Here is a 44,120-nt window from a genome sequence, read left to right on the forward strand (position 1 = left end):
GGGAAAACGCGGCGCGCCGCCGGCGCCGATGATGGCCTGGCTCAACAGCCCGGAAATGGCGCGGCACGCTACCCGGCTCGGCGCGGTCCTGCGCTTCGACACGATATTCCCGGCGAAACTGTCGGAGATCGCCATTCTCGTCACCGCGCGGCACTTCAGTTCGCACTACGAGTGGTACGCGCACAAACGGCTCGCGCTCAAGGGCGGCATGGACGCGGAGATCATCGAGGCGATCAGGGATCGCCGCACGCCGCCCTTCGACGACCCCAAGGCTAAGACGATCTACGACGTCGCCAAATCGCTGCACGAGGCCCGCGGCGTGAGCCCGGCCCTGTATGAAGAGGCCATCAAGGTTCTCAGCCTGCGGGGGCTCGTCGAAATCATCGGCCTGTGCGGCTATTACACGATGGTGTCGATGACGCTGAATACGTTCGAGTTCGGACTCCCCGAAGGAGAGACCTCCGAGCTTGCGTGAGCGGCGTTACCGACATAGATCGTGATGAACCCATTTGTACGGGAGGCGACCGTGGCACAAAATGCACCCATCATCGGCGGAGCGCGGATCGGGCATGTCCATCTCAAGGTCGCCGATCTCGATCGCGCGCTTGGATTTTATTGCGGCGTGCTCGGCTTCGAGCTGATGCAGCGGCTGGAATCCGGTGCGGCTTTCATTTCCGCGGGCGGCTATCATCATCACCTCGGATTGAACACCTGGGAGAGCAAAGGCGGCCATCCGCCGCCGCCGGGAACGACCGGGTTGTTTCACACCGCGATCCTCTACCCGACCCGCGCCGCTCTGGCGGACGCGCTGCATCGGGTGATTGCTGCGGGGATTCCACTTGACGGCGCCAGCGATCACGGCGTCAGCGAGGCGCTCTATTTGCGCGATCCCGATGACAACGGCGTCGAATTGTATTGGGACCGGCCGCAAGCCCAATGGCCGCGCAAGGCGGACGGCTCACTGGCCATGTTCACGCGCAGGCTCGATGTCGACGATCTCCTGGCGCAACGCGTGGTCTAAGTATGATGAGATTAGATTAAACCATCGCGGCGACGAAAGTGTGCTCCCTCTCCCACCCCACTCGGGTTTACCCGAGTTGGGCATTGTCAACTGTCGAAGTCGGATAAATGGGGTGGTCTCTCATCAAAGCAATGGGGCCCTCACCCGATTTGCTGCGCAAATCGACCTCTCCTCGACGGGGAGAGGTCGAGCCTTGCCTGCTACAGCAGCGATTAAACCAAAAGTCATGCCGCTCTAGTTTTTTCGCTTCAGGTTTCCGGCATGGGCGTGACGGCCGGCACCTCCTGCAAAGCCGACCGGCGCCTCGTCAGTGAAGCCGCGGCGAGCACGACCAATCCCAGCAGCACCGGCGGAAACACCACCCAGTTGACGGTCGACCATCCGTAATTGGCCAAAAGCTGGCCGGAGGAAAACGAGCCTACCGCCATCATGCCGAACACCAGGAAATCGTTGAAGGCCTGAACCTTGTTGCGCTCCTCACTCCGATGCGTCTCGAGCACCAGAGCGGAAGCACCGACGAATCCAAAATTCCAGCCGATCCCCAGCACGATCAGGGTGACCCAGAAGTGCATGGCCGTGATGCCGGAGAGCCCAACGGCGGCGCCGGCGGCTTCGAGCAAAAGACCCGCCGCGACAACGGCTGGCGCCCCAAACCGCGCGATCAGCGAGCCGGTGAAAAAGCTTGGCCCATACATCGCAACGATGTGCCACTGGATGCCGAAATTCGAATCGCTGACGCTTAACCCGCACATCTGCATCGCCAGCGGCGCCGACGTCATGACGAGATTCATCGTGGGATAGGCGATCACACCGCATAGTGCCGCGGCAATGAAGCGCGGCTGCCGCGCGATCTCGAGCAGCGGACGGCCAAGATGCAAATCGGACGGCGCGGGCCTTGGCGCATCGACGCCCGCCAGGGTCGCCATGGCGATCAGCGCCACGAGAGCTTGCATCACAAAACTGAAGGCGAACAGATAAGGCGGCCAGACATCCATGGTCCATTGCACGAGCTGCGGACCAAGGACGCCTGCGAACACACCGCCGGCCATTACCCACGACACCGCCTTGGGGCGGAATTCGGCGCTCGCCCCGTCGGCCGCCGCGAAGCGGTAGGATTGCGACACCGCCCCATACAAGCCGCCGAGGAACGTCGCGCAGCAGAACAACGCAAACGAACCGTGCAGGATGGCGAAGGCGCCGAGCAGACCGGTGAGCACGCCGCAACCGGTGCCGATGATGAAGGCGACGCGGCGCCCATAGGCCCGCGAAATCGCGCCATTCGGCAAGGTGCCGCCGGCAAGCCCGAGCACATACATCGAGATCGGGACGGTCGCGAGCGAGACATCAGGGGCGAGCGACGCTCCCACGATGGCGCCGGTGGCAAAGATCACTGCCGCATTGGCGCCGGTGAGCGCCTGCGCCGCCGCCAGGCGCGCCACATTGGCACGGGCGCGGGCGTCGCCCGACGCGCCCTCAGCTGCGGTCATATCGATCATCTTCTATTTCTACCCAATGCCCCAGGGATGCCTCGATCGGTACTGTCGAGGTCTTGTTGATTCTCGCATCATGAAGGCACGAATCCACCTGATCAACCGGTGCAAATGGAGGCGCGCCATGCATCACGGCTCGGGCTATCCGGTGCGGCTGAACACCAATGTGAGATTGTTGGCCGGCATCTCCGCGATCTCGAGCAGTGAGAGGCCGGCCTTGGTGGCGAGTTCTTGCACGGCTTCGACGTCGCGCACGCCCCATTCGGGATTGCCTTCACGAAGGCTTGAATCGAACGCCGCATTGCTCGGGGCCGTGTGTTTGCCGCCGCGCTTGAACGGGCCGTAAAGGAAAACAAGTCCTCCGCCGTGAAGGTAGCGCCCGGCGCCCGCAAACAGCCCCTCGGCAACGCGCCACGGCGCGATATGGATGACGTTGGCGCAGAACACCGCCACCAATTCGCCGGGGCCATGGCCGCCGTCCATCTCGGGACACCAGCAGGGGTCGGACAGATCGATCCGCAGCGGCGCACGGATATTCGCAAGTTTTGAATATGCCCGCCACGCCTCGATGCTTTGGAGATGCGTCTCGTTCAGATCGCTCGGCCACCACGTGATATCAGGAAGATGATGGGCCAGGTCGACGACGTGCTGGCCGGTGCCGCTGCCGACCTCGATGGCATCTCCGGATTTTCCGGCCAGGAATTGCACCAGCACGGCGCGGATTGCCTGATGGTTGCGGTGAAAGGCCGGCGCGTCGAGCCGCCCGTCGGCTTCGCCCGCACGGCCGTCCCGGCCGAATTCAACGACATATTCCGCCACGGCCGCCCTCCCGCGATTTGATTGCCGACCGACGGCCCGATTTAGCCCACCGCAGGCGCGTTGTCAGCCGATAGCGTTTGTGCTTTGACCGGTTATAGTTGGCACCGGATCACGTTCCGATTAGACAGAATCGGGACGTGATCCCATCTAGTTGTTTGAGCATGATCTTTTCGGAAAACCGGTTTCCCCTTTGCGCTAACGCGGCCCTTCGGGTCCGGATCATGCTCTAATGATCGCGGGAACTGCGCCTTGACCGACCATCGCCCGACCCGATTTCGGCCGCCGCTTGTGCTTGCGTGGGCGCTGATAGTTACCGCTGCCGTTCCGGCAACGACGGCCCGGGCGCAATCGACTGTGGCCGAGGGCCAAAGGCTTGCTTTCGATCGCACCAAGGGAAATTGCCTGAGCTGTCATGAGATCAAGGGCGGCGATCTTCCGGGCTCGATCGGACCCGCGCTGAAAGACATCAAAAGCAAATATCCCGATCGCCAGGATCTGATCGCGATCCTGACCGACGAGACCAGACGCAATCCGCAAACCGCGATGCCCCCATTCGGACGGAATCGCATTTTGACCGAACAGGAAATCGACGCGATCGTGGATTTCCTGCAGACGCTTTGACCGTGCACGGCTTTAGGGCGTGCGGCTTGGGAGATTTTTCGATGACGACCCCGTTCGACAGCTTGCCGGTCACGCGGCGCCTGATGCTTGGCGGCGCCGGCTCGGTCGCGCTCGCTGGCCTCGGAATCATTTCCTTCCGCCCTGTTACGGCGTTGGCGGCGGCGAACGACAAATATCCGGACGATGCGTTCAAGCAGAAGGACGGTAACGAGGCGATCAAACTGCTTTACGGCCGCACCGCCGAACCGTCCGACAAGATCAAGCTCGACGCGCCGGAAATCGCCGAGAACGGCGCGGTCGTTCCGGTCTCCGTCTCGACGGCGCTTGCCGACGTAACCACGATAACATTCGTGGTCCCGGAAAATCCGAACCCGCTTGCCGCCTATTACAAGATCCCGCCGGGCACGATGCCAAACGTTGCCAATCGTCTCAAAATGGCGAAAACCAGCAACGTCATCGTGATCGTGGAAGCCGGCGGCAAGCTTTACAGCACGGCCAGGGAAGTCAAAGTGACGATCGGCGGCTGCGGCGGTTAAGGAGCATGATCCGGACCCGGAGGGCCGCGTTGGCGCAAAGTGGAAACCGGTTTTCCGAACAGATCATGCTCAACCAAAGAGACGACATGACATCATGATGCGATCCACTTAATCGCATCATGGCTAAGGAGAGATTCAGATGGCCTCGAGCATTCGCGTTCGCGCGATCGCAAATGGTGAGACCACCGACGTCCAGACGCTGATCCAGCATCCGATGGACTCAGGCTTTGTGAAGAACGACAAGGGCGATTTCATTCCACCGCACTTCATCCAGGAATTGACCTTCGAACATGATGGCAAGAAGGTTTTCGTCGCCGATTGGGGAACGGCGGTCTCCAAGGACCCCTACGTCAAGTTCAGCTTCAAGGGCGGCAACAAGGGCGATGATCTGAAGGTGAGCTGGATCGACAACAAGGGCGAGAGCGATACCGCCACGGTGAAGATCCAATGACGGGTTTTTGTCTTGTCGGGGCCCGCTTCGCTTGAAAAAGGCCCCCAAAGAACTGAGCGCGCGATCCCGGTCCATGGCAGCACTGGCCGCGATCCTGGCCGCACTCGCGACTTCGCTGCTTTCATCCGCGCAGCCCGCTGGCAGTGCGGATCGGCCTGATCCTGTGGCCGAGGCTGCGGCGTTTCGGAATTACTTTGTCAAGAAATTCCCTGACGTGAAACTTGAGGAATTCGTCAATGGACCGTATGCGCTGAACCAGGATATGCGCCGGCAATGGCAGGAGATCGATCAATTTCCGCCTTATGAATTTTCGCTGGAGAAGGGCAAGGAGTTGTTTGCGACGCCGTTTCGAAACGGCAAGACCTATGCCGATTGTTTTCCCGCTTCTGGCGTCGGCATTCGCCAGAACTATCCGTATTTCGACGCCAGCGAAGGCAAGGTCGTCACGCTCGAACTGGCACTCAACCGCTGCCGTGAAGCCAACGGCGAGTCGGCGCTTCGCTATGTCGGCGACGCCATGGCCGCGCTGACCGCCTATATGGCGTTCACCTCGCGCGGCAAGCCGTTCGACATCAAGATCCCTGACGATCCCCGCGCGCTCGAAGCCTATCAGAACGGCAAGCGTTACTTCTACACAAGGCGCGGACAACTCAACTTCTCCTGCGCCACCTGTCACGTGCAGTACCCCGGCGAGCATATGCGCGCCGAGGTGCTCGCACCCGCGCTTGGAATCCTGAACGCGATGCCGATCTACCGTTCCGAATGGGGCGGCATGGGCACGATCAGCCGCCGCCTCACCACCTGCAACAGCCAGATTCGCGGTCTCCCGCTCGAGCCGCAATCGGAAGAATACCGCGATCTCGAATATTACCTTTCCTACCTCAGCAACGGATTGCCGATTTCCGGACCGGGCGCGCGGCCATGATCAACATCGTCTCATTGAAGCCGCGTTGGCGCATCTTGCGGCTCGCCGTTCACATCTGGCTGATCGGATGCGCCGCTTCCGTGATGGCCGCGGGCTCCGAGAGCGAATTCAAATCCGCCTATGCCGCGGCCCAGGCTGCGGAGAAGGAAGCGGGCCGCTTGCGCAATCAATGGACGGTGACGGAAACCGCCTTGACCAAGGCAAAAGAGGCTGCCGAAAAGGGCAATTTCTATTCCGCGACAGAATTGGCGAGGGAAGCCGAGCGGCTCGCCAAGGCATCGATTTTCCAGGCGACAAGCGAACGAGAAGCCTGGAAAGCTCTCGAAATCCGCTGAGGAAAAGCGACGAATGGCACCAAGACCTAACATGACCATCCGCCGCCGGGATTTTCTCAAATTGGCGGGAGCCACGCTGTCGAGCGGATGGCCCTCGCTTGCGCGCAGCGCCGACAACCGAAGCGTTTACGATCTGGATCGCTTCGGTAATGCCCGCATCCTGCACATCACCGATACACATGCGCAGCTCCTGCCGGGTTATTTTCGCGAACCGAGCGTCAATCTGGGCCTCGGCACAGCGGCAGGACAGCCGCCGCACCTGGTCGGCCGCGCCTTTCTCGAACGCTTCGCCATCAAGCCAGACAGTGCGGACGCCTATGCCTTCACCTCTCTCGATTTCGAGAAATCCGCCGCGCGGTTCGGCAAGCTCGGCGGCTTCGCCCATCTCAAAACGCTGATCGATCGGCTGCGCAGCGAGGTGGGGGCAGGACGCTCGCTATTGCTCGATGGTGGCGATTCCTGGCAGGGCACCGGGCTTTCCAACACGATGCGGGGCGCCGACATGGTCGAGGCGGCGAACCTGCTCGGTATCGAGGCGATGACTGGGCATTGGGAATTCACCTATGGCGAAGCGGCACTGCGCGAGAACCTCGAACGCTTCAAGGGCGAATTCCTGGCGCAGAACATCTATCTCACCGAAGAAGCTGCATTCAACGGCGCAGGCGCATTCGACGGCGCATCCGGTCGGGTGTTCAAACCGGCCATGATCAGGGAGATCGGCGACTATCAAATCGCGGTGATCGGACAGGCCTTTCCTTACGTTCCGGTCGCGCATCCGAAACGGTTCACGCCCGACTGGACCTTCGGCATCCGCGAGGAGGAATTGCAGAAACTGGTCGATTCCCTACGAAACTCTGCCAAGGTCGACGCCGTCGTGTTGCTGTCGCATAACGGCATGGATGTCGATCTCAAGCTCGCCAGCCGCGTCCGCGGCATCGACGTTATCCTCGGCGGTCATACCCATGATGCCGTTCCACAAGCCATTGCCGTGACCAATGCCGGCGGCACCACGCTCGTCACCAATGCCGGCTCAAACGGGAAATTTCTCGGCGTGCTCGATCTCGAACTGGCAAAGGGCCGCGTCGGCGATGCGCGCTACCACCTGTTGCCGGTGTTCTCGGAATTGCTGAAGCCCGATGCGGCTATGACCGCGCTGATCGAAAAAATCCGCGAGCCCCACGTGGCGCCCTGGGGCGAGAAGATCGCGACCGCCGACCGCCTGCTCTATCGTCGCGGCAATTTCACCGGCCCAGTCGATCGTCTGATCTGCGATTGTCTACGCGATCAATTCGACGCCGAGATCGCGCTGTCGCCCGGCTTTCGCTGGGGCACGACGTTTTTGGCGGGACATCCGCTCACGATGGAGGATGTGCTTTCCGAAACCGCGATCAGCTACGGCGAAACCTATGTTGCGAACCTGACCGGCAGCCAGATCAAGGAGGCGCTGGAAGATACCTGCGACAATCTCTTCAATCCCGATCCCTATTATCAGCAAGGCGGCGACATGGTTCGGGTCGGCGGCTTCACCTATACCTGTACGCCGGGGAAGGCCATCGGGCGGCGGATTTCCGACCTGAAACTCGACAACGGCCGTGCGATCGAACCCGGCAAGAGCTACAAGGTGGCCGGCTGGGCTTCGGTCAATGAACAGCACGGAACTCCGGTGTGGGACGTCCTTGCCAAATATCTTGGCTCGAGCAAACCGCAGAACGCGCAGGACGGAGGTGTGACCTTGAAGGGCGTCGACGGTAATCCCGGGATCGCAGGATAACGGCATCTTCCCGCTTTCGGTTTTGCAAATGCGAAAGCCGGCCTCTCGCCTTCGTGTTCGTTCGTGAAAACGTGCCGGCGCAGTGCCGAGCCGGTTGGCGTGATAAGATCGGGGCTCATTTTAAGGAAATATCTTTCATGATCTTTCGTCAGCTGTTCGACAGCGTATCGGGAACCTACAGCTACATTCTCGCCAGCCGCGCCGGCGGCGAGGCGCTGATTCTCGATCCCGTGCTCGAGAAGGTCGATCGCTACTGCCAATTATTGCGCGAGCTTGACCTCAAATTGGTGAAGGCTGTCGACACTCATTTGCACGCCGATCACGTCACCGGCCTTGGTGAACTGCGCAACCGTACCCACTGCGTCACCATCATGGGCGAGCAGAGCAAGGCCGACGTCGTGGCGATGCGTGTCTCCGAAGGCGACAAGGTGACGATCGAGGGCATCACGTTGGACGTGATGTACACGCCCGGCCACACCGACGATTCCTACAGCTTCCTGATGGGTGATCGGGTTTTCACCGGCGATACGCTCCTGATCCGCGGCACCGGCCGCACCGATTTCCAGAATGGCAGCGCACGCGCGCAATATGATTCGATTTTCAATCGGCTGTTGAAACTGCCCGACGAGACCCTGGTTTTTCCCGCCCACGACTACAAGGGCGACACTGTTTCCACCATCGGCGAGGAAAGACGCTGCAATCCGCGGCTGCAGGTGCGCTCGGTCGACGAATATGTCGAGCTGATGAATAACCTGAAGCTGCCGAACCCCAGGATGATGGACGTTGCGGTGCCGGCCAACATGCATGTCGGCTTGCGTCAGGATGATCTCGCCAAAGAGGGACTTTCGTTCACCGCGCGCGAAGCCATCGAAAGTCTGGGTCGGCCTGAGATCCTGCTGGTCGATTTGCGGGAAACCAGCGAACGCATCAAGCACGGGACGCTGGCCGGCGCGCTGCACGCGCCCTATCCCGGAATCGGGGAAAGCCTCAAGCCGGGCGGAATGTTGCGTGAGGTCGCCACCGCGACGGGCCGGCGCATCGTATTCTTCTGCGCCTTCGGCGAGCGCTCGGCGATGGCGGTCGCCGCGGCAAAGGACGCGGGCCTTGCCAACACCGCGCACATCGCCGGCGGCATCGACGCCTGGAAGAAGGCCGGCGGCCCGGTGCTGCCCGGCTGAGTGTTCGTCAGTGACGTGGCGACGCAGCGGCACCCTCTCACGCTTTGGGGGAGCGAAAAAACAACGCGGCCGATCTGGGGGCTGCCATGCACGGCGTTCATGGACAAATAACCGCCAGAGCCGATAGTTTCGCTCTCAACACGGAGCGTGAATCGACATGGCCGAAATTCTGGCCGCACCACAACAAGCGAAAGCCGACGAACAGCTTCGCACGCTGGCTGCGATTTCGACGGCCCATTGGGTCAGTCATTTCCATATGTTTGTGCTGCCGATGCTGTTCCCGTTCCTCAAGCAGCAGCTCGGGGTCGGATATATCGAGCTCGGCTTTGCGCTGACCGTCTTCGCCGTCACCTCGGCCCTGACCCAGGCGCCGATCGGGTATGTCGCCGACCATATCGGTGCGCGAAAAATCCTGCTGATGGGCCTCGCCCTCGGCGGCTGCGCGCTCATCATGCTCAGCCTGCACCTGACCTATCCATGGCTGATCGCAAGCACGGTGCTGCTCGGGCTTGCCAACAGCGTCTATCACCCGGCCGATTACGCGATTCTGTCGGCCCACATGAATGAAGCGCGGATGGGCCGGGCGTTTTCGATTCATACCTTCGCCGGATACGTCGGCGGCGCGGTGGCGCCGGCGGTCGTCGCGACACTGGTCGCAACCATCGGAGGCCATGGCGCGCTGATCGTGAGCGGCGCGGTCGGACCGTTCGTTGCGCTGCTTCTCCTCGTCGTCGGTATTCCCGACGCGAGCGCTGCGGACCGCAAGATGTCCGGCACGCACATCCCGCGGCAAGGCGTCATCACGCCGACGCTGGTGATGCTGACGATCTTTTTCACGCTTCTGAGCCTGTCCAGCGCCGGCATCGGCAATTTCGGCCTCGTGGCGCTGATGAGCGGCTATGGCGCGACCTTGTCGGCGGCCAATTTGGCGCTGACGGCCTATCTCGGCGCCAGCGCCATCGGCGTGCTGGCCGGCGGCTTTCTCGCCGACCACACCAGCCGGCACGGCCAGGTCGCCGCCGCCTGCTTTGCGATCAATGCTGTCATCATGTTGATGATCGCAATGCTCAATCTTCCGTCGCTGCTGCTGACGGCTGCGATGGCATCGGCAGGATTCCTCGGAGGCGTGATCGCTCCCTCCCGCGACATGCTGGTCCGCAATGCGGCGCCGCCGGGTGCTGCGGGACGGGCATTCGGCATCGTCTCCACCGGATTCAATCTCGGCGGCATCATCAGCCCGCTGCTGTTTGGCTGGATCATGGACCAGAACCGGCCGCACTGGGTATTCGGCGCGTCGGTCGTGTTCATGGTGATGACCGTCCTGCTCGCACTTGCGACCGAGCGAACTCCGCAAGGCAAACAGAAGGCTTCCGATCCCCGCATCATGCATCCGTAAGCCCGCGCGCCGGCGCGGGATTCTCTTTTTTGAGCATGATCTCCGCGCAAACGCGTTCCGCGTTTGTTAGCTAAGGGAAAACCGGTTTCCACTTTGCGCCGACGCGGTCCTTCGGGTCCGGATCATGCTCTATTGCGTTTTCGAGCGAAGTGGAGACCGGTTCGCGTGAAGAAAACGCGTCAAAACAAAAGAGTAGAGCCCGGTTTTGATTCTATCAAAACCGAATAGGCTCTAGGCGAATTGCGGCTGCCGCGCCCCGCTCATCAAGCGCGCGCGTTCGGTATTGGGCCAAAGCAGCAACAGGCCGAGCAGGCCGGATGCGATCAGGACGACGGCGTTGATGGTGAAACCCGCCATGTAGCCGTCGAGCAGACCGGAAGCGCGCTGGATCATGCTGCCCATCACCGCAGGCGCCAGAATGCCGGCAAGCGTATAGATCGCCCCATAGATGGAGATCACGGCGCCACGCTGGGATACCGGCGTGAACTCGCTGATCATCGGCGCGCAAACGACATAGATCGCGCCGCTCAGTCCTGATCCCGCGACCAGCAACGCGATCTGCGGCGCACCGGCCTCGACATAGGGAATCGCGGCAAGAATCGATCCACCAACCACCAGCGGGACCGTGCCGAGAACGCCGCGCGCACTGCGGGTCGAAAATCCGTTTGCGACCATGACCTGCGAAATCCATCCCGTCAGCAGCACCACGACAGCACCGAACACCCAGGGCAGGATCGAAATCCACCCGGCTTCCTTTTGCGAAAAGCCAAGCCCTTTGACGATGAAGGGCGTGAACCAGGTGAGACCGAGCGACAACGCCCAATAGGCGCCGAAGGTCGCACCGCAACAACCGACGAAGGTGCGTGAGGTCAGAAGCCGCAGATAGGGAATGCGCGGCTCGCCATCCACCGCCGCCGTCGATTGCACCAGCGGTCCCTCCGCGCCCAGGATGAGCCACGCCAGGACCCAGATCAGGCCGACGACCCCAAGGGCACCGAACGCATAGTGCCAGTCGTAGTTGACGATCACCCAGTTCAGCGCCGGCACTGCGAGAATCACGCCGAAGGCCGATCCTTGCGACAGCACTGCCGTGGGCAGGGTTCGCTTCTCGTCCGGAAACCATTTGTAGATGGCATGCACGGCCACCGAACCCGCCGGTCCTTCGCCAGCGCCGAGAATGACGCGGCAGATCAACAGCGTCGAAAAACTGACCGAGCCGACCATCGGGAATTGCGCCAGCGCCCAGATCAGCGCCAGCGCCAGCAGCACCCAGCGGGTGGGGACGCGATTGGCCAGAAATCCGACCGCAATCGCCGAGATCGAAAACAGGAAGAAGAAGGCGGAGCCGAGCAGGCCGAACTGTTCCGGCTCAAGCTTCATCTCGGTCATAATCGGAACCCCGGCGAGACCGACCACGATCTTGTCCGCGAAATTGACCAGCATGAACAGAAACAGCAGAAACGTGATCTTCCAGGCACCCTTGGGTGTCGGTTGCGCGATCATGGTCGTTCCCTCGCGATTTGGCCTGTCGGACCGATGGCCTTGAGGGGATGCTAACCAAGGCAGATCGGATAACGCAACCGGACAAATTGGCCGGATCGCGCCCGCCTGGCGCCTTTGCCGAATCGTTTTTTGGACAGCCTCATGATCACGATCGCGCGCCGTGGTGTTTGACACCGTGATCTCCAGCCACGGCCTTGGTAAGGTGAGCGTAGACCAGAGCTCTTTGAAGGTGACGCGCTTCGCATGACCAACGGCAACCAGATCGTGCTCAGCGTCCGCAACCTGACCAAGGCCTATCGTTCCGCCGGAGAAGAGATCGCGGTCTTGCGCGGCGTGAATTTGAGCGTTGCAAGCGGCGAGCGCGTCGCGCTTACTGGCGAATCCGGCAGCGGCAAGAGCACGCTGTTGCATCTGATCGCGGGCCTCGATCGCGCGGACCGCGGCGAGATCAGGATAGCCGATACGTCGATTTCCGATCTCGGCGATAGCGGACTGGCGGCGTTGCGGCGCGATCGGCTTGGCCTGGTTTTTCAGCAATTCAACCTGATCCCCAGTCTCAACGTGCGGGACAACCTCGCCTTTCAGTCCCGCATTGCCGGCTGTCACGATGCGGCCTGGCAATCCGAGCTCGCGGAGCGATTGGGACTTGGCGGGCTCCTCCACCGCTATCCCGAGCAGTTGTCGGGCGGCCAGCAGCAGCGGGTCGCGATCGGGCGCGCGCTGGCCGTGAGACCATTGCTCCTGCTCGCGGACGAACCCACGGGCAATCTGGATGAAGCGACCGCGGACGACGTGCTCGCGCTCACCCGCGATCTGGTCGCGCGAACCGGCTGCAGCCTGTTGATGGTCACCCACTCGCTGCGGCTTGCCGGCACGCTCGACCGTCATATCAACCTCACCGCGGGGCTGATCGCGTGACCCGCCGCGCCTTGTGGATTCTTGCGGTTCTCTTGAGTCATTGGCGCAGGCATCCGATGCAACTCGCCACGCTCCTGATCGGATTGATTTCGGCGACCGCGCTATGGAGCGGCGTGCAGGCGTTGAACCAGCAGGCCCGCAACAGCTACGATCGCGCCGCGGCGGCGTTCGGCGGCGCCAGAACGGCTGCGCTCGTGGCCCGCAATGGTGCAACATTCGCCCAACAGCTCTTTGTCGATCTGCGCCGCGCCGGCTGGAGCGTGTCACCCGTGCTGGAGGGGCGCATTCAGATCGGCGGCCGGACATACCGGCTGCTCGGCATCGAGCCGGTCACCCTGCCGGCGGAAGTCGGAAACGCACCGGCGATCGGCAGGGCGGGTTTGCAATCTTTCGTCACGCCGCCCGGAGAGACGCTGACTGCGCCCGAGACACTTTCCGAACTTGGCCTTGCCGAAGGCGCCTCGCCGCTGGCGAACACAGGCACCTCCCTGCCTCCGCTTCGCATCGCCTCGCAACTCGCGCCGGGTGTCATGGTGGTCGATATCGGCCTCGCGCAGTCGCTGCTCAAAATGCCCGCCCAGGTCTCGCGCCTTCTCGTTGGCAAGGCCAAAGGTCCCCGAACGCCGCTCGAAGATATCGCTGGCGACACGCTCCGCTTGGTTGAGGCAAACGCCGAGACCGACCTCGAACGCCTGACCGACAGCTTTCACTTGAACCTCACGGCGTTCGGCCTGCTCTCGTTCTTTGTCGGCCTGTTCATCGTCAACTCCGCGATCGGCCTTGCTTTCGAGCAGCGCCTGCCGATGCTGCGAACCTTGCGTGCCTGCGGCGTTTCCGCCACGGCACTGAATGCGACGCTGGTACTTGAGCTGATCTCGCTCGCACTGCTCGCCGGCCTTGCCGGCATGGTCTGCGGCTATCTCATCGCAGCAATACTACTTCCCGACGTCGCGGCATCGCTGCGCGGGCTTTACGGCGCCCAAATTCCCGGACAGCTTTCGCTTAAGCCGCAATGGTGGGCCGCAGGCCTCGCCATCAGCGTGATTGGGGCGCTGCTGGCCGCGGCTGCGAGCATGCTGAAAGCGATCCGCCTCCCCGTGCTCGTTCCGGCCCAACCTCATGCGTGGCACCAGGCGCAGCGCAGATGGCTGGTTCTGCAAAGCGCGGCCGCCGTCATCGTGTTCGCGGCGGCGGCCGGTTTCCTGTCATTCGGCGACTCCCTTCTCGCAGGTTTTGCGGTGCTTGCCTTTCTGCTGCTTGGCGCAGCGCTCCTGTTGCCCGGGATACTCGAACTCGTGCTCGCACAAGGCCAGCGGCGGGCGCAACAGGCACTTGCGGTCTGGTTCTGGGCCGACAGCCGCCAGCAGCTTTCGGGATTGTCGCTGGCGCTGATGGCATTGTTGCTCGCGCTGTCGGTGAATGTCGGCGTCGGCACCATGGTCGAGACCTTCAGCCGAAGCTTTATCACCTGGCTCAACGGACGCCTGGCTGCCGATGTCTACATCAATGCAACCGACGACGCGCAGGCCTCCGCGATTGCGGCATGGTTGCGCGATCGCCCCGAGGTCGCGGCGATCCTGCCGGGCGGTCGGGCCGATACGCAGATCGGCGGCGCGCCGGTCGAAATTCTCGGCCTTCCCGACCATGCCACCTACTACGATCACTGGCCGTTACTGGAGTCGGCCGCAAACGCCTGGCCCAGACTTCGGCCCGGCACTGCGGCTTTCGTCAGCGAGCAACTTGCGCGGCGGATGAAACTTGCGATCGGCGACGAGGTCGACGTGCCCGCAGCGGGAGTGATCTGGCCGCTCGAGGTGATCGGCATCTACGCGGATTACGGCAATCCGAAAGGCCAGATCGCCGTCAATTTTGCTGCCCTCACCCGGCATTTCCCGAACATTCCGCTGACGCGATTGGGCCTGCGCGCCGATCCTGCCGTTGTTCCGGCGCTGATGTCCGCGTTACGCGACAAGTTCGGATTGGACGACCGCAACCTCGTCGATCAGGCCACCTTGAAGGCGGAGTCGACACGGATCTTCAACCGCACCTTTGCGGTGACGGCGGCGCTCAATGCCTTCACGCTCGGTGTTGCCGGCATCGCCTTGCTGACCAGCCTGCTCACTCTCGGGAATTCGCGTCTGCCGCAGCTCGCGCCGCTTTGGGCCATCGGCATCACGCGAAGCCGGCTTGCCGCAATCGAGCTCTTGAAGACGATGTCGCTCGCCTTGATCACGGCCCTGCTGGCATTGCCGCTGGGTCTGTCGGTTGCCTGGTGCCTGATCGCGGTGGTGAATGTGAAAGCATTCGGTTGGCGGCTGCCGTTTCACGTCTTCCCGTTGCAACTACTCGAGCTACTCGGCGTGGCCATGGCGGCTTCGGCCCTGGCCGCGGCAATTCCGGTTCTGAAGCTGACGCGAATCCAGCCGACAACCCTCGTCAAGGTTTTTGCCGATGAGCGATAGCTGTCGGATTTCGCGCCGCGCCTTCGCGGGCGGAGTGCTTGTTCTGCCGCTCGCGCAGACGAGCGGCTTTGCGCAAGGCTTCGCCGGGCTGGGCATGAGCGGCGACGGATTCACAGCCGTCGTTCCCGGCAAGGCACTCGCCTTCCCGGCCGATCACGGTCCGCATCCGGATTTTCGCATCGAGTGGTGGTATGTGACCGCCAATCTGCGGGATTCGAGCGGGGCGGCCTATGGCGCGCAATGGACGTTATTCCGCCAGGCCATGCATCCGGGCGCGCAGCAGGAAGGATGGGCCAATCAACAGATCTGGATGGGTCACGCCGCTGTCACGCGCGCCGATACCCACCGTTTCAGCGAAACCTTTGCGCGCGGCGGCGTCGGCCAGGCCGGCGTCGAGACCTCGCCATTTCGCGCCTGGATCGATGCGTGGCAGATGCGCGGGCTTGAGGGAATGCGCGACGATGTGATCGCGCCGCTCGCACTGAACGCTTCGGGTGCCGATTTTGCCTGCGCGCTTCAGCTCGATGCCGATCACGCACTGGTCCTGCAAGGCGAGGGCGGCTACAGCCGGAAATCCGATCGGGGACAGGCCTCCTATTACTACAGCCAGCCCTATTTCAAGGCGACCGGCAGTATCGCGATCGACGACGGGCCAGTTCAGGTGGCAGGTCTCGCCTGGATGGATCGGGAATGGAGCAGCCAGCCGCTTGCCTCGGACCAGAAGGGTTGGGACTGGCTGGCGCTGCATTTCGATTCCGGCGAGAAGCTCATGCTGTTTCGGCTGCGGCAGAGGAACGGCGACAATTTCATTTCGGGCAAATGGTTCTCCTCGGATGGCAAATCCCGACAGATCACGTCACGCGACCTCGCCATGACGCCGAAGGAATTTTCCGCCATCGAGGGGCGAAGGATCCCGACCAGCTGGGATATTGCGATTCCGGATATGACGCTGGCGATCTCCTGCGCACCGCTGAACGCGAACAGCTGGATGGGGACGAGCTTTCCGTATTGGGAAGGGCCGATCAGTTTTGGCGGCAGCCACAGCGGTATTGGATATCTCGAGATGACCGGCTATTGAGGCCCATCTCTCGGACGAAGAGGAATGCACGCATGTATCATCTGACGGCCCTCGTAACCTGCCTTGCGCTCCTGTTCTATTTCGTGACCGGCACGCGGGTTGCGAGAGCCCGCGCCGCTTTCGGCATCAAGGCGCCGGCGATATCCGGCCATCCCGATTTCGAGCGGATTTTCCGGGTGCAGATGAACACGCTGGAATGGTTGCCGATCTTCCTGCCGTCGCTCTGGCTGTTTGCGATCTACATCGGCGATACGATCGCGGCGGCGATAGGCCTGGTCTGGATTGCCGGCCGGATTGCTTATCTGATCGGCTACTCCAACGCCGCCAACAAGCGTGGCAGAGGCTATGGCATTCAGGCGGGCGCCGCTATCGTTCTCTGGCTGGGCGCAGCCGGAGCCATCCTGTGGCGCATCGTGCACGCATGAAGCACCATGTTGGCAAGCAGGATTTACGCGGTGCCGAAAGCGCAAAAAGGGGCGACATACGGCCGCCGCCGCCGTTAATTGACTTCGGGATGATCCCAAGTTTAAGTACGCCGCCCAGCGGTAAGGCAGCACTATCCAATTTCAAAACATCAGCTCTTTAACGGTGTTTCCAGCACACGAAGGTTGAAACGAGCCTATCGATATGAATGCCTTTTTCAAACGCCAGCTTACCGATTATGTGGAATATCATCGTGATCCATGGAACTGCGCGATGCATGTATTCGGCATTCTGGCCTTGTTTACTGCGGCGGTTCTTCCGCTGAGCATGTGGCACATTTACTCGCTCGGCGCTTTCACCACCATGGCGCCCATCATGGTGCTACCGGTCCTGATCTACTGGCTGCTGCTCGATTCGGCTTTGGGAGCGGCGATTCTTGCCATCGCCGTCATCCTGCTTTCGGCGGCCGCGTTGATCGTCGGCCATGCCGCTCCGATCACAGTGTGGTCGATCACCGCGATTTTGATCGTGATCGGCATCGGCTTTCAGGTTGTGGGGCATCGCGTCTTCGAGCGCCGCCAGCCGGCGCTTGTCGATAACCCGGCGCATTTGTTGCTCGGCCCGATGTTTGTGATGGCCAAGCTGTTCACTGCGTTTGGCTTCCGGCACGATCTGGCGGTCATCCTCGCTCAACCTCAGCCGCAGCCGCCTCGCGGTTCTTCATCCTATGCCGAGGATCATCAGGTCGGGCCGCTGCCACATTCATGACCAGGGTACTTGTCACGGGCGGCACCGGTTTCATCGGGCAACACCTGGTATCGGCGCTTGCGACCGGCGGTCGACAGGTGCGTGTCCTCGATCTTCGCGCTCCGATCTGTGCCGCGCCCGAAGTCGAATATGTCCAGGGCTCCGTGCTTGATCCGGGGTCGGTGACTGAGGCCCTTGCTGACGTCGGCGAGGTGTACCATTTGGCCGGGCTTCCTGGTATGTGGTTACCTCAGAAGGCGGACTTCGATGCGGTCAACCGGCACGGCACCGAAGTCGTGATCATGGCGGCGCGCAAGAAAGGTGTCAGCCGTTTCCTGCACTGTTCGACCGAGTCCATCCTGTTCCGGCCGTCGCCATTGCGGGGTGGGCCCGGCGACCACAGTTTGCTGCCACCAGAGGAAATGCCGGGCCTCTACACACGCTCAAAGATGCTCGCCGAGCGGTTTGCGACGCAGGCTGCGGCGTCCGGGTTTCCGCTGGTGATCGGCACGCCGACCATGCCGATCGGACCGCACGATCACAACCTCACTCCCCCCACCGCGATGCTGCAGCACTTTCTGCATGCGCGCCTGCAACTGTACCTCGACTTCGTCGTGAATTTGGTCGACGTGCGAGACGTCGCCACCGGTCTCATCCTGGCGATGGAACGCGGACAAATCGGCCAGCGCTACATCCTCGGCGGCGAGAGCATCCCCTTGAAAAAAATTCTGCAGCTGACGGCGATGATCAGCGGCCGCCGCTCTCTGTCGATCGCGGTTCCCGGCCGGTTGGCCGAGATCTCCGCGAAAATGCTGGAGCTCATATCTGATCATGTGACCCACCGTCCGCCGACCGGTACGGCCGAGGGTGTCAGGATAGCGATGCGGGCAACCGATCTCTCGATCGACAAGGCGCGACGCGAACTTGGCTATGCGCCCCGCCCCGTCGAACCCACGTTGCGCGATACCATCGCCTATCTGCTCGGCTCCCGCGAGCATCACAAACCGCGCTCGTAATTCGATTTTGCCGGGATTTGCCAGCACCCTCCAATGAGGAATATAACTTGGCCATGACGCATGATCCGAATCCGTTGTTAGCTTTCGTCTGGAGCGGTTGGACCGCCACCTGGCCCACACAATTGCTGGCGCTTATCTGGGTCGGCTGGCTCATCAGCTGGGGCGTGGGCTCGTTCTTTTCGGGCCGGACCGAAAAGCACGTGAGGACCTGGGACTCGCGCGCCTATCGCATTCCCATTCTGATCGGCGCCGTTCTGCTCACGCCCTGGACCGCACAAGTGCTCGGGGAGAAGCCGCTTTGGCATTTCGGAAATGCCGGCATTTATGTGCTCGCGGCGCTGACCCTGGCCGGATGCCTGTTCACGTGGTGGGCGCGAATTCATCTCGGACGTTTCTGGTCCAACGCGATCACCCGCAAGGAAGGCCATCGTGTCATCGACACCGGCCCCTACGGGCTGGTTCGTCATCCCATCTATACCGGTCTCATCGGCGCGATGATTGCGACGGGCATCGCGGTCGGAACTGCAACCGCGCTGCTCGGTACGGCGTTGATCGCCCTCGGGCTCTGGCAGAAGGCACGCATGGAGGAAGGTTTTCTCACCAGCGAACTCGGCGCGGATGCCTACGGCCCCTATTGCCGCCGCGTTCCCATGCTGGTGCCGTTCCTGCCGCAGCGCTGAAAACGCAATCGCAAGCAGCCGAGACGCTGGCGCGCGACGTCAGCGCGGCGGTAGCGCCTGCGCCTGTCCCGAGACCTCAGCTAGCGGCATCAGACGGCGCGGCACGACGATGCGCTCTCCCGGCACCAGCGGCGTGCGGTCCGGGCCCTTGTTGATCTGCGTGACCGACCAGAGCGGCACGTGGTACGCCGCCGCGATCGACTGCAAACTGTCGCCGGGCCGCGCAAACACCGGCATGCCGCTGTCCCAAAGCTCGATCGCGGTGTCGGGCGGAACGACGTAGCGAATCTGCACCGGATCGCCTTCGCCTCTTGCGGTCGCAAGCTGAAGCACTTTGGTCACCAACTGTTCCTGGATGGTATCGTTCTTTTCGATATTGATATGCAAAACCTCCTTGCGCTGGGACAGATCAAAGCTCGCATAGTGACCGCGGTAGCCCGGTTTCGGTTTGACGTCGCCGCCGCCGAGAACATCCTTCGACAGGAAGATATTGATGAAGCGATCGACGTTGAGCGGAACCTCGGGCGTGACATGGGCCGGATCGATGGTGACGACAAGGCTGACCCTGATGCCTTCAGCCTCGAGGATCTCGGAAAACTTCACCGCGCAAAGCCCGCCCATCGAATGTCCGATGAGGATGATTGGAGCCGGGTCCGCGCGATACTCGCGCAGGGCGCGCGCGGCAATCAGCTGGCAAATGGTGAACTCGTAGACGCTCGCGGTAATGCCCGCATCTTCAAGTTTTTCCGTCAGGCTATCCATCCCGCGCGAAAAAATCGGCCCGAGGGCGCCGCGGAACAAATAGGCGCGTCCATGAAATTCGCTTGCCGGCTGGCCGGGCTCTACCGACGGCGTTGCGGTAGCCTCCCGCGCCCCCGCGACCGGGCCGGCAGCTGCCGGATCAATGCCGCCGTGAGCGAGTGCGGCCCAAAACATTGCCCCACAAACGACCGCCGCCACTCGCGTCTGATTGAACATGCGTTCCACGAACCGTCCCAAGCGCTGGACGCCCCCATTCGATGCCGGCGAGATCGGCGCGTCAGCAAGTAGTACGCCATTCGAGGCGCGCGGCAAACCTAATGCAGGCGAATGGGTGGAATTGTGGCGCGGCCTCGGGAGACAGAAAAATCGCAGGCGGTGAAATCATGGCTTTGCCGTGACCTCATCCCCTTGATCGAGCATTGATTTCCCGGTCGCGAGGGGCTTACCTTTGCGCGGCCTAGTGTGGCGGTTCAGAAGTCCGCATCATTTCTGCCGCGAGTTCGGACATGCGGACTTCTGAACCAAAGCCACAACTAGAAACAATGACTTACTAGTGTCCTTTCGATTCCGAAGTTCGCAAACGAGGTGTCCGCAAAATGATGCGAACTTCGGAATCGGGACACTAGGGTCTCGCCGATGCCTCCTTCGGCCGGCTGCCGAAAACGACGGAGTCGATCTCGGCGATGACCTTCCGCTGTATGATTTCGTTCTTGTCGATAGTGATGTGCCCGACCCCCGGGACGCTCTGCACGTTCACGTTTTCAAGCGAGCCGCGCAGCGCTCTGGTCGGTGCGACCGGCTCGCCATTGCCGTTGGCGATGTAGAAGTTGATGTATTTTCCGACGCGGCCGGACAGGCTGGTGCGAAACACCGAATCCAGACCTATCGCCAGTTTGACGGGGGCGCCAAGCTGATCGAGGCGCGCCACCATGTCGGGCAGAACGGTCGCGCCCGAGGAATGTCCGACCAGGATGATCGTCTTCACCCGGCCGCTGCGGTAATCAGCTGCGGCTTCGTCGGCGAGCGACGCCCATCCCAGGTAATTCACCACTGTGACGGGGATGCCCTGCGCCTGAAGCCTGGCGGCGATTTCGTCGAGGCCGAGCGAGAAGATGTTGAGCACGCCACGGAGCAGATAAACATGAGCGCCCGTTCCCGCCTGCGTGGGAACCGCATTCGCCGGGGTACCGGCCGGAAGTGCAAGCAGCAGCAAGGTAATTGCCGCGGCCTGGAGCGAGCGCAACCAAAATCGGGCAGGCGAACGAAGCCTGCCGACAAACTCCGTGTAGCCGCGATGTGATTTCATTGGTCTCCCCCGAAGACAAAAACTGGTTGGCCGGAACGTAGCCCCGGGATGCTCGCATCTGCAATAATAGGTGGCGCGACGAATCACTTTAATCCCCACGCCGTGTCCCTATTGCAACACCCTGATTTTACAAATTGATAACGGCCCGAGCCTTGACGCATGCGGCGCGGCGTACAACAGACGCCGCGTCGCATTCTCGATACCATAGCTTTGCCAACGAACGCGCCGTCTCAGCGGTCACTTTGTCAGCGGACAGCCGCTCTCCCTGGCGGAGGGGAAAGCCTTGTCGCCGGGCACCACGGCGATCTGCTTGTAATAATCCCAAGGTTTCTTTGACTCGGAGGGCTTCTTGACCTCGAACAGATAGAGGTCGTGCACCATGCGGCCGTTTTCGAGCACCTTGCCGCCGCCTTGGGCGAAGACGTCGTCGACCGGCAGTTCCTTCAGTTTCTTGGCGACGGCATCGGAGTCCTTGGTGCCGGCCGCCTTCACCGCCTTCAGGTATTGCAGGGTGGCCGAATAGGTGCCGGCGTGGATCATGCTCGGCATATGGCCGGTTCGCTTGATGAAGCGTTGCGAGAACTCGCGGGTCTTGTCGTTCTGATCCCAATAAAAGCCTTCCGTGAGCACAAGTCCCTGGGCGGCCTGCAGTCCCAGGCCGTGCACTTCGGAGATGGTGAGCAGAAGGCCGGCCAGCTTCTGACCGCCGGAAACGATGCCGAATTCCGCCGCCTGCTTGATCGAGTTGGTCGTGTCCAGACCCGCATTGGCAAGTCCGATGATCTTCGCCTTCGAGCTTTGCGCCTGAAGCAGGAAGGAAGAGAAGTCCGAAGAGTTCAAGGGAATGCGGACGGAGCCGAGAACCTTGCCGCCCTTGGCCTTCACGAGGTCGCCGGTGTCCTTTTCCAGCGCGTAACCGAAGGCGTAGTCGGCAGTCATGAAGAACCAGGTGTCGCCACCGGCTTCGACCAGCGCACCGCCGGTCCCCACCGCGAGCGCGTGGGTGTCGTAGGCCCAGTGGAAGCCGTAAGGCGTGCAGGCATCGCCCGTGATGCGCGAGGTTGCGGCGCCAACGACGATGTCGATCTTCTTCTTTTCCTTTGACAGCTCCTGGATGGCAAGCGCGACCGACGAAGTCGTCAACTCGGTGATCATGTCGACGCCTTCGACCTCATACCATCGCCGTGCGATGCTGGTGGCGAGATCGGGCTTGTTCTGATGGTCGGCGGAGACGATTTCGATCTTCTCGCCGAGCACGTTGCCGCCAAAATCCTCGACCGCCATCCTGGCCGCTTCGAGGGAATATTTGCCGCCATAGTCCGCATAGACCCCCGACTGATCGTTCAAAATGCCGATCTTGACGGCGTCGGCCGAGGCCGGAATCGCGAACAACATTCCGCCTGCGGCAATAGCGGCCGGCAACACTCCCAATCTCATGGTCTTCGCTCCCAAAATGTGTGATGCCGGGCATGATATTTTATAACTCTTCGACTGCCCACCCACCCGGAATGCGCCGTTAGTAGGGTCGCGAAGCCTGCCCGATTGTGGCAACCGCAAGTGGTCCGATTCTAACGTTCGCATCCCATCTCGGCGGACACCTTTACGAATGTCAAATCCACTCCACTACGCCGCTGAAGCCGGCTTTTTCCGGAGCGGCCGATCCGCAAGGTTGCGGACCAGCACATAAAAGATCGGCGTGAAGACCAGCCCGAACATTGTCACGCCGAGCATGCCGAAGAACACGGCGACCCCGACCGCCTGACGCATTTCCGATCCCGAGCCGGTCGAGACGACGAGCGGCAAGACGCCGAGAATGAAGGCGAACGACGTCATCAATATGGGCCGCAGCCGAAGCCGGCAGGCTTCAATGACGGCCTGCAGCCGCGGGTGGCCCTCGAGCTCGATATCGCGGGCAAACTCGACGATCAGGATCGCGTTCTTTGCCGCCAGTCCGACCAGAACCACGAAGCCGATCTGGGTCAGGATGTTGACGTCCTGTCCCATGATCCGCACGCCGACCGTTGCCGCGAACAGGCACATCGGCACGATCAGGATTACGGCGAACGGCAGAGTCCAGCTTCCATATTGCGCGGCAAGCACCAGATACACGAACAGCACGCAAATCGGGAACACGTAGAGACCCGAATTGGCGCCATGGACCTGCTGATAGGAAAGATCGGTCCAATCATAGGAAAAGCCGCTGGGCAGGATCTGGTCCGCCAGATGCTTCATGATGTCGATGGCGGTCGACGAACTCGTTCCCGGCGTTGCTTCGCCCTGAAGTTCGGACGCGGTGTAGAGATTGTAGCGCGCGACGCGATCGGGACCGGCGATGTTGCGGAAATCGACCACACTGCCGAGCAGCACCATGTCGCCGGCGACATTGCGGGTACGCAGGCGGGCGAGATCGGCGGTTTCCTTCCGGAACGGCAAGTCCGCCTGTGCGGTGACGTGATAGGTGCGTCCGAGGATATTGAAGTCGTTGACGTAGGACGAGCCGAAATAGGTTTCGATCGCATCGGTCACGTTCTGGATCGGCACGCGGAGCTTCTGGGCCTTGACGCGGTCGATCTCGACGAACACCTGCGGCGTATTGGCGGTGAAAGGCGAGAAAACCGAGGTCAGTCCCGGTGCCTTACGGGCTGCGGCGACCAGTTCGTCGGTCGCCGCCGCCAGCAATTGGGCACCGCGGCCCTGCCGGTCCTGGATACGCATGGTGAATCCACCGCCGGTACCGATGCCTGGAATCGAGGGCGGCGGAATAACGATGATAAAGGCGCCTTCGATCGCGGAAAGCCGCCGGCGCAGATCGCCGGTGATCTTCGCGGCCGACAAGCCCTTCTTCAGACGTACCTCCGGCTCATCGAACACCGGAAACAGCGCGGCCGCATTGCTGGACTGGGTGCGCGTCGCCCCGGACAGCCCCGCGAACGCCGCCACGCGAATGATGCCTGGCGTATCGAGGGCGATGCGCTCGACCTCGCGGACGATCTCGGTGGTTCGCGCCAACGAGGCCGCTCCCGGCAATTGCACGGAGACGATGACATAGCCGCGGTCCTGCGCCGGAATGAAGCCTTGCGGCGTGGTGGCCAGGAGCCAGCCGGCGGTGCCGATCAAGCCGACATAGATCATCAGCATCAGCGCCGAATGACTGATGACGAACGCCGCCGCGCCGGCGTATCGATTGGAGAGCCAGTCGAAGCCGCGGTTGAAAAAGCCGGAGAAACTTTCCCAGCCGCGCGCTATCAGGTTCCAGCGCGCGGGCGGCCGTTTTTCCTCGTGCGCCACCAGTATCTGCGACGCCAGCGCTGGCGAAAGCGTCAACGAGCAGAAACAGGAGATCGCGGTCGCGACCGCGATTGTCACGGCAAATTGCTGGAAAAACTGTCCGGAAATTCCACCGAGGAACGCGGTGGGCACGAAGACGGCACACAGCACCAGCGCAATCGAAACCAGCGCTCCACCCACTTCCTCCATGGTGCGCAGCGCCGCCTCGCGCCGGCTCATGCCGTCGCGAAGGTGCCGCTCGACATTCTCGACCACCACGATGGCATCGTCGACCACAATCCCGACCGCGAGCACGAGGCCGAACAGGGTCAGATTGTTGACCGCATAGCCGAGCGCGGCCATCGCGGCGAAGGTACCGACCAGCGACACCGGGATCGCCACGATCGGAATAATGGCAGGCCGCCATCCCTGCAGGAACACGAGCACCACAATGACAACGAGGATCATCGCCTCATAGATTGTCTTGATCAGTTCGCTGACGGATTGCGCGATGAACTCGGTCGGGTTGTAGCCGATATTGTAATCAAGCCCTTTCGGAAAACCGGCCTTGAGCGTGGCCATGGTATCGGTGATATTTTTTGCCGTGGCGAGCGCATTCGAGCCGGGACGCTGGGTCACCAGCATCGCCACCGCGGTCTTGCGGAGCAGGAAGCTGTTGGTGGTGTAATCGAGCGCGCCGAGCTCGATCCGTGCGACGTCGCGTAGCCGCACCGTACGTCCCTCCTCGCCGGCCTTGACCAGGATGTCCTCGAATTGCTGGACGTCCTTCAGACGCCCGATGAAGGAGAGGTTCGGCTGAAAGGCCCGGTCCGCGATCGGGGGGGCGGCAAGCTGGCCGCCGGCGATCTGCAGGTTCTGCGCGCGGATCGCGGCGAGCACGTCGCCGGCCGTCAATCCGAGATTCGCGATCTTGTCGGGATCGAGCCACAGTCGCATCGAGTAGTCGCGCGCCCCGAAAATCTGGATGTCGCCGATGCCGTCGAGCCGAAGCAGCTGGTCGCGGACCTGAAGCAGCGCATAATTGCTGATATAGAGCTGGTCGAAGCTGTCGTCGGGCGAAAGCATGAACACGACCATGAGGATGTCGGGACTGTTCTTGCGCGTGACGACGCCGTTGCGCTGAACCTCCTCGGGCAATTGCGGGATCGCGATGGCGACCCGGTTCTGGACCAGCACCTGGGCCTTGTCGAGATCGGTGCCGAGCTTGAACGTCACCGTGATGGTGAGCTGGCCGTTCGAGGTGGCCTGGCTGTAGAGATAAAGCATGTCCTCGACGCCGTTGATCTGCTGCTCGATCGGAGCTGCGACGGTGTCGGAAACGGTCTGCGCGGACGCTCCGGGATACTGGGTGGTGACGACCACGGTGGGCGGCACCACTTGCGGATATTCGGCGACCGGCAGCGTGGTGTAGGCGATGGCGCCGACAATCAAAAGCACGATGGACATCACCATCGCGAGAATGGGCCTGTTGACGGAAAGCGCGCCGAGATTCATGTCTTGCCACCAGTGGGAGCGGTCTTGGCGGCATGCGGCGCGACCTTCGCTCCGACACGCACGCGTTGCAGGCCATCGACGACCACGCGGTCTTCGGGCTTGAGACCGTCGCGGATCACGCGCAAGCCGTCGTCGATCGGCCCGAGCGTAACGACCTTGGCCTCGACCGTGTCATCTTCCTTCACCACAAACACGATCTTGCGCGACTGATCGGTGGCAACGGCCGTGTCCGGCACGAGCAGCGCTTCGTAGGGTGCGCTCGCGATCAGGCGAACCCGGCCGAACTGTCCGGGAAGGATCGAAAGATCCTTGTTGGGGATCACCGCCCGTCCGCGCAGCGTTCCGGTCGAGACATCCAGACGATTATCGAGAAAATCGATCTTGCCCTCGTGAGACGGCTTGGTTTCGCCGGTCAGCGTCACCTGGACCGGATTTGGGTTTTCGCGCGAACTCGGACGCTTGCCTTCGAAATAAAGCCGGTTGTATTTCAGATAGGTCGCCTCATCCATGTCGAAATAAACGTAGATCGGGTCAAGCGAAACGATCGAGGTCAAAAGCGTCGAGCCGCCCTCGCTGCCCTGCACGAGATTGCCGACGCTGACGAGGTGCCTGGAGACCCTGCCCGAGATCGGCGCCAGCACGTGCGTGAATTCGATATTGAGCTGGGCCGCCTTGAGCAGGCCCTCGGCCTGCATCTGCGCCGCATGCGCCGCCTGCAGCGCCTGGCGCCGCTGGTCGACGGTTGACTCCGCCACATTCTGCGACTGCACCAGCGTGAGCGAACGGTCGAGTTCCCGCTTGGCGAGTTCGGCCCTGGCGCGCGCATCCGAAAGCTGGCCGTCGGCCTGCTCGGCTACAGCTTCGAACGGACGCGGATCGATGAGATACAGGAGATCGCCGGCATTGACGGTAGCGCCGTCGCGGAATTCGACGCCGGTGACGAAGCCGCCGACGCGGGCGCGAACCTGAACCTCTTCGACCGCGTCGAACCGCCCGGTGAATTCATCCCAATCGGTGACGGTGCGCTTGACCGGCTCGGCGATCGTGACCGGCGGCGGAGCCGCGGCTGCTTGCGCCGCCGGCTTGTTATCGCAGCCCGTCAAGCCGAGCGCGAGCAGTGCGACCACAGGGATGAGATCGCGGAGCGTGCGGATGTCGACCAATCGAACTTGACGCTTCGATTTCTCAGTCGCGCTCAAGGTCCCCTCCTCTGAACTATTGTGGCGAGCGATAAGGCGGTTCGGATCAGCGACCGGATCAACAAGATGAGATCGGCAGCCAGTCTCTGCAAGAAGCGGGCAGGATCAAGTGGAATCTGCCGGCAGCGGCTTGTTCTCTTGCCATGCATCCGATGGGGAAGGCGATTTTATGGTTCCCCTCCTTCCCGGTACTCCGCTAGATTGTGCTTTTGCCGCCAACATTCGCAAACCCATCCGCTGCAATCGTAGGCGAATGTGAGAACAGGACCACTGGCCAATTGTCCGGGGAGGACCATGGTCTTGCGCGGGAGACTTCAGGGATTCGGGATGCGGCAATCGATGACCCTGCAGAAAGAGCCGATATTCCTTTTTCGGCATAACAAAATCCGTTGGGAGGGATAATGTATACCGGCAAGCATGCACGCCTTCGTCCGCTTCAGCCTGCCTTCATCATGGCAAACTCCGGCGAATCCGTAACCTATGCCGAGCTGGAAGCGCGTACGAGCCGCCTGGCACATCTATTCCGCAACCGCGGCCTGAAGCGTCTGGACCACTATGCGATCTTTATGGAGAACAACAGCCGCTACCTTGAAGCCTGCGGCGCGGGCGAGAGGGCTGGCCTTTATTACACCTGTGTGAATTCCTACCTGACGGCAAGCGAACTTGCCTACATCGTCAACAACAGCCAATCGCGAATCCTTATCACCTCGGTCGCAAAGCTCGATGTCGCCCGCGAGGCGCTGCGCCAGTGCCCCAAGGTTGAGCTCTGCATCGTGGCCGACGGCTCGAGCGAAGGCGATCGCATCGTCGGCCTGCGTGATGCGACCAGCGGACTGCCCAGGACGCCGATCGAAGACGAATACATCGGCACCGCGATGCTCTATTCGTCGGGAACGACAGGACGGCCAAAGGGAATCCTGAGGCCGTTGGCCGAGCAGCCGCCGACCCAGCAATTGCCGATCTTCGATTTCCTGCAAAAGCTTTGGCAGTACCGCGAGGGCATGATCTATCTGTCGCCCGCACCGCTCTATCATTCGGCGCCGCAAGCCGCCGTCAATCTGACGATCCGGATCGGCGGCACCGTCGTCATCATGGAGAGCTTCGATCCCGAGCGCTATCTCGAACTGGTCGAGAAATGGGGCGTAACCCACAGCCAACTGGTACCGACCATGTTCTCGCGGATGCTCAAGCTGCCGCAAGCCGTGCGCTCGCGCTATGATCTGTCCTCTCTCGAAATCGCCATTCACGCCGCCGCGCCCTGTCCGGCCGCGGTAAAGGATGACATGATCAAATGGTGGGGCCCGATCATCCACGAATATTACGGCGCCACCGAAGGCCTCGGCTTCACCGCCTGCAACAGCGCGGAGTGGCTGGCTCACAGGGGCACTGTCGGCCGGGTCCTGTTGGGCGAACTTCACATTCTCGACGAGGACATGCGGGAGTGCCCGACCGGGACGGCGGGCACGGTCTGGTTCAAGACCGCAACCCCGTTCGAATATTTCAGCGATCCCGTCAAGACGCGCGAGGCTCGCTCGCCGGATGGCACCATGAGCACCGTCGGCGACGTCGGATATGTCGACAACGACGGCTATCTCCACCTGACCGATCGCGCGACCTTCATGATCATTTCGGGAGGCGTCAACATCTATCCGCAGGAATGCGAGAACCTGCTGATCACCCATCCCAAGATCGCGGATGCCGCGGTGTTCGGCGTGCCCAATGCCGACCTCGGTGAAGAAGTGAAGGCGGTTGTGCAACCGATGCCCGGGGTCCAGGTGGGACCGGATCTCGCCGAGGAGTTGATCCTGTTCTGCAGCCAATCGCTGGCGCGACAAAAAGTACCGCGTTCGATCGACTTTGAGGACCAGTTGCCGCGTCTGCCGACCGGCAAGCTCTACAAACGGCTGTTGCGCGACCGTTACTGGGGCAGCAAGACGTCGCGGATTGTCTGAGGCCGGCGACGGCTCGCCGAGGCCGCCGCGCCCGCGAACGATTCCTGAAGTTGGGGATGACCGTGACCTGCTCCTTGATTGATGAGCGGCTTTCCGCTGAGATATTGGCTGGGGTCAAGGTGCATGATGAAATGGAAAATGGAACGCGATCTTCTGATCGCGCAAACCATGGCGTTTGTGCAGTCCGTCACCGCGGGGAAGACGGACGCTGAAGATTGGGCTGAATCAATCCGGCCGGATCAGCCTGTAGAGGTCGCACGGCCCGCGCACGCCGTCCCTGTTGTCCGCCCGACCCCTCCTGCTCGCCCCAATGACATGCGCGAAGAAATCCGCGGACGGGTGGCGGCGTTCCGCGCCCATCAGGAGCTTTTTCGTCGCGACCGCGACAATTATTGCGAGTCGGTCCTGGCGAAGGTTCGCGCTGCAACGCAGCGCCCATCCAGAACGGTGGATGACCAGCCGACCAAGCGCTGATCCCTGATTTCGTTCGAACGCCATGCAAGCGGAAAAGCGCTTGCATGGCGCGGTTTTTGCACCGCTTAATCGGACCGCCCGCTGCCATCCCATGCGCGGCAAACCGAGAGGAGCAAGGTCATGACGCTACTGAGTAGAAGAGGTCTTCTGGGAACGGGATCGACCATGCTGGCGCTGGCGGCGTTTGCCAACAAGGCCGCGTTCGCGGCGGGCTCGCCGGGGCTGACGACCCACATGCTGGACACGGCCAACGGCAAGCCCGGCGAGGGTGTAAGGGTCGACTTCAGCGTGCTCGATGGCGGCGCCTACAAGCTCATCAAGACGGTTCGCACCAATGTCGACGGACGGACCGAGCCGTTGCTGACCGCCGAGACCATGAAGGCGGGCCAATACGAACTGGTGTTCCATCTTGCCGAATATTACACGAAGCTTGGCACCGTGCTGCCCAATCCGCCCTTCCTCGAGAGGGCCGTGATTCAGTTCGGCATGGCGGATGCGACAGCGCACTATCACGTGCCGGTGCTGGCGACGCCCTGGAGCTACACGACCTATCGCGGCAGCTGAGACAACCGATTCAAACGGGAGGAAGCCGATGAGCGCTCGTCCTGGACTGCTTGCCTCTCTGATCTCCGCCCTGATGCTGTGCGCCATGATGTCCTGGCCGCCCCTGATCGCACCCGCGATCGCCGGCCCGGTCGACATGGCGCCCATCAATGCGATGGATCGCGCCGCCTTCGTTCAGAAGTTCGGCGGTATTTTCGAGAACTCGCCATGGGTCGCCGAAAAGGCCTGGGAAAAGCGGCCATTCGCAAGCCTCGATGCGATGCACGCCGCGATGGTCGATGTGGTGAAGTACGCTGCCGCACCGATGCAGCTCGCCTTGCTGCAAAGCCATCCCGATCTCGCCGGCAAGGAAGCCCAGGCTGGCACGATGACCGCCTCGTCGGTGGCCGAGCAGGCAAGCGCCGGGCTTAACGCGCTGACTCATGAGGAGATGGTGCAGATCTCGGACCTCAATGCGGCCTACAGGAACAAGTTCGGATTTCCGTTCATCATCGCGGTGAGAATGCACACCAAGGAGGGAATCCTGTTCGAATTCAACCGCCGCCTCAGGAACGAAACCCAGACCGAGTTCGGCAACGATCTGCAGAATGTCTACATCATCACGCGATTGCGGCTGAATAAATTGCTGGATGCAAGCTGAGCCAGGGGCGCTTGCGAACCTTCCTCGCTCGCGACCCAGGCGCGACCGGTATGGATCTGGTTGACGCGACCGCCTTGCGACAGCCGGTTTATTTCCCAAGTAGGAAGACAGGGCGGGGTAACCGACAACGAAAAGATGGGATCCCACGTGCATTATCTGCCGCTCACTCCGGTATTCTTCTCGTTCCTGGTTTTCGTGTTTGTCGGGCTGATCATCCTGATTCAGCTTCGCATTCTCCGATACGCCTATATGAAGCTCGGGGTCAGCCCGCTCACGGCGCTTTTTCTGTTGTTCGGCTCGCTGATCGGCAGCTATTTCAACATTCCGATTACGATTCTGCCGGGACCGTCGGTCAGGTCGGGGCAGGTCGTGGAATATTTCGGCATGCAGTACGTCGTGCCGCTGGTCGAGCAGTGGCCCGGCACGGTTCTCGCCGTCAATGTCGGCGGCGCGGTGATCCCGACCATCATGTCGACCTATCTCGTGATCCGGTATCAGCTCTGGTTCAAGGCAGCGATCGCGGTCGCGGCGATCGCCTTCATCATCCACGCCATGGCGACCCCTGTGCATGGAATCGGCATCGCGGTGCCGGTGTTTGTCCCCGTCGTGGCCACCGCCATCCTCGCCTTCATTCTGTCGCGCGAATACGCCGCCCCGTTGGCCTATATCGGCGGATCGATGGGAACGCTGATCGGAGCCGATCTTCTCAATCTCGACAAGATCGGCGGCCTTGGCGCGCCCGTGGCTTCGATCGGCGGCGCCGGAACGTTCGACGGCATTTTCCTCACCGGAATCCTTGCGGTTCTGCTCGCCGGCATTGCCTCTCCGTCCCGGCCGAAACCGGCCTGGTAAGGACGAAGCCCTCGCCGTCTTGATGGCGCTCCCGGGCCGCGCGAGTTGCCACCCTCGGCCAGCTTCAATAAGAAGAATGAAAAGCGCCGGGAGGGCCGATCCTTAAGGATCGTCCGATCCGGCAAAAAACAAGGGGTGGCAATTCGCCTATGGAAGCCCGGTCCCACTATCCGACGGAAGGCAAAGGCAAATGGGTGCCGCCGGTCGAGGCCAGCAGCATCGTCAAACGCATTCATGCCATGCTGCACCCGCGCAACATTGTGCTGGTCGGCGCCACCGACAAACCGGGCAATTATGCCGAGCGCATCTGGAACAATCTGGTCAAATACGGCTTCCGGGGCGGCCTCTTTCCTCTCAACAGCCGGCGCGAAACCATCTGGGGCGTGCCTTGCTACAGGGATTTCGCAAGCCTGCCCGACAAGCCCGACCACGTGCTCGTGCTGGTGCCGGCGCGCTTTGCGGTCCAGGTCATCCGGGATGCCGCCGCGGCCGGCGCGCGCTCGGCCACGATCGTGACGTCCGGCTTCGCCGAATTGCAGGACGATGAAAGCCAGAGGCTTGCCGCCGAGCTGCAGCAGGCGATCAGGGAGACGGGCCTTGCCGTGACGGGCCCGAATTGTCTCGGCAATCTGAGCGCCGGCGAAAAGCTGTTCACCAACATCGACGACCGCGTGGTCACGATGGAGGCGGGTCCGGTTGCGATTGCCGGTCAGTCCGGTGCGATCGTGATGGCGATCCGTCAGGCTCTGGAAGATCGCGGGGTCGGCGTCGGCTATATGGTCACGACCGGAAACGAGGCCGGGCTCGAGACCACCGACCTGATGACTTATTTCGCGGCCGATCCTTCGGTTCGCGTGATCGTAGTCTATCTCGAAGGCGTGCGTAACACCGAGGCATTTCGCGAGGCCTGCAAGGCAGCGCGCAGGGCCGGCAAGCCGGTGATCGCGCTCAAGCTTGGGGCATCCGAAGGTGGACGCGCCGCGGCCATGGCCCATACCGGTGCGCTCGCCGGCTCGATCGAGACCTTTGACGCGATCTCGGCCCGCGAAGGCGTGATCCGCGCGCGCGGCCTGGACGAATTGATCGAGACCACCGAATGCTTCGTTCATGCCGACTTGCCCAAGGGTTCGCGCCTCGCTGCCGTGACCTTGTCCGGCGGCAAGCGCGGTCTCTTGATCGACGCGTTCACGTCGGCCGGCCTGAATTTCGCGCAATTGAGCCAAGCGGCTTCCGCAAAGCTTGCGAACATGCTTGGGCCCGGCTCGATCGTCGGCAATCCGCTCGATGCCGGATTTGCGGCCGTGGTCGATCCTTCCGTCTATATCGAATCGATCAGGATCATGATCGACGATCCTGACACCGACATCGTCATCATCGATTCCGAACTGCCGAAAGCGCCGCACGAATTGCGTGAACGCAATCTGCATCGCGTCAATGAGATGGCGTCGAAAGCGCACAAGCCGGTGATCTACATCTCGGCGATGTCGATCGGATTTACCGAGTTCATGAAGGGTTTGCGCAAATCGCTGCCGCATGTTGCCGTGCTGCAAGGTCTCGACCGCGCGGTCGGCGCGATCAAGGCGCTGATCGAATATTCCTCGCTGCGCAAGGAAGTGCCGGACATCGTGTCGAGCTCTTCCGCATCGGCACGCGCGACGCTGCAGCGGACGCTCGGGGACGCGCGTGGAGCCGCGCTCGATGAAATCGCTTCAAAGAAACTGTTGCAGGCTTACGGCATTCCCGTCTCGAAGGAAGATATTGCACGCAGTGCAGCGGAAGCGGTCAGGATCGCCAGGAAGATCGGCTTTCCCGTCGTTGCCAAGGTCGTCAGCGCCGAGATCCTGCACAAATCCGACATCGGTGGAGTCGTACTGAACATCGAAAGCCCGGCCGGCGTCCGCAAGGCTTTCAACCAGATCACGGCGCGGGTGAAGAGGCTGAAGAGCAAGCCGAAGCTCGAAGGCATCCTGATTGCACAGCAGGTCAGGGGCGAGCTTGAACTCGTCGTCGGCGCGGTGCTCGACGCCGAAATGGGGCCGGCCGTGATGTTCGGAACCGGCGGTGTCGATATCGAACTGATGAGGGACGTTGCGCTGGGCGGCGCCCCGCTCGATGCCGCCGAGGCCAAAGCGCTGATCGGCCGTACCAAGGCCGGCGTGAAGCTGCGCGGTTATCGCGGCAGGCCTGCGCTGCACGAAGCTTCAGTCGTGAAGGCACTGGTCGGCTTGTCCAACCTGATGGCGGATGCAAGCGGCCGGATCGCCTCGATCGACGTCAACCCGTTTCTTCTCAATGCCAAGACAGGCGTCGCCGTCGACGCCCTGATTGTCCTCAACAACGAAGCGGCCGAAAGCGCCGCTGGTCATTAACGCCAAAACGGGAGGATGCCATGCGAATGTTGCGGGCGATGATGGCGATGATTGCGATGGCCGTATCGAGCCCGGCGCTCGGGCAGGCACAGGCTCCCGGCTCCCCCTCTTCCTCCCCCCCGGCATCAACGACATCCTTTCCGGCATGGGCCTATCCATGGGCACCGGATTTCAAGATAGCGCCCGATGACGGCGTGCCACGACGCGTGCCCGACAGCAAGGCGAGTTTCACCATCACACAGGTGCGCGATTTGTTCTTTGTGCCGGACTGGCATCCGGAGGATCATTCTCGGATGCCGGATATCGTCGCAAACGGCAGGCGCCCGGACGTTCGGGCGTGCGGCTCATGTCATCGTGCGGAAGGGACGGGCGGGCCGGAGAACGCCTCGCTGGCCGGCCTGCCCGCCGCCTACATCGTCCAGCAGATCGAGGACTACAAGAGCGGCGTGCGGAAATTCGCAGGTCCGCAGCGAAGTCCGAGCGTGCTGATGACGACGATCGCCAAAGCCACCACCACGGAGGAAGCCGAGGCCGCGGCGGCCTATTTCTCGTCGCTCAAGCCAAGGGCAAACATCGAGGTGATCGAAACCGACACCGTGCCGCCGACCGAGATCGCTCGCGTCTTCTATATGGTTTCGAAAAGTGGAGGCAGCGAGCCGATCGGCCAGCGAATCGTCGAAGTCCCAGTGGATGTCGATCAATTCGAGCTGCGCGATACGCGCTCGAAATTCAAGGCCTGGGTGCCGAAGGGCAGCATCGCCAAAGGCGAAGCGCTCGCCAAGAACGGGGGATCGGGGGTCACCACGCCTTGCGCCACCTGCCACGGCGAGAACCTTCGGGGCCTGGCTGCCGTTCCCGGAATTGCCGGACGCTCGCCGAGCTACCTCGTACGTCAGCTTTACGATTTCCAGCAGCACGCGCGTACCGGAAGCATGGCCGCGCTCATGGCACCGGTGGTCGAAAAACTGTCGCATGACGACATGATTTCGCTCGCGGCTTACGTTGCGTCCCTGCAACCGTAACGGAAACTGAAGGGGAAAGGCCCCGTTTCCACGCCTCGAAGCATGACGTCCGCGCTTTGCTCCATCGAGAGCGCAGCACTCGTGGACAAGGCGCTCGCCTCATGCGCCGCTCGCCTCATGCGCGGTAGGCAGTCTTGCCCGTGCCGCGGTAGAGCACGCGAACCTGCTCTTCGGAAACTTCCTGGTGAAACGCCAGCGCTTCGGGCTCGAGATCGCGTTTGGGCACGTGCGCGGGCAGGAAGTGACGGTACTCATCCTTGCCGCGAACCAGCGTCGCCCAGTCCCGCGCTCCCACCGCCTGTCGCAAATGCGTCGGGATGTAGCGGATCGCAAGGCCAATGCGCCGGTCGTCGGAGCGGTTCGGCTCGGAGCCGTGAAACAACAGCACGTGGTGAAGCGAGGCCTGGCCCGGCATCAACTCGACATAAACGGCCTCGGCCTCGTCGACCTCGACCGCGATCTCCTGGCCGCGGGTGAGCAAATTGTTCTTGTCGAATGTATCCTCGTGCCGGACCTGCTTCTGGTGGGTGCCGGCAATGAACTTCATGCAACCGGAAATCTTGTTGCTGGGCGAGATCGCAATCCACACCGTGGCCACTTCGGAAGAACTCAGTCCCCAATAGGTGGCGTCCTGATGCCAGGAGACAAAGCCAGGGTCGCGCGCCTCCTTGATGAAGAAACTCGTGTTCCAGCACAGGATATTCGGGCCGAGCACATCCTCGACGACATCGAGGATTTTCGGATGACGTATCATCTCGTCGATCCAGGTGAAGAGCACGTGGCTGCGATGGCGCATCTCGGCCTTGATCGGCCCGCCGCTTTGGGTCTCATAGTTCTCGAGCTTGCGCCGAAATTCGGCGACCTCGCTTGAATCGAGCGCAGGAATCGGAAAATGGAAGCCACGATGGCGATAGGCCGCGACCTGATCCGTGCTAAGCAACTTGGGCATGGCTTCCGCCAAAATCCTTTTTGTTGTCTTTCATCCAGAGGCAAGCATCCGAGCAAGCGTGACCTTGCCCTCCCGTACTGTCAAGAAGTGGTAAAGTGCGGCCGCTTTGCCCCTGACAGGCTCGGCAGCCGAGCGTCAACGCCGAAGTTGGTCTTCCGCCGGATTTGCTTTGCCCGTACAATCCGCAACGAAACGGCACACGCCCTCTCAACCGCCTAACCCGCCGAATCCTGCAATGAAAGTACGGGCCAGCAACCTGATGATCGGGACCACGACGCTCGCGGTGATCGCGGCGGCATTCGTCGGCTTTCTCGGGTTCCGAAAAATTCACACTGTCCAGCAACACTCGCCATTGCGCATCGTCTTTGAGGGGTCCGCCAGCGGCCTTCGCAAGGGCGGCAGTGTCAATTTCGACGGCGTCCAGGTTGGGCAAATCCTCTCGCTGAAGCTCGACAACCCCCGCAAGGTGGTCGCCTTTGTCATGGTCGACAAGAGCGCCCCGATCCGCACCGACACGGTTGTCGGCCTCGAGTTTCAGGGCCTTACAGGCCTTGCGGCGATATCGCTGACCGGTGGCGACGCAACCGCACCCGCCATACCGCCTGATGCAGACGGCATTCCGACACTGACCGCCGACTTGAGTGAAATCCAGTCGATAAGGGACACTTTGCACAATGTGGACCGGGTCCTCGTCGGCAACCAGGCCACGATCAAGGATGCGCTCATGGGTTTCGAGACCTATAGCGCGTCGCTGGCGAGCAAGGGCGAGGCCATCGAGGAAGCGGTGAGCAAGGCCGACAGCGCTTTCGCAGGCTTCAACAACGCGGTGACAAGGGCCGACAACCTCATGCCCGGACTTGCCGAGGGAAAAGCCGATGAACTCTTCGAGAAGCTGAAGGAGATTCGAGAATTTGCCGGCACTTTCAACAGGAAGTCGGCGATCGTGATCGAGGAAGGCCGGCGCACGCTTCTCGACATCAGTCAGTCGGCGGTCAAGGTGACGCGCAAATTCGACCCTCAGGCCAGCGAAGGCGAAACTCCGCCGCCACCGAGAAAGCCAAACCCGAAGCGCCAGTGAGGCGCCCCGTTCATCAAGAAAAGGCACGCCCACGCACCATCGACCGGGTTCCAGTGCAAAACCTGTAAAATTTTATCGGAACCCGATTCAGTTCCAGGACGCGGCCAAAAAAGCGGCGTGATGATCGGTTCGAAGGGATCATCAACAAAGATCAAAAAATTTTAACGCGCTGCTGGAACCAATGTTCCCTCGCGGAATTGGTTTTGTTCGGCCGAATTCGAACCGGCTAACATTCTGTCATTTCTATGGTATTTTGCTTGCGTCGCGACCCTTCGCACGATTTGATCGTGCGAAAACATGACGAGCGGATGCGCTTGAGCATGGCGCACCTTTGCTCCCGAGGGGAATCTCATGACTGATCTTGGCTCCGCTTCGCCATCCGCTCGCCGTCGCTCCAAGGCCAAGCCGTACACCAATGGAAAGCCGGATCCTTCCCAGGAATTGCTTCAGGCACTGCAGGCGATGCGAAGCGGCGATTTCTCCGTGCGCATGACCGGCAATCACCTCGGCATCGACGGCAAGATCGCCGACACCTTCAACGAGATCGTCGCCGCCAATCAGCGGATGGCACAGCAACTCGAGCGGGTCGGCCAGGTGGTCGGCCGCGAAGGAAAGACGCGCCAGCGCCTCAAGTTCGGCCTGGCCTCCGGCTCGTGGGCGGACATGGAAAACTCGGTCAATACCCTGATCGATGACCTGCTCTGGCCTACGCGCGAAGTGACGCGCGCGGTCGCCGCCGTGGCACAAGGCGACCTGTTGCAGACGGTGAAACTGGACGTCGACGGCCGCCCGCTGGGCGGCGAATTCCTGCAGTCGGCCACCATCGTCAACACGATGATCAAGCAGCTCGGCGTCTTCACCTCGGAAGTCACGCGCGTGGCGCGCGAGGTCGGCACCGAAGGCAAGCTCGGCGGCCAGGCGCAAGTCCCCGAAGTGACCGGCGTCTGGAAAGACCTCACCGAGAGCGTCAACTCCATGGCCAACAACCTCACCGGCCAGGTTCGCAACATCGCCGAAGTCACCATCGCGGTCGCCAACGGCGACCTCTCCAAGAAGATCACCGTCGACGTGCGCGGCGAAATCCTTCAGCTGAAGGAAGCCATCAACACCATGGTCGACCAGCTTCGCTCCTTTGCTTCCGAAGTCACCCGCGTGGCGCGCGAAGTCGGCACCGACGGCAAGCTCGGCGGTCAGGCGATCGTGCCCGGCGTAGCCGGCACCTGGAAGGACCTCACCGACTCCGTGAACGCGATGTGCGGCAACCTGACCGCGCAGGTCCGTAATATCGCCAACGTCACCACCGCGGTGGCGCGCGGCGACCTGTCGCGCAAGATCACGGTCGACGTGCGCGGCGAAATTCTGGAGCTCAAGGACACCATCAACACCATGGTGGACCAGCTCAATTCGTTTGCGTCGGAAGTCACGCGCGTGGCGCGCGAGGTCGGCACCGAAGGCAAGCTCGGCGGCCAGGCCCAGGTTCCGGGCGTCGCCGGCACCTGGAAAGACCTCACCGACAACGTCAACTTCATGGCGAGCAATCTGACCGCGCAGGTCCGTAACATCGCCGATGTCGCGACCGCGATCGCGGGCGGCGACCTTTCCAAGAAGATCACCGTGAACGTGTCGGGCGAAATCCTTCAGCTGAAGGAAACGCTCAATACCATGGTCGACCAGCTCAACGCCTTTGCCGGCGAAGTGACGCGCGTGGCGCGCGAAGTCGGCACCGAAGGCCGGCTGGGCGGCCAGGCCAACGTGCTCGGCGTCGCCGGCACCTGGAAGGACCTGACCGAGAGCGTCAACTCGATGGCCTCGAACCTGACCGCGCAGGTCCGCAACATCGCCGAGGTGACGACGGCCGTGGCCAACGGCGACCTGTCGAAAAAGATCACGGTCGACGTGCGCGGCGAAATTCTCGAACTGAAAGACACCATCAACACCATGGTGGACCAGCTCAACGCCTTCGCCTCGGAAGTCACCCGCGTGGCGCGCGAAGTCGGCACCGAAGGCAAGCTCGGCGGCCAGGCGCTGGTGCGCGGCGTTGGAGGCACCTGGAAGGACCTCACCGACAGCGTCAACTCGATGGCCTCTAACCTGACCGGACAGGTCCGCAACATCGCCGAAGTCGCGACCGCGGTGGCGAAGGGCGACCTGTCGAAGAAGATCACCGTGAACGTGTCGGGCGAAATCCTCCAATTGAAGGAAACGCTCAACACCATGGTGGACCAGCTCAACGCCTTTGCTTCCGAAGTGACGCGCGTGGCGCGCGAGGTCGGCACCGACGGCAAGCTCGGCGGCCAGGCCCAGGTGACCGGTGTGGCCGGCACCTGGAAGGACCTCACCGACAGCGTGAACTCGATGGCCGGCAATTTGACCGCCCAGGTCCGCAACATCGCCGAAGTCGCGACCGCGATTGCCGGCGGCGACCTCTCGCGCAAGATCACGGTCGACGTGCGCGGCGAAATCCTGCAATTGAAGGAAACCCTCAACACCATGGTCGACCAGCTCAACCGCTTCGCCGGTGAGGTGACGCGCGTGGCGCGCGAGGTCGGCACCGAAGGCCGCCTCGGCGGTCAGGCCAACGTGCCGGGTGTTGCCGGTACCTGGAAAGACCTCACCGACAGCGTGAACTCGATGGCGGGCAATCTGACCGCGCAGGTCCGCAACATTGCCGAAGTGACGACGGCCGTGGCGCGCGGCGACCTGTCGCGCAAGATTACCGTGGACGTGAAGGGCGAAATTCTCGAACTGAAGAACACCATCAACACGATGGTGGACCAGCTCAACGCCTTTGCTTCGGAAGTGACGCGCGTGGCGCGCGAGGTCGGCACCGAGGGCAAGCTCGGCGGCCAGGCCGAAGTGCCCGAAGTCGCCGGCACCTGGAAGGACCTGACCGACAATGTCAACTTCATGGCGTCGAACCTGACCGCACAGGTTCGCAACATCGCCGAAGTCGCAACCGCAATCGCCGGCGGCGACCTGTCGAAGAAGATTACGGTCGACGTGCGCGGCGAAATCCTGCTGCTCAAGGACACCCTGAACACGATGGTCGAGCAGCTGCGCTCGTTCGCTGCCGAAGTGACGCGCGTGGCGCGCGAGGTCGGCACCGAGGGCCGACTGGGCGGCCAGGCCGTGGTGCCCGGCGTCGGCGGCACGTGGAAAGATTTGACCGACAACGTCAATCTGCTCGCGGCCAACCTGACGACCCAGGTCCGCAACATCGCCGAAGTCACGACCGCGGTGGCGCGCGGCGATCTGTCGCGCAAGATCACGGTGGACGTGAAGGGCGAAATTCTCGAGCTCAAGAACACCATCAACACGATGGTGGACCAGCTCAACGCCTTTGCCGGCGAAGTCACGCGCGTGGCGCGCGAGGTCGGCACCGAAGGCAAGCTCGGCGGACAGGCGCAAGTGCCGGGCGTCGCCGGCACCTGGAAGGACCTGACCGACACCGTGAATTTCATGGCCGCCAACCTGACCGAGCAGGTGCGCGGCATCGTCAAGGTCGTGACCGCGGTCGCCAACGGCGAGCTCAAGCAGAACCTCACCGTGAAATCGAAGGGCGAGGTTGCGGCCCTTGCCGAAACCATCAACAATATGACCGAAACGCTGGCGACCTTTGCCGATCAGGTGACGAGCGTCGCGCGCGAGGTGGGCGTCGAGGGCCGCCTCGGCGGCCAGGCCAACGTGCCCGGCGCGGCCGGCACCTGGAAGGACTTGACGGGCAACGTCAACCTGCTGGCGGCCAATTTGACCTCCCAGGTCCGTGCGATCGCGGAAGTCGCGACCGCCGTCACCAAGGGTGACCTGACCCGCTCGATTCAGGTCGATGCCCGCGGCGAAGTCGCGGAGCTGAAGGACAACATCAATACGATGATCACCAACCTCCGGCTCACCACCGACGTCAACACCGAGCAGGACTGGCTGAAGACCAACCTCGCCCGATTCACCAACATGCTGCAGGGGCAGCGCGATTTGACGACGGTCGGCCGGCTGCTGCTCACCGAGCTGACGCCGCTGGTGAACGCGCATATGGGCGTGATCTATCAGGTCGAAAACGAGGACAGCCCGCAGATGCGGCTGCTCGCGTCCTATGCCGGCGACGGCATCATGCCGCGTCCGCAGATCGTGCAGTTTGGCGAAGGCCTGATCGGCCAATGCGCGGCGGACAGGCGGCAGCGGTTGGTGTCGGAAATTCCGCATGACGCGATTCCGGTGAATTCGGCCCTGCTGCGGATCGTGCCGAAAAATCTCGTCGTGCTTCCCGTGCTGTTCGAAAACCAGGTCAAGGCGGTCATCGAACTGGCCTCGCTCGGTGCCTTCACGACCTCGCAGATGACGTTCCTCGAACAGCTCACCGACTCCATCGGCATCGTGCTGAACTCGATCGAGGCGACGATGCAGACGGAGGGATTGTTGAAGCAATCCCAGCAGCTTGCCGGAGAGCTGCAAACCCAGCAAAAGGAGCTTCAGCAGACCAACGAACAGCTCGAGCAGAAGGCGCAGCAGCTTGCCGAGCGCAACGTCGAAGTGGAGCGCAAGAACCAGGAAATCGAGCAGGCGCGGCGCGCGCTCGAGGAAAAGGCCACCGAGCTTTCGCTCACCTCCAAGTACAAGTCGGAATTTTTGGCCAACATGTCGCACGAGCTGCGGACGCCGCTCAATAGCATCCTGATCCTGGGCCAGCAGCTCACCGAGAACCCCGACGGCAATCTCACGCCCAAGCAGGTCGAATTCGCGCGCACCATTCACGGCGCGGGCACGGACCTGTTGAACCTGATCAGCGACATCCTCGACCTGTCGAAGATCGAATCCGGCACCGTGACCGTCGATGCCGAGGAAATCCCGACGACCAACCTTCTCGAAACGGTCGGGCGTCCGTTCCGCCACGAGGCGGAAAACCGGCAATTGTCGTTCGAGATCGCGCTCGATCCGAATCTCGCACGCAGCGTCAACACCGACTCCAAGCGGCTGCAGCAAGTGCTGAAGAATCTGCTGTCGAACGCGTTCAAGTTCACGGCCGAAGGCGGCGTTCGCCTCAGCGTTTCGGTGGCCGCGCGCGGCTGGAGCGCCGACCACCCCGTTCTCAGCCATTCGCCCACCGTCATCGCTTTCGAAGTGTCCGATACCGGCATCGGCATTCCGCAGGACAAGCAGAAGCTGATCTTCGAGGCCTTCCAGCAGGCCGACGCCGGCACCAGCCGGAAATACGGCGGCACCGGTCTCGGGCTTGCCATCAGCCGCGAGCTTGCCAATCTTCTCGGCGGCGAAATCCACCTGCAGAGCACGCCCGGCAAGGGCAGCGTCTTCACGCTCTATCTGCCCCTGAAATATTCCGGACCGTCGGTGGCTCCGCGGTCGATCATGTCGGCGCAATATGCCGTAGCACCGGCGTTGCAGGTGGCAACGCCGGAGCGCGTGCTCGAACAGATTCCCGACGACCGACTCAATCTCGAACCGGGAGACACCATCCTGCTGATCGTCGAAGACGACCCGCACTATGCCCGCGTGCTGGTGGATCTTGCGCACGACAAGGGATTCAAGGTCCTGGTTGCCGCGCGCGGGGCGGAGGCGCTGGAACTTGCCAAGCAATACCAGCCGACCGCCGTGTCGCTCGACGTGTTCCTGCCCGACATGCTCGGCTGGACCGTATTGAGCCAGCTCAAACACAACCCGCTGACGCGGCACATTCCGGTTCAGATCATCACGCTGGACGAAGATCGCCAGCACGCGCTGGCGCGAGGCGCGTTCTCCTTCGTCAACAAGCCGACCACCAGCGAAGGGGTGAGCGAGGCGCTGTCCCAGATCAAGGAATACGCAAAACCCCGCCGCAAGCGTCTCCTGATCGTGGAGGACAATGAGGCGGAACAGATGAGTATCCGCGAACTGCTCGATCACGACGACATCGAGATCATCACGACCGAGACCGGCGCGGGCGCGCTTTCGACCCTGCGCGAGACTCCATGCGATTGCGTCGTGCTCGATTTGCGACTGCCCGACATGAGCGGATTCGAGGTTCTGGATTCGATCCGCAATGATGAGGCGTTGTCCGACGTGCCGGTCGTGGTTTTCACCGGCCGCGAGCTTTCGGTCGAGGAGGACGCCGAGCTTCACACCATGGCGCGAAGCATCGTGGTGAAAGGCGTGGAGTCGCCGGAGCGCCTGCTGGACGAAACCTCGCTGTTCCTGCATCGCGTGATCACGGAACTGCCGATCGAGAAACAGCGCATGCTGGAGAAACTCAACAGTTCCGACGAAGACCTCGTCGGCCAGACCGCGCTGTTGGTGGACGACGACGCCCGCAACATTTTCGCGCTTTCCAGCGTGCTGGAGCGGCGCGGCATGAAGGTGCTGACCGCCACCACCGGCAGCGAGGCGGTGTCGATCGTGGAGTCCGATCCCAATGTGGCCATCGTCTTGATGGACATCATGATGCCGGGGATGGATGGCTATGAGACGATGGAGGCCATCCGGGCCAACCCGGCTTTCCGCCGGCTGCCGATCATCGCCCTGACCGCCAAGGCCATGAAGGGCGACCGGGAAAAATGCCTGGAGGCCGGCGCCTCCGACTACCTCGCCAAGCCTGTCAACACCGAACAGCTGCTGTCCGCCCTGCGGATGTGGCTGCACCGCTGAGCGGCCCGCCCGTGGCGTCCAAACCCTATCCGGTCAATATCCTGCTGGTCGACGACCAGCCGGCCAAGCTGCTCAGCTATGAGGTGATCCTGGCCGAGTTGGGCGAGACGTTGATCAAGGCCTCCTCGGCGCGCGAAGCCCTGTCTCTGCTGCTCAGGCACGACATCG

Annotated in this window: 35 protein-coding genes (1 of these 35 only partly in view); 26 read left to right on the top strand and 9 right to left on the bottom strand. The window is 62.0% G+C overall.

The window, feature by feature from the left end; translation table 11 throughout:
* A protein-coding gene (locus tag VNX23_RS13625; RefSeq protein WP_325630769.1) for a carboxymuconolactone decarboxylase family protein crosses the window boundary here: on the top strand, window positions 1-475 show its 3' portion. It extends 71 nt beyond the left edge of the window; only the last 475 of its 546 coding nucleotides appear in the window; its start codon lies off the left edge, out of view; it ends in the stop codon at window positions 473-475.
* 24 nt (window positions 476-499) lie between these two features.
* Window positions 500-1,021, top strand: a complete 522-nt coding sequence (locus tag VNX23_RS13630; RefSeq protein ID WP_414642991.1) for a VOC family protein — start codon at window positions 500-502, stop codon at window positions 1,019-1,021.
* A 248-nt stretch (window positions 1,022-1,269) separates the two neighbouring features.
* Here VNX23_RS13630 and VNX23_RS13635 read toward each other — a convergent pair whose 3' ends face one another.
* Entirely contained in the window at window positions 1,270-2,517 is a 1,248-nt protein-coding gene (locus tag VNX23_RS13635; RefSeq protein ID WP_325630772.1) for an MFS transporter, read from the bottom strand.
* A 135-nt stretch (window positions 2,518-2,652) separates the two neighbouring features.
* Window positions 2,653-3,330, bottom strand: a complete 678-nt coding sequence (locus tag VNX23_RS13640) for a DUF938 domain-containing protein (RefSeq protein WP_325630773.1) — start codon at window positions 3,328-3,330, stop codon at window positions 2,653-2,655.
* Between the two features lie 288 nt (window positions 3,331-3,618).
* Here VNX23_RS13640 and soxX point away from each other — a divergent pair, with 288 nt between their 5' ends.
* The 8 genes from soxX (at window position 3,619) to VNX23_RS13680 (ending at window position 10,543) form a co-directional block, all read left to right on the top strand.
* Window positions 3,619-3,951, top strand: coding sequence for a sulfur oxidation c-type cytochrome SoxX (soxX, locus tag VNX23_RS13645; protein ID WP_325630829.1), 333 nt, complete (start codon window positions 3,619-3,621; stop codon window positions 3,949-3,951).
* Between the two features lie 41 nt (window positions 3,952-3,992).
* On the top strand, window positions 3,993-4,487 hold the full coding sequence (gene soxY / locus VNX23_RS13650; protein ID WP_325630774.1) for a thiosulfate oxidation carrier protein SoxY: 495 nt from the start codon (window positions 3,993-3,995) through the stop codon (window positions 4,485-4,487).
* 139 nt (window positions 4,488-4,626) lie between these two features.
* Window positions 4,627-4,938, top strand: coding sequence for a thiosulfate oxidation carrier complex protein SoxZ (gene soxZ, locus VNX23_RS13655; protein WP_325630776.1), 312 nt, complete (start codon window positions 4,627-4,629; stop codon window positions 4,936-4,938).
* A gap of 73 nt (window positions 4,939-5,011) precedes the next feature.
* Window positions 5,012-5,863, top strand: a complete 852-nt coding sequence (gene soxA, locus VNX23_RS13660; RefSeq protein ID WP_325630778.1) for a sulfur oxidation c-type cytochrome SoxA — start codon at window positions 5,012-5,014, stop codon at window positions 5,861-5,863.
* 83 nt (window positions 5,864-5,946) lie between these two features.
* Window positions 5,947-6,198 (top strand): hypothetical protein, encoded by a 252-nt coding sequence (locus tag VNX23_RS13665; protein WP_325630830.1) that lies wholly within the window; start codon window positions 5,947-5,949, stop codon window positions 6,196-6,198.
* Between the two features lie 31 nt (window positions 6,199-6,229).
* Window positions 6,230-7,969 (top strand): thiosulfohydrolase SoxB, encoded by a 1,740-nt coding sequence (gene soxB / locus VNX23_RS13670; protein WP_325630832.1) that lies wholly within the window; start codon window positions 6,230-6,232, stop codon window positions 7,967-7,969.
* A gap of 137 nt (window positions 7,970-8,106) precedes the next feature.
* Window positions 8,107-9,147: an MBL fold metallo-hydrolase gene (locus tag VNX23_RS13675; RefSeq protein ID WP_325630780.1), complete on the top strand. Its 1,041-nt coding sequence runs from the start codon at window positions 8,107-8,109 to the stop codon at window positions 9,145-9,147.
* 157 nt (window positions 9,148-9,304) lie between these two features.
* Window positions 9,305-10,543 carry an MFS transporter gene (locus VNX23_RS13680; protein WP_325630781.1) on the top strand — a complete coding sequence of 413 codons (1,239 nt, stop codon included), beginning with the start codon at window positions 9,305-9,307 and terminating at the stop codon, window positions 10,541-10,543.
* A gap of 231 nt (window positions 10,544-10,774) precedes the next feature.
* Here VNX23_RS13680 and VNX23_RS13685 read toward each other — a convergent pair whose 3' ends face one another.
* Window positions 10,775-12,046, bottom strand: a complete 1,272-nt coding sequence (locus tag VNX23_RS13685) for an MFS transporter (RefSeq protein ID WP_325630783.1) — start codon at window positions 12,044-12,046, stop codon at window positions 10,775-10,777.
* 264 nt (window positions 12,047-12,310) lie between these two features.
* Here VNX23_RS13685 and VNX23_RS13690 point away from each other — a divergent pair, with 264 nt between their 5' ends.
* The 7 genes from VNX23_RS13690 to VNX23_RS13720 all read left to right on the top strand — a co-directional run bounded on the left by VNX23_RS13690 (window position 12,311) and on the right by VNX23_RS13720 (window position 19,370).
* Window positions 12,311-12,964 (top strand): ABC transporter ATP-binding protein, encoded by a 654-nt coding sequence (locus VNX23_RS13690; RefSeq protein WP_325630834.1) that lies wholly within the window; start codon window positions 12,311-12,313, stop codon window positions 12,962-12,964.
* Between the two features lie 56 nt (window positions 12,965-13,020).
* A complete protein-coding gene (locus VNX23_RS13695) occupies window positions 13,021-15,426 on the top strand; it encodes an ABC transporter permease (RefSeq protein WP_325630836.1) in 2,406 nt (801 codons plus the stop codon).
* Window positions 15,416-16,504, top strand: a complete 1,089-nt coding sequence (locus VNX23_RS13700; protein WP_325630785.1) for a lipocalin-like domain-containing protein — start codon at window positions 15,416-15,418, stop codon at window positions 16,502-16,504. Before VNX23_RS13695 ends, VNX23_RS13700 begins: the two co-directional genes overlap by 11 nt.
* 32 nt (window positions 16,505-16,536) lie before the next feature.
* Window positions 16,537-16,929, top strand: coding sequence for an MAPEG family protein (locus VNX23_RS13705; RefSeq protein ID WP_325630787.1), 393 nt, complete (start codon window positions 16,537-16,539; stop codon window positions 16,927-16,929).
* Between the two features lie 202 nt (window positions 16,930-17,131).
* Window positions 17,132-17,695, top strand: a complete 564-nt coding sequence (locus VNX23_RS13710) for a DUF962 domain-containing protein (RefSeq protein WP_325630789.1) — start codon at window positions 17,132-17,134, stop codon at window positions 17,693-17,695.
* Window positions 17,692-18,690: an NAD-dependent epimerase/dehydratase family protein gene (locus tag VNX23_RS13715; protein ID WP_325630791.1), complete on the top strand. Its 999-nt coding sequence runs from the start codon at window positions 17,692-17,694 to the stop codon at window positions 18,688-18,690. The genes VNX23_RS13710 and VNX23_RS13715 overlap by 4 nt, the downstream gene beginning before the upstream one ends.
* A gap of 53 nt (window positions 18,691-18,743) precedes the next feature.
* The gene (locus tag VNX23_RS13720; RefSeq protein WP_325630793.1) at window positions 18,744-19,370 is read left to right on the top strand and encodes an isoprenylcysteine carboxylmethyltransferase family protein; all 627 of its coding nucleotides are present in this window, start codon (window positions 18,744-18,746) and stop codon (window positions 19,368-19,370) included.
* A 39-nt stretch (window positions 19,371-19,409) separates the two neighbouring features.
* Here the strand turns inward: VNX23_RS13720 and VNX23_RS13725 are convergent, their stop codons facing one another.
* The 5 genes from VNX23_RS13725 to VNX23_RS13745 form a co-directional block, all read right to left on the bottom strand.
* Entirely contained in the window at window positions 19,410-20,369 is a 960-nt protein-coding gene (locus VNX23_RS13725; protein WP_325630794.1) for an alpha/beta fold hydrolase, read from the bottom strand.
* Window positions 20,370-20,754: 385 nt separating this feature from the next.
* Complete coding sequence (locus VNX23_RS13730; protein ID WP_325630796.1) at window positions 20,755-21,438, bottom strand: hypothetical protein; 684 nt, start codon at window positions 21,436-21,438, stop codon at window positions 20,755-20,757.
* Between the two features lie 237 nt (window positions 21,439-21,675).
* Window positions 21,676-22,875 (bottom strand): ABC transporter substrate-binding protein, encoded by a 1,200-nt coding sequence (locus tag VNX23_RS13735; RefSeq protein WP_325630798.1) that lies wholly within the window; start codon window positions 22,873-22,875, stop codon window positions 21,676-21,678.
* Window positions 22,876-23,061: 186 nt separating this feature from the next.
* A complete protein-coding gene (locus VNX23_RS13740; protein WP_325630799.1) occupies window positions 23,062-26,220 on the bottom strand; it encodes a multidrug efflux RND transporter permease subunit in 3,159 nt (1,052 codons plus the stop codon).
* Window positions 26,217-27,383 (bottom strand): efflux RND transporter periplasmic adaptor subunit, encoded by a 1,167-nt coding sequence (locus tag VNX23_RS13745; protein ID WP_414642994.1) that lies wholly within the window; start codon window positions 27,381-27,383, stop codon window positions 26,217-26,219. The genes VNX23_RS13740 and VNX23_RS13745 overlap by 4 nt, the downstream gene beginning before the upstream one ends.
* Window positions 27,384-27,820: 437 nt before the next feature.
* Between VNX23_RS13745 and VNX23_RS13750 the strand changes: the two genes are divergently transcribed.
* From VNX23_RS13750 to VNX23_RS13780, 7 genes are all read left to right on the top strand, one after another.
* Entirely contained in the window at window positions 27,821-29,371 is a 1,551-nt protein-coding gene (locus VNX23_RS13750) for an AMP-binding protein (protein WP_325630801.1), read from the top strand.
* Window positions 29,372-29,509: 138 nt separating this feature from the next.
* Window positions 29,510-29,845: a hypothetical protein gene (locus tag VNX23_RS13755; protein ID WP_325630802.1), complete on the top strand. Its 336-nt coding sequence runs from the start codon at window positions 29,510-29,512 to the stop codon at window positions 29,843-29,845.
* Between the two features lie 165 nt (window positions 29,846-30,010).
* A complete protein-coding gene (uraH, locus tag VNX23_RS13760; RefSeq protein WP_325630840.1) occupies window positions 30,011-30,409 on the top strand; it encodes a hydroxyisourate hydrolase in 399 nt (132 codons plus the stop codon).
* Window positions 30,410-30,437: 28 nt separating this feature from the next.
* Complete coding sequence (gene uraD / locus VNX23_RS13765; RefSeq protein WP_325630804.1) at window positions 30,438-31,049, top strand: 2-oxo-4-hydroxy-4-carboxy-5-ureidoimidazoline decarboxylase; 612 nt, start codon at window positions 30,438-30,440, stop codon at window positions 31,047-31,049.
* 135 nt (window positions 31,050-31,184) lie between these two features.
* Window positions 31,185-31,901 (top strand): DUF1614 domain-containing protein, encoded by a 717-nt coding sequence (locus tag VNX23_RS13770; protein ID WP_325630806.1) that lies wholly within the window; start codon window positions 31,185-31,187, stop codon window positions 31,899-31,901.
* A 149-nt stretch (window positions 31,902-32,050) separates the two neighbouring features.
* Window positions 32,051-34,270 (top strand): acetate--CoA ligase family protein, encoded by a 2,220-nt coding sequence (locus VNX23_RS13775; RefSeq protein ID WP_325630808.1) that lies wholly within the window; start codon window positions 32,051-32,053, stop codon window positions 34,268-34,270.
* 20 nt (window positions 34,271-34,290) lie between these two features.
* A complete protein-coding gene (locus VNX23_RS13780) occupies window positions 34,291-35,292 on the top strand; it encodes a c-type cytochrome (protein ID WP_325630810.1) in 1,002 nt (333 codons plus the stop codon).
* 115 nt (window positions 35,293-35,407) lie between these two features.
* Here the strand turns inward: VNX23_RS13780 and VNX23_RS13785 are convergent, their stop codons facing one another.
* A complete protein-coding gene (locus VNX23_RS13785; protein ID WP_325630811.1) occupies window positions 35,408-36,241 on the bottom strand; it encodes a phytanoyl-CoA dioxygenase family protein in 834 nt (277 codons plus the stop codon).
* A 235-nt stretch (window positions 36,242-36,476) separates the two neighbouring features.
* Here VNX23_RS13785 and VNX23_RS13790 point away from each other — a divergent pair, with 235 nt between their 5' ends.
* Entirely contained in the window at window positions 36,477-37,319 is an 843-nt protein-coding gene (locus VNX23_RS13790; protein WP_325630813.1) for an MlaD family protein, read from the top strand.
* 351 nt (window positions 37,320-37,670) lie between these two features.
* Entirely contained in the window at window positions 37,671-43,952 is a 6,282-nt protein-coding gene (locus VNX23_RS13795) for a HAMP domain-containing protein (protein ID WP_325630814.1), read from the top strand.
* Window positions 43,953-44,120 lie beyond the last annotated feature (168 nt).

Source organism: Bradyrhizobium sp. (assembly GCF_035570375.1).
Classification (GTDB): domain Bacteria; phylum Pseudomonadota; class Alphaproteobacteria; order Rhizobiales; family Xanthobacteraceae; genus Bradyrhizobium.

What these genes read in the sequence shown, in the direction of transcription:
- VNX23_RS13715 (WP_325630791.1), top strand. Translation starts at nt 17,692, where the DNA reads ATGACCAGGGTACTTGTCACGGGCGGCACCGGTTTCATCGGGCAACAC.
- VNX23_RS13740 (WP_325630799.1), bottom strand. Translation starts at nt 26,220, where the DNA reads ATGAATCTCGGCGCGCTTTCCGTCAACAGGCCCATTCTCGCGATGGTG.
- soxY (WP_325630774.1), top strand. Translation starts at nt 3,993, where the DNA reads ATGACGACCCCGTTCGACAGCTTGCCGGTCACGCGGCGCCTGATGCTT.
- VNX23_RS13635 (WP_325630772.1), bottom strand. Translation starts at nt 2,517, where the DNA reads ATGATCGATATGACCGCAGCTGAGGGCGCGTCGGGCGACGCCCGCGCC.
- VNX23_RS13735 (WP_325630798.1), bottom strand. Translation starts at nt 22,875, where the DNA reads ATGAGATTGGGAGTGTTGCCGGCCGCTATTGCCGCAGGCGGAATGTTG.
- uraD (WP_325630804.1), top strand. Translation starts at nt 30,438, where the DNA reads ATGAGCGCTCGTCCTGGACTGCTTGCCTCTCTGATCTCCGCCCTGATG.
- VNX23_RS13755 (WP_325630802.1), top strand. Translation starts at nt 29,510, where the DNA reads ATGGAACGCGATCTTCTGATCGCGCAAACCATGGCGTTTGTGCAGTCC.
- VNX23_RS13795 (WP_325630814.1), top strand. Translation starts at nt 37,671, where the DNA reads ATGACTGATCTTGGCTCCGCTTCGCCATCCGCTCGCCGTCGCTCCAAG.
- soxA (WP_325630778.1), top strand. Translation starts at nt 5,012, where the DNA reads ATGGCAGCACTGGCCGCGATCCTGGCCGCACTCGCGACTTCGCTGCTT.
- VNX23_RS13775 (WP_325630808.1), top strand. Translation starts at nt 32,051, where the DNA reads ATGGAAGCCCGGTCCCACTATCCGACGGAAGGCAAAGGCAAATGGGTG.
- VNX23_RS13685 (WP_325630783.1), bottom strand. Translation starts at nt 12,046, where the DNA reads ATGATCGCGCAACCGACACCCAAGGGTGCCTGGAAGATCACGTTTCTG.
- VNX23_RS13705 (WP_325630787.1), top strand. Translation starts at nt 16,537, where the DNA reads ATGTATCATCTGACGGCCCTCGTAACCTGCCTTGCGCTCCTGTTCTAT.
- VNX23_RS13710 (WP_325630789.1), top strand. Translation starts at nt 17,132, where the DNA reads ATGAATGCCTTTTTCAAACGCCAGCTTACCGATTATGTGGAATATCAT.
- soxZ (WP_325630776.1), top strand. Translation starts at nt 4,627, where the DNA reads ATGGCCTCGAGCATTCGCGTTCGCGCGATCGCAAATGGTGAGACCACC.
- soxB (WP_325630832.1), top strand. Translation starts at nt 6,230, where the DNA reads ATGACCATCCGCCGCCGGGATTTTCTCAAATTGGCGGGAGCCACGCTG.
- VNX23_RS13695 (WP_325630836.1), top strand. Translation starts at nt 13,021, where the DNA reads ATGCAACTCGCCACGCTCCTGATCGGATTGATTTCGGCGACCGCGCTA.
- uraH (WP_325630840.1), top strand. Translation starts at nt 30,011, where the DNA reads ATGCTGGCGCTGGCGGCGTTTGCCAACAAGGCCGCGTTCGCGGCGGGC.
- VNX23_RS13630 (WP_414642991.1), top strand. Translation starts at nt 500, where the DNA reads ATGAACCCATTTGTACGGGAGGCGACCGTGGCACAAAATGCACCCATC.
- VNX23_RS13790 (WP_325630813.1), top strand. Translation starts at nt 36,477, where the DNA reads ATGAAAGTACGGGCCAGCAACCTGATGATCGGGACCACGACGCTCGCG.
- VNX23_RS13770 (WP_325630806.1), top strand. Translation starts at nt 31,185, where the DNA reads ATGGGATCCCACGTGCATTATCTGCCGCTCACTCCGGTATTCTTCTCG.
- VNX23_RS13675 (WP_325630780.1), top strand. Translation starts at nt 8,107, where the DNA reads ATGATCTTTCGTCAGCTGTTCGACAGCGTATCGGGAACCTACAGCTAC.
- VNX23_RS13785 (WP_325630811.1), bottom strand. Translation starts at nt 36,241, where the DNA reads ATGCCCAAGTTGCTTAGCACGGATCAGGTCGCGGCCTATCGCCATCGT.
- VNX23_RS13780 (WP_325630810.1), top strand. Translation starts at nt 34,291, where the DNA reads ATGCGAATGTTGCGGGCGATGATGGCGATGATTGCGATGGCCGTATCG.
- VNX23_RS13700 (WP_325630785.1), top strand. Translation starts at nt 15,416, where the DNA reads ATGAGCGATAGCTGTCGGATTTCGCGCCGCGCCTTCGCGGGCGGAGTG.
- VNX23_RS13720 (WP_325630793.1), top strand. Translation starts at nt 18,744, where the DNA reads ATGACGCATGATCCGAATCCGTTGTTAGCTTTCGTCTGGAGCGGTTGG.
- VNX23_RS13680 (WP_325630781.1), top strand. Translation starts at nt 9,305, where the DNA reads ATGGCCGAAATTCTGGCCGCACCACAACAAGCGAAAGCCGACGAACAG.
- VNX23_RS13665 (WP_325630830.1), top strand. Translation starts at nt 5,947, where the DNA reads ATGGCCGCGGGCTCCGAGAGCGAATTCAAATCCGCCTATGCCGCGGCC.
- VNX23_RS13730 (WP_325630796.1), bottom strand. Translation starts at nt 21,438, where the DNA reads ATGAAATCACATCGCGGCTACACGGAGTTTGTCGGCAGGCTTCGTTCG.
- VNX23_RS13750 (WP_325630801.1), top strand. Translation starts at nt 27,821, where the DNA reads ATGTATACCGGCAAGCATGCACGCCTTCGTCCGCTTCAGCCTGCCTTC.